The following is a 56,186-nucleotide window of genomic DNA, read 5'->3' on the forward strand; positions in this document are numbered from 1 at the left end:
TCAAGTTCCCAGTCAAGCGTACCAACTCCTCGTCGAAGTCTCCGGTTCTATATCAACCCCCTCGGTTCCCTGTTTGAGGTTCTGTCCCTTGGTTGAGTGGTTTGTTTCGGTTCGGTTCCCGGTGGAGGCCTCCGGTTTCTGGTTGCGTGCCTCTGGTCCACGGTCAACTGTCATGGTTTCCGGTTTAGCGCCACGGCTCCGGTTCAGTGTCACAGTTCCCGCGATAGTCTCTCTTTCCCGGTTTTGGGAGGCACGGTCCGTTTTAGGGATTCCGGTATCGTCGACATCTCCACAAGTGTCCGTCCCTTCGTTTAATCCTATCCTCAGTGGTTCCTGGTTGGTTCTCCCGATCTTGTTACGGTTTGGGTTGCCAATGTCCATGGGAACGGTTTGTACTGTAGGGGTAGTTGCTTATTAAGGGAGAAGGTTGTAGGCCTTCTCCCTTTCATTTTGTCTTTTTCCGGCGGATACATCGCCGTTGCCTGTAATACAATAAAAACCGAGTTGCGCCCCCTCCGAATCGGATCTTCTGTGGGGCTTTTTCCTGGTGAATTTCCCTGCCGGAAACGGGCGCCTTTGATGGTTGAAGAAGGAGTGTATGAAGTGAAGAAGTACGTCTGTGTTCCCTGTGGTTATATCTATGATCCCGAGGTGGGCGATCCGGATTCAGACATCCCCCCCGGCACCCCCTTTGAATCGCTGCCTGACGACTGGTTCTGTCCCGTTTGCGGTGTCGGCAAGGACCAGTTCGAGGTGCAGGAGTAGGGCGCCCGATCGCCTTGTTCAGAGAGACCGCTTGGCCAGAGGCGGTCTCTTTCTTTTGTCTCCAATAAAAGGGGATGCTATTTTTTTACTCCTTGACCCGCTATAATGAAAAGTAGACGACTTGGAGGTGGGGCGAAGATGTATGACATCGCGGTTGTGGGCGGCGGCCCCTGCGGGTTGGCTTGCGCCATTGAGGCAAAAAACCACGGCCTTGACTGCATTGTTCTGGAGAGGGGCAACGTAGTCAGCTCTGTTGCCGGCTATCCGGTCTATATGGTGCTGTTCAGCACAACCGACATGCTGGAGATCGGCGGACTTCCCTTCATCTCCGGCGATTGCCGCCCAACCCGGTTGGAAACAGTGCGTTACTACTGGCGCGCGGTGCAGCATTTCGAGGTTCCGGTGCGGTCCTATCGCGAAGTGACGGACATCCTCCCCGCCTCGGCCGGGTTCATGCTCCATACACGGGAACGGCTGACAGGCGAGGAGCCGGTCGTCTTCGCCAAGCGCGTCGTCATGGCTACCGGCTGTTATGATCGACCCAACCTGATCGGCGTGCCTGGAGAGGAACTGCCCCATGTGAGCCACTACTACAGAGAGCCCTTTCCCTATATGGGACGGCGGGTCGTCGTCGTCGGCGGCGGCAATTCGGCGGCAGAAGCCGCCCTGGAACTCTCCCGCTTCGGCGCCCACACGACGGTCGTCCACCTCCATCCAGAGATGGACAGGACAGTCAAACCCTGGATCGGCGCTGAACTGATGACGCGCATCCTAAAAGGGGAGATCACCGCCCTGTTCAACAGCCGTGTCCAATCCATCAGTTCACAGGCGCTCACCTTGGTCGCCGAGGACCGCGAGGACACGGTTTCGGTGGAAGCCGACTTCGTCTTTTTAATGACAGGCTACCGGCCCAATACGGACCTGCTCGTTCAGGCCGGCGCTGCCCTTGACGAATCGGGATTTCCCAAACACAACCCGCTGACGATGGAAACCTCCGTTCCCGGCCTTTACGTCGCTGGGGCCATCAGCGAGGGCTGGCGGGTAACCCAGGCCAACATCGAAAAAGGACGTTTTCATGGGAAGCGGATCATCCAGTCCATTGATGGGGATCAGTGATCGACCTTTTCCCAACGAAAATTGACAGAAAAGAGCGGCATCAAGCTGAGGAGGCCCCTACATGAACCTGCCCCGGTTTTTTCCTGATCCGGCTACCGTTATGCCGCACTTCCAACCGATCCTCTCCATGGACACGCAGACGATTTATGCCTACGAGGTGCTGGGGCGCTATTCAGGCCCCCATGGCGTGCGCAGTCTGGGACCCTTTTTCCATGATCCCTCTGTTTCCATGGACGAACATATCTTCATCGACCGTATCATCCGTCAAAAGGCGATCGCCAGCCTGGTCAACGCCCCAGAGAACACGCGCCTCTTTCTGAACCTGAAGCCAAACTGGATCTACAACTACCGGGCTCGTCCCGACCAACTGCCGACATTGCGCTTTCTTCGCGAACACAATGTCGACCCCTCTCGGATCACGGTCGAGATCACCGAAGACGCTTTTTTGGACGATATCGAAGAACTGGCTCGCGTCACCCGAACCTACCGGGAAGCCGGCTGCCAGATCGCCATCGATGACGTGGGCAGCGGGTTCGTCAACTTTGATCGCATCGCTTACATCAAGCCCAACATCCTCAAACTGGACCTGGAATTGGTCAAGAAGTGCGGGCGCGAGTCCTTTTTCCGGGAGATCCTCTTCTCCTTTGCCGTCATGGCGGAAAAGATCGGCGCCTTTTTGCTCTTTGAAGGCATCGAGACCAAAGAAGAGGTGCAGATCGCCCTTTCGCTCGGCGCCCGATACCTGCAGGGATACTTCTTTTCACCGCCCCAGGCGACGATGCAAAACCCCAATGCCTTTCGTTCCGGTCTCAACCATGAGATTCAGCAGTTCGTCGATCACGCTCTCTGGCAACAACATGCAGACCAGCGGGATGCCGAGGAAATGCGGGACAACCTGCTCGCCTGCCTGCCCCGCTTAGGCGAAGGAGAGCGCATCACCCTTGACGCCTGCGATGTCCTCATCGATCCCTTTTTAAAGCAGCTCCCCCGAACGGTGATCCGTGTGTTTCTCTGTGATGAACGGGGATACCAGTGGTCGTCCAACTTCACCCGCCAGAACGGACAGTGGGAGAAAAACGGCAGTTTCATCGGCCGCAATTGGGCCTGGCGTCCCTATTTTCTCAACAACATCGTCAAGGCGACCTACCAGGAGGCGGGGAAACTGTCTGCCGTCTACACCGATGCCCACACGGGCGAGAAGATGCGGACCTACATCTACCCCATTCCGGAAAACCTGTTCCTCTGTCTTGACTTGACGATTGAATCATAACCACCGAAAGGTACCGATTATGGACACGCGCAAAAAAGCGGCCCCCTTCAGGGGAACCGCTTTTTTTACATGCCTTATTCGGAGCGCCTGTAACGAATCGTTAGGGAACGAACCGCAGGGGGCTGTCGGGAACCGCATCGGCAGGGAGCCGCTTCGGTTCGCCCGGCAGTCCTTCAAGGACAGGCGAAGGCGGCGTCGATTCACCGTTCCCGCTCACTGTCGATGCGGGCTTTGGCTGGTTCGCCGCCGGCGTCGCCGTTGAGCCTTGCGGGCCTAACGGTTCCGGCACCGCTTTGATCGTCGACGACGTGGCTTTTTGGTCCGGCAGAGGGTACTGGCGGATGATCAACACCTCGACACGCCGGTTCTGGGCGCGTCCTTCCGGCGTGTTGTTCGATGCTTTGGGATGGTATTCGCCGTAACCGACGGCGGTAAACTTGACCGGGTTGTTCTGCTTGTCATTGAGGATATGCTTCATCACGTTCAAGGCCCGCTTGGCGCTCAGGTCCCAGTTGGAGGGAAATTCCGCCGTGCTGATGGGCAGGTTGTCGGTGTGACCGGCGATGCGCACCTCATTGGGCATGTTGTGCAAGGTGCTGGCGATCAGGTCCAGCGCCGGCAGGGCGTCCCGCTTCAAGTCGGCCTTCCCGGAATCGAAGAGGGCCGCGTCGCGGAAGCTGATCTGCAGCCCCTCGCGGACCAGGTTGGTTTCCACCTGATTTTTTAAGCCTTTTTCTTCGATGTATTGATCGATGCGGTTTTTGGCCTCTTGCAGTTCCTGCGCCTCTTTTAGCGCTTCCATCAGGGCCGCGTCGGTGGAACTGTCGCTGGTGCCCTCGGACGGCACGGCCGACGAGTTGGCCATCAGCCCCGAACCGCCTTTAAACACGCTCTCCATCGCTTTTTTCAGGGCTTCAAACTTTTTCGTGTCCACCTGGCTGACGGCGAACATGACGATGAACAACGCCAGGAGCAGGGTCAGGATGTCCGCATAGGGGATCAACCATGACTCATCGACATGTTCCTCATGATGCTGTTTTTTCTTTGACATTAGACATTTCCTTCTTTCTCAAGGGCCGCACGCTCCGCTTGAGTCAGGTGGATCATCATCTTCTCCTTAATCTGAATGGGGCTGCTGCCGACCTGAATCGACAGGATGCCCTCCAGCATCATCGTTTTCAGTTTGACCTCTTCCGACGATTTCCGCTTCAACTTGGTGGCGAAGGGGTGCCAGAGCACATACCCGGTGAAGATACCGAAGAGGGTGGCGACAAAGGCGGCAGCGATCATGGTGCCGAGTTTGTTGACGTCGTTCAGGTTGCCCAAGGCGCCGATAAGGCCGATAACGGCGCCCAAAACGCCGAGCGTCGGGGCATAGGAACCGGCCGAGGTGAAGATCAAGGCCCCCACACGGTGGCGTTCTTCCATCGCGTCGATCTCTGCCTCCAGGAGTTCCCGGACGAAATCCTCGCCCTGGCCGTCAACGATCAGGCGAATGCCGTTGCGCAGAAAGGGTTCTTCCAACTTGTCGATAGACGCTTCCAGCGAGAGCAAGCCCTCGCGGCGCGCCTGCTGGGCCATGTCAGTCATCTGCTGAATGATCACCTTCGGCTCCGTCAGCTTCTGTTCTTTAATGATGATCCTAAACAAGGTCGGCAGTTTCTTGATCTCTTTCATGGGAAAGGAGTTGAGCAGCGCAGCGAAGGTGCCGATGAAGATGATGATGATAGCGGCGGGGTTGACGAGAACGGCTAAGTTCGCCCCTTTGGCGATCATCCCGCCCACAACCGTAAAAACGCCCAGCACTAACCCCAGAATGACGGCGATATCCATGTTTCGCACCTCAATAAACCAGTATTTTGCCTATCAAATAATCCCATCTGCTTTTCAAAAGTATCTATCCCATTGAGCCTTTGGATGTTATTCGACATCACCTGAAGGCATCCCTTCTGACTAAGGATGTAAAAAATATAGAAAAAAAGCACCCTCTTGGATGCTTTCAACATTCACCGGCACGTTCTATTTTCCCAGACTCGCTCGTTCTCTCTTTGGACTGCTCGCCATCACCGACCACATGTCGGCGTATCGTCAGATGTGACGCCGTCGTTCCTGCGGATTAGCGCTTGTTGCTGCGCCGCCAGATGCCCATGGCCTCGGCCTGTGCGATGAGTTCTTCCCGGAACTGGGGATGGGCGATGCCGATCAACCCCTCCGCCCGTTGCCAGGCCGTCTGGCCTTTGCAGTTGAACATGCCGTACTCGGTCACGACGTACATGGTCGTCGACCGAGTGTCGGTGATGATCCCGCCAGGGGTGATCGTCGGCAAAATGCGCGATTTGATGTTGCCCGCCTTGTCGCGGTAGGTGGACGAAAGGCAGATGAAACTGCGACCGCCCTTGGACCGGTAGCCGGCGAGGACAAAATCGAGTTGGCCGCCGGTGCCGCTGATCTGGCGGGGACCCGATGACTCGGCGCAAACCTGGCCGAACAGGTCGACCTCGACGGCGTTGTTGATCGTCACCAGGTTGTCGATCGTTCCGGCCACCTCGGTGGAATTGGTATAGTCGACAGGATAGCTGGCGACAAAGGGATTTTCGTCGATGAAGTCATAGAGCTTTTGCGTGCCGAGGGCGAAGGTGAAGGCGATGCGTCCCCGGTCGAGGGCTTTGCGCGAGCCGTTCATGCGCCCCGCCTGGAACATGTCGACGAAGCTGTCGGCGATCATCTCCGTATGGCCGCCCAGGTCTTTTAAGTCCGATTGGGCGATCATCTGGCCGAGGGCGTTGGGCATGCCGCCGATGCCCAGTTGGACGCAGTCGCCGTCAGTCATCTTCGCCAGAACCTGGGCCGCAATGGCCCGATCCACATCACTGATCGACGCCGGCGGCAGTTCCGCCAGGGGCAGGTTGTCGCCCTCGATGATGTGGTCCACCTGATCGATGTGAATGCCGTGCCCATGACCGCCGTGGACGCGAGGGAATCGCTCGTTGACTTCGATGATCACCTTTTTGGCGCGGGCGATGACGCCGTAGTGGTGGCTGTTGCTGATGCCGAAGTTGAAAAAGCCGTGCCGGTCCATGGGCGCCGCCTGGGTGACAAAGACGTCGGTCGGCTGATTCTCGAGGACGTACCGAGGCAGTTCGGCAAACCGCATGGGGATGTAATAGGCCGCTCCCTGGGCGGCGTAACGGCGGTCGAGGCCGGTAAAATGCCAGGAGTTCCAGGTAAAGCGTCCACCCGTCGTATCGGCTTCAAAGGCCAGAGAAGGGTATACAGTGACGCCCGTCCGGATATGGGCGTTCGACAATTCATCGCCCCGCTCGGCCAGGGCGGCGTCAAAGGCGCGCGGCGCGGCCAGGCAAAAGCCATACTCGATCCAGTCGCCGGACTTGACCATGCGGGCCGCTTCGGTGGCAGTGATTCGTTTCGACCGGTACTGTTCTGAAAAACTCATCGGCATAAACCCCTCCTGCTTTTTGCATTCCCAAGTGTTCTCCCCGCCCACCCGGTTAAGAGCATTAAAATCTGACAATTTTGATTATACTGATTTATATTTTTCTGGTAAATAGCCAATTTTCCCTTTTTCGTCTAAAAGGGGATTGGAGAGTGAACAAGAAAATACCGCCACCCCCCTGGCGTCTTCGCCGGGAGAGCAGCGGTATTTGCGGGACCGAAAGGACCTTTTCATGATCTGTCAATGACGCCCCGCCTGTCAGTCCAGATTTTTGCGAAACTTCTTCGCTGCCAAGACAAAGAGTCCGATGGCGAAGACGGAGAGGATCATCGTCTGCTGCCAGAGGAAGTCCAGACCGACGCCTTTTAAGAAAATCCCCCTCACGATGACGAGAAAGTAGGTCAGCGGGAGCAGGCCGCCAAGTCCCTGCAAGAGCGCCGGCATCGTTTCGCGCGGAAAAACGAAGCCGGAGAGCAGGATGGACGGCAGGATGAGCAGGACCGTCATCTGCATGGCCTGGAGCTGCGTTCGCGCCACCGTTGAAATGAGGAGCCCGATGGCCAGGATGGTGATCAAAAAGAGGGTCGAGAGGAGAAAGAGCAGGGGCACGCTGCCTTTGGGCGGCACTTGGAACCAGTACATGCCGATGAGCAGCACCATCGTCAGGGAGACAAAGCCGATGAAGACAAAGGGCAACAGTTTGCCCAGCATCAGTTCGGCCGGCCGGACCGGCGTGACGACCAGTTGCTCCATCGTCCCCCGCTCCTTCTCGCGGACCATGGAAAAGGACGTCAGCATGGCGATGACGTTTTGCAGGATGAGGCCGATCAGGCCGGGGATGTTGAAGACGGTCGACTTCATGTCCGGATTGTACCAGACGCGCGTCTCCACCTGCACAGGCAGGCTGGGCGGCGCCCCTCCCTGCTCGGTCAGCCGCTGGGATTGCAAGGCCCAACCGGCGTTAAACCCGACCGTCTGGACAGCGCTCATGGCGGCCCGGGCCGACGTGGGATCTGAACCGTCGACGAGCACCTGGATGGTGGCGTTGCCGTTGCCTTGCACCTGTTTGCCGTAATCGGGCGGGATGATCACGGCGACGCGAGCCTTGGCGCTATCCAAAAAGCGGCCCACCTCGTCATATCCCCGAACGAAGTAATCCGGGTCGAGGTAGGTGGAGTTGCGCAAAGCGCTGATCATATCGCGACTGTCCTGGCTCATCGACTGGTCCCAGACAACGGTGGGCAGGTGGTCCACATCGGTGTTGACAGCATAGCCAAAGAGCATCAGCATCATCACCGGCATGCCGATGGCCAGGCCGACGCTGGGCCGATCGCGGATGATCTGCTGGAACTCCTTGCGCAGGATGGCCAAAAAGCGGGTCCAACTGAACTGTCCCATCATCGCCGCCCCCCTTTGATGCCGGCGTTGCGCGGGTCGTCGGCCGCTTCGCGTTCCACGTAGTCGATGAAGAGGTCATCAAGATTCGCTTTATTTTCGCGGGCTTTCATCTCCGCCGGCGTGCCAAAGGCGATCAATCGACCGTAAAAGACGAAACCCAGGTAGTCGCAGGTGTCGGCTTCATCCATGTAGTGGGTGCTGACGAGGACGGTCATCCCTTCAGCGCGAAGCTGGTGGATGATCTGCCAGAAGACGCGCCGGGACACGGGGTCGACGCCGGCTGTCGGTTCGTCGAGGACGATCAACCTGGGCGCGTGGAGGAGCGCGCAAGCCAAGGCCACACGCTGTTTCCAGCCGCCCGACAAGGCGTGGACCAGTTGGGGCAGGCGGCCGTCCAGGCCGATCCGGTCGATGACGCTGCCCTTGCGCTCCGCCGCCAAGGCGCCCCGCAGGTTGTAGACGCCGGCGTAAAAGTCGAGGTTCTCCTGAACGGTCAGGTCGTCGTAGAGGCTGAATTTCTGGGACATGTAGCCGATGCGCTGTTTGATCTCCTCCGAGTGGGTGCGCACGTCATAGCCGAGGACGGTGGCCTGACCCTCCGTCGGCATCAGCACGCCGCAAAGCATCCGGATCGTCGTCGTTTTACCAGCGCCGTTCGGGCCGACAAAGCCCATGATCGAGCCGGCCGGAAGCTGGAAGGTCACCCCCTCGACGGCTGTATAGCTGCCAAAGCGTTTGCTCAATCCCTGGCAATCGATGGCCAGTTCCATGGCCGTTCACCTCCGTCAGACCGTCAGTTTGCCTTTTGAAAGACCACATCGGCGGGCATGCCCGGCTTCAGCCGTTCCAGCCCTTCCGCCAGCTTCGTCTTGACGCTGAAGACGAGGCTCGTCCGCTCTTCTTTCGTCTGCACGTTTTTGGGGGTGAACTCGGCCTTGTCGCTGATCTGGGTCACGGCAGCGGCGAAGAATTGACCGGGATAGGCGTCAACGTTGACGCTGGCGGCGGTCCCGACGGAGAGGCCGCCCAATTGCGCCTCAGGCACATAGACCTTCACCCAGAGGTCGTTTTCGTCGAGTATGGTGACGATGCGAGTGGCCGTATTGACCACCTGCCCTGATTCGACGTGCTTATAGAGGACGCGGCCCCGGACCGGGCTTTTGAGCACCACCTTGTCGGCGTTGACTTGGGCCAGCCGCATCTTTTCCCGCAAGCCATCCACAACAGCCTTCTGCGCCAGGATCGTCGGCTCCGTGTTGCCGGCCAGGGCCAGATCGAGGCCGGCCTGGGCGCCGCTGCGCTGCGCCTCCGCTGATGCCACCTGGGACTGAGCGGCTTCCAGTTGGGCTTGGTCCGCCTCGGTTTGGTTGTGGGACGTCTTCACCCGTGTCTTTTGGTTGTCCAACTCCCGTGCGCTGAGCGCCCCGGCGTCGTAAAGGGCCTGGTTTTCCTTCAGGATCTGCTCCTCGTGGCGCAGGTTTTCTTCGTCGCGGGAGAGGTTGGCCTTGTACTGGTCGATCAGGGTGCGGTTCTGGTTGACTGCCGCCTGAAACTGTTCCACCGTAGCGCGCTGGCGGCGAACCTCCTCGGCGCGGCTTCCGTTGACCAGATCGAGGAGTTTCGCTTCGGCCTGCCGGAGGTCGCTTTCGGCAGCCCGCAGGGTGATGACCGCCGTCTGGTCGTCCAGCAGGGCGATCACCTGTCCCACCTCCACGGTCTGCCCCTCGGCGACACGGAGTTCTGTGACGCGTCCGGCGATCTCCGGTTGGACAGGCACCATCGTTCCCTCAATGGTCCCCGAATAGACCTCCTTGGCCTTCCCGAAGAAGCGACCGAAAACACCGGCATCCCCCTGGGCCGTTGTGGCAACGCTAAATATCAACCCAACCGCTGCCATGGCGATGAAACCGCCAGCGATGATCTTTGCCCTTCCGTTCATGGTTCAATCCCCCTTCTCCTTCGCCCCTATCCCGTTCCAGTCCGATTCAATCGGTCTGCTTCTGTTGCCCCCGAATGCCGCCCTCCATCGCCCTCCGGCGACTCAGGGCGGTGTCCCGTCTCCACTGCCGGATGGTTGCAAGGAGCCATGCAAAAAGAGGTCGATCATGTCGGCCAACTCCTTCTGCCGATCTTCACCGGCCACCCGTTCCGGCAGCAGGAATGGGCTGAGGGTGTAGGCCATCAGCATCCCAAACCAGCAACGCGCCAGCGTCCAGGGACGAAAATCCCGCCGGATCTCCCCCTTCTGCTGCCGTTGCTCGATAAAGCGCAGGAAGACGTCTTGACTCTTGTAGGCCACTTCCCGGATAAAGATCTCCCGCAACTCCGGATGGTACTGCGATTCCGTGATGATCAGGCGAATCAGCTTTTCGTTGCTCCAGATGAACTGCTGCCGTTCTTCACTGATCAGCACCAGCACCTCCCGCAAAGGGAGGTTTTCATTGTTCAGCAGCAACTGCCGGATCGAGTTGACGCTGTTGGGCGCCATGGTATTGCGGATCAGCGGAACAAGCAAGGCCAGCAAAATCTCTTTTTTTGTCTTGAAATGCCGGAAGATGGTCCCTTCGGAGATGCCCGCCTCCCGGGCGATCTCGCTTGTCGTCGCCGCGCTGAATCCCTTTTCGGTGAAGACGCGGAGGGCCGCTTCCGCGATGTTCCACTGCTTGTCAGTCAGCCGCGGCAGAATAAGGTTGTCATCCATGCCCTCACCTCCTGCAACGAGTGTTCACTTGTTCTATCTGAGTAACCGATAAAAATAAGTGAGTATTCACTTATATTTTTCCATGAGCGACTTTTCGCGTCAAGAGGATCTGCTATGTTTTCCGTTCCTTTCGCCGGCTTTCGTTCCAAGAGGCTGGACAAGTCCCTTGGCAGCGGCTATCTTTATGCTATCTGAACCAAGAGGTGATGCTCGTGGACTCGCTCCGTTTGCGCGATGTACAGGCCCGCGTGGACGCCTATATCTCCCAGTTTGAAGAGGGCTACTTTGATCCGCCCACCCTCGTGAACCGTCTCTGCGAGGAACTGGGGGAACTGGCCCGGGAGGTCTCCCACCGTTTTGGCCCCAAAAAGAAAAAGCCCGGTGAAGCTGAAGGCGAAATGGAACTGGAAATCGGCGACCTGCTCTTTGTCCTCGTCTGCCTCTCCAATTCCCAGGGCTATGACATGGACGACATCTTTCGCCGGACCATGGAAAAGTACGAAACGCGCGACAAAGACCGCTGGACACGCAAACGCCCGGCCCCTTGACGAGAAAAGGGGCTACCCGCTGGGGAGCACCTGGGAAACCCCTTTCTTGACCCCTTTGGAAAAAACTCCCCTGTTGACGAAACTCATTTTTTTGTGATAAACTATCTCCTGCTTGGGTAACAAACATCTGCCGGTGTAGCTCAGTTGGTAGAGCAATTGATTCGTAATCAATAGGTCGCCGGTTCGAGTCCGGCCATCGGCTCCAGTGAAAATAAAACCTCCCGAAAACGGGAGGTTTTTCTTTTTATCTGCAATCAGCAGAAACCTTACGGACCAAAACTTATGGACCAAAATCATATTTGAAAAACTCCATCAGATTGTACCGTGCCGCCTCTGCCCGGGCAACCGCAATTTGTTCCGCCAATGCCAATAGCCGCTGCTTGTCATAGGGGGCCCGAATCGGCAGCTTTACGTGCCTGTAAAACTGGTTTATCAGCGCTCTTAACCTGCGGAAATGGTACTGACGGGCGCTCTCAGTGATTTTATTGTTTCGGCACATGGATAAACGCATCGCGATGGCATCCGCTATTTTGTTTGCTCTTTCTCGGTACAGGCACATTTTTATCACTCGCAAAAGTTATTTTTTAACAATAGCATTTAATTATATTGAAAATCGCAACGCATGAATCCTATTCTAATGGGACTATCCCCTTGTGGTTTTGATTGTATTGGGCGATAATGGTATTGGAATCTGGTGTCAGGGTGGAATTATGGACAAACGAACGCTAAGGGAGTTGCGTCGTTTGCTCGGCCTCACACAGAAAGAGCTTGCCGATAGGGCTGGGTGTGTCCAATCTGAGATATCAAAGATCGAAAAAGGGAGAATACCCAAGTTCGACTTGGCCCAGCGAATCGCAAGAGCATTAGAGGTCGAAGCGGAATACATAAAATGGAATTGATTTTTCGAATTCACTCCCTAATGTTCGTTATGATTTTATTCCATATGGAATATTTTTTCGACGCAAAGCAAATATCCTGCTTTGCGTCTTTGATTTATATTAAAATTAGGTAAAAATCACCTTATTGTGTATTCATTCGTTTTCACACCCAAGCAGCTAATGGAGGTCGAGCTTTATGCATCGTTGGCTGACTCACATCGGCGTCACGGCTTTGGTCACCCTGTTGATGGTCCCCACGGCCTGGGCCGCGACGATTCAATGGCCGGACGGCTCCCGCTTCGAGGGGGAGTTACGGGGAGGGAAAATGGAGGGACCCGGCGCGCTGCGCTGGTCCAACGGAACGTTCTACAAGGGTGACTTCTCCAACTCGCTCCCCCATGGAAAGGGTCGCCTGCTATGGCCGAACGGGGTCTATTATGAAGGCGATTTTAAACAAGGCAATTTTGATGGCGTAGGCCTGCTCATGGAGAGCCCGGACCACTACTTCGTCGGCGAGTTTCAGGCCAATCAGCCCCAGGGCATGGGGATACGGCGTAAGGAGGACATCATCGACGGCGGTCTCTGGGAGAAAGGGATGGCCGATCCCGTCTACAACCGGTCCCAGCCGAACCGGATCGCCGGAATTCAGACATGGCATGAGGCCGTCCTCATTGGCGATCATGCGCTGATTCCCGTTGAACCCTTTCTCACCCGAAATGGCTGGATCGCCAAGACAACAGATGCCCACTTCCCGGTCAGCTTTGAAAAAAACAGCTGCCGGCTTTTCCTGCAGGCTGCCAACCCCGTCGCTCGCCTGGACAATAAACCGAAATGGCTCAGTTCGACCCCGATCCTGCATCAAACAACCCTCTACGCCGATATTGGCGATCTCCTCTCCCTCTCGGGGCAACCTGCCTTAGACCGGGCCTACTTCACGCCCCCGGCAAGCACGCAATTGAATCTGACTCCCCTCCACACCCCTTCTCGCCAGCTGTTGCGTTATGGGCCTGCCCGGTTGGAAAAGGCAGCCTTCGCCCCATCTGACGGCAGTCGATTTGGGGCGCCCCTGGTCGCCCGAGACGGTTCCATCTATGTGGGCACAGAGGCCGGCACCGTCTACGCCCTCGGCGCCGATGGATCGGAAAAATGGCGCTATGACGCCGGTGGCGCCGTGGTCACCGCGCCGACGGTGACACAAGACCGGATCCTGGTTGCCGCTTCGAAACAGATCGTCGCGCTGGACGGCGCCGGCGCCCTTCAGTGGACCCTTTCCGCCCCGGTGCGTGAAGGCGGCCTGACAGCGGCGCCTGACGGGACCGTCTGGGCAGTCAGCGATGAGGGCGTCCTGCTGCGGATCGCCGCCGCAACAGGCGACATCCTGACGACCGTCAGAACACCTTGCTCCCCCGCCTTCCCTCCCCTTGTCGCATCAGACGGGACCATCTACGCAGCCGGCGACAAACGGTTGAACGCCTTTTCCCCATCTGGGGAGTGCAAATGGTCTGTTAAGACCGGCGGCGCAATCTATGGATCGCCGGCCCTTCACCCTGACGGAACCGTATACATGGCGACGCTCGACGGGAGTGAACCCGTTCCAAGAGCGCGAAAAATGACCCTGTTCGCCTTGGATTCGGCCACGGGAGAAGAAAAATGGAAAACACGGATATTGGGCGGCGATCATCCTTCAGGGATCGCCGTCGGCTGGAATGGGATCTACGTGGCCACCGATTCGGAATTGCTTGCCCTGTCTTCTACCGGACAGATCCTCTGGCAGACTTCTCTGCTTCCCTCTACCGGTTCGCGGTTCATTGCCGGCGCTCCCGTGATCGACCTCAGCGGAACCCTATTTGTGAATGCAAACGTGTTCGGCGACGCTCGGATCATCGCCGTCGACCCTCAGGGGAAGGTCCTGGCGACGCAGGCAGTAAAGGGCGTCATCTCCGGTCCGATGACCTTGGACACCTTTGGCAATCTCATCGCCGGCGCCGAGGAACTCCTCGTCATCCGGTAACCCAATCCCCGACCGGATCAACAGACAGGCACGGAAAAAGGCTGCTCCTCGCGGGCAGCCTTTTTCCTGTTCCCCCATCCCAGGGTTTCTATTGATAAGCATCGACAGCCAGCATCTCTGCCACGGTCACAAAGGCATAGCCTTTTTGCCGCAAACCGTCGATCATGACCGGGAGGGCTTTCGCCGTCGCCGCCCCGTTGCCGCCGCAGTGCATCAGGATGATGTCTCCAGACCGGGCATTCTCGATGACATAGGCCGCGATTTCCTCCGGTCGCTTATGGTCCCAATCGAAGGTATCGAGCGACCAGAGGACGGCCCTGTATCCGCTGTGTTCCAGCACGGGAAGGACGGCCTTATCGATGTCCCCGTAGGGCGGCCGGAAAAGGGCCGGCCTTTTGCCGGTGATTCCACGCAGGGTCTCCTCGGTCCGACTCAGTTCCGAGCGGATCGACCTTTCGCCGGTTTTGGTAAAGTGGGGATGGCTGTAGCTGTGGCTTGCCACCAGATGGCCCTCCCGCTCGACCCGTTTCACCACCTGGGGATAGGTGGACGCCTGTTCCCCAAGCACGAAAAAGGTGGCCAAAACGCCCTTCTGCCGGAGGGTATCAAGAATCTGGGGGGTGTTTCTCCCGTCGGGACCGTCGTCAAAGGTCAGGCAGAGGCGTTTGCCCGAAGGGTCGCCGCCGATGTAGACCTGAGCCGGCTGTTCCCGCGACAAGCGCTCCACACCCTCCCGCCACTCCTGCCAGCGGGTCAGGGCCTTGCCCTGGAGTGAAACGGTGTTGGCCCGGATCGTTTGGAGTCGTTCTGGTTTTCCCGCCGCAGTTTCCCCGGATGGATCAGCGACTGATTTCGCTGGGTCTTTTGGGGGAGTGGCTGGTCGATTCATGGCTGCATCCGCCGTGGGATCAGATTGGTGATTGGCCTGGGGAGGCGATGCCCCAAAAACCGACGCCGTGATTCCCGGATTTACTGTCAGCGCGTATCCCAGCGCAATAACGGCGCCGACGAAGAGACCGGCCCACACCTTGCCAACAGTCATGACCACACGCCTCCGCTTTCCTACGCTTTAGCCTTCTTGGGCCCCTCTCCGCTTCCTTCGCCATCGCCGCATAGAATCCTTCGTGTTTCCAATAACCGGACGGGCATACTACTCAGGGAGGTGTGGAACATACCCACCCCGCTCGCCAGGGTGCAAAAAAGTGACGGCGCCGAGTAACGACTGAGCGCTTTTTCGGAGACAGACCGGGCAACAGGAACGCCGATGGCATACAAGTGGGATCACAAAAAGCCGGCTTACCACAAGACCGGCTTTTCCAGCGTCTTTATTCTGCCTATTCCCGCCCGGTCGTCCCTTGGGTCAGGGTCCGCACGCGGCTCTTCACCTCTTGCAGATTGGCCGAAGGAACGTAGTTGATATCAGGCGTGGCCACATTGTTCAGGTTTTCTGCGATGATGTGCGGATCATCCATGATCGTCCCGGAATCCTCCCCGAGATTAGGGAGCACCACATCTTTCTCCATGGGATCACCTCCGGGTCTAGTATGACCGGACCTCAAAAAATCATCACACCGCCGCGCCTGAAATAAAAACGCCGCTCACTTTTTCAAGAGCGGCGCTTTTATGTACCCTCACGTCCTACATCCTACAGATCGTCGCTGTCATCCCATTCGGCCTGAGGATTGCTGATTGTCTTCAGGAACAGCAGCCAGAGGCAGAGCAACAGGTTGATCAACCAGAGTGATTCCATTTCAGTCCCTCTTTTCTCCACTCGCGATGAAACCCAGACGCCGAAAAAAAGGACTTCTCACTCCGCCGTCGGGAACACAGTTCTCCGGTTGGGTTTGGTCTACAATTTGTACAATAGCAGAAGTGTATAACCTTTGCAAGCGTTCTGTATAGTATTCGTATAATTAAAAATTACGCAAAAAAAGACTCGAATCTGCACTGCTTTTCACAGTGAGATCCGAGTCGAACAATGGACTGAAGGATGGCTCCTCCTTAGGTGACAGGCACCCCATCCTCCGGCGTCGCCGGCGCCTCGGGCTCTCCCTCGGCAATTTTCTTTAATTCTCCCAAAGAGACGACCAACCCCGCCTTTTTGGCCTCTTCATAGGCAAATTCGACGGTCGCTTCCAGCTCTTCCGGCGAGACCAGGATGCCCTTTTCCGCCAGGGCGCTGCTGGTGAACAAAAGCGCTTTGGCAAACTGTTCTTTGCCCGAGAGGTCGCCGAAACGGGCGCGGGCAAATACGACGGCCGATTGGGCCAACTTTGTTACGGTCTGCCGTTGCTGCTCTGTCGTCGCTGATTTCATGAACTCCACGAGCGCAGGACCGTAGGAACGGATGGCAAAGGTGACCATGACAATTACCCCGAAGACAATGACAAAGAGCCCGAGTAGAAACAGATTGGGATCCACAACGCCTCAACTCCTTTTCTCATCCTTGCCATGTAGACCCATAAAAGAGGGTTCATTATCATTAATAGAGAAAATGCTGAAAATGGTGACGCCATGTTGAAAAAAACAAGGCCTGCGGCATTCGCCACAGGCCCGTGCAAAAGATCATCCGTTGCCTAACTCCGACTGCGCTTTGCATCTCGTCCCCCTTTCCAGAGCCGGCGCAGCCATCGCCACAAGGCCAGCGCGAGGAAATAGATCAGAGAAAATAAGAGAAAGCCGGCAACGCCGGCGACCACATCCATGAGTTCCATACGGCCGCGCCCCATGATCTTCTGCTCCACTTCGATCGCGACGGTCGTCGCCAGCACGACAGCGAAGGACGTCACAAAGGAAACAGCAGAAAGGCCCCACCGGGATAGGAAGCGAACGGCCGTCTGGATGAGAAAAAAAAGCGCCAGTCCGAGCAGCCCAATGACCCAAAAGTGCAGTTCCTTGTCGGTCAGTCCGGAGCGGGCCGACTCGGCGAGAATCCAGTCATGGCTGTTATTGACAAGATCGGCCAGACGCCAGAGCAGGCCTTCCAACAGTTCTCCAACCTCCCCTGTTTGGCTGTATCTTCGATGTTATCTCTATTCGTTCCATTATTGGGGGTTCGTCACCCCTTGCGCCATTCCCTTGTCCTAGGCCAATCTTCTCTTTCCTTGGATTTATCCTGGAATGCCGATGTACTATAATGATCGTTGATCTCAGGAAACCTGTGTAAAGGAGCCAACCGTTTGGATACACTTTTCGTCCTCAAATTCATCTACAGTTTTATGCTTCCCCCCGGCCTGTTCATCCCTCTTTTCCTGTTTGGAGCCTTCTATTGCCAGAGAAGGCGACTGCAGGGACCTGCCCTTTTTTCGGCTGTGATGACGCTCTTGCTCTACCTGGTCTCGGCGCCGGTTGCCGGCGACGCCATCATCCGCTCCCTGGAAAGCCGGTATACGCCGCCTGATGCTCCGTCGGGAGACGTCATCGTCATGCTCGGCGGGGGATCGACCCTGGATACGCCCGATATCGATGGGTTGGGCCAGATGACCGGAAGCAGCGCCACCCGCCTCTTGACGGCGGCCCGCCTGCACCGGCTCACCGGCGCGCCCATCATCGTCTCGGCCGGTCAGGTCTACGAAAACAGCGGCGTCGAGTCCCGCATCGCCCTTCGCCAACTCGTCGGCCTCGGCGTTCCGGAATCGAAGATCATCGCCGAGGAGATCAGCCGCAATACAGAGGAAAACGCCCGTTACACAAAAGAAATCCTCGACGCGCGAGGATTTCGAAACCCGATTTTGGTGACATCGGCCTTTCACATGGAGCGCTCTGTCGGCCATTTCTCAAAAGCCGGCGTGTCGACGCTCCCTTACCCGACTGATTACCGGGCCAACCGGGTCGCTACCTACACCCTCGCCGATTGGACACCCACTGCAGCCGCTTTGTCGAACACAAGCCTGGCGATCAAAGAGTACCTGGGGCTGCTCCCGTTGCTGGTCAAGTAAAGGCGCCGCGACAGGACCTTCTTCGATGAAGGCCTGGTTACCAGCGGTTGTAATGGATGCGTGACGGGTCGAAGCGGTTGGCTGGCGCTGGTTTCTCGGCGGGATAGCCGACAGGGATCAGCGCCAGGGGGATGACATGGTCGGGAATCGCCAAGAGCGTTCGAAAATGGGCCACCCGTTCGGCCTCCGGATAGACCCCTACCCAGACAGCGCCAAGGTCGAGCGATTCGGCGGCGATCAGCAGGTTCTCCACCGCAGCCGAGCAATCCTGCACCCAAAAACCCTTGTACTTTTCCAGCGTCTCGTCGCCACAGACCAGGATCGCCACGGGGGCCTGTTTGACCATGCCGGCATAGGGATGAAAGGCGGGTATCTGGTCAAGTGTGGCCCGATCGCCGATGACGATGAAATGCCAGGGCTGTTCATTGCCTGCTGAGGGGGCGTTCATGGCCGCCGCCAGCAGTTCCTTGACGGTCTCTTCCGAGACCGGCTGATCGGTGTATTTGCGCACACTTCTCCGGGAAAAAATGGCCTCCATGGGCATCTCTCCTCATTCTGAATGACTTATTTTTCGTGAAACCGCGGCAAACGATACAGAGGGTCCCTGGCGAGATGCCAGGGACCCTCTCCATTGCTTCAAAACACCGGTGTTCCCAACAGGGTCGCCCTTATAGCGGGAACACAGGCACTGGAGACCAGCCGCACAGGGCCACCTGCACAATTTTTTCGACGCAGATGTTTTTTCTCCTCCCCTCTATGCAATTGTTTAAACAAGAATTTTCAATCGTTGTTTAAAAATAAAAAACCCAGTCAAAGACCGGGTTTTATCTGCAAGCGCCTATTCGCAATTAACCGTTAAAGACGGTCGCCGTGGGAGAGGGCCGCTGCGCTTCCGCCGCTTGTTGCCGGCTCGCTGCCAGTTCCATCGCCCGAGCGGCGGCCGTTTCGGCCTCTTTCAAGGCCACGGCCATCTGGCCCAGCAGTTCGGCCAGTTCGATCTCCTGCCGGTTTTCCTTCAGGTATACGGCGACATCCTGAGCATCGTGAAAGAGCCGGTGGGTGCGGCCTTTCAACTGCCGGATGAGCAATTGCATCTCGTTGGAAAAGGTCCCTGGCGTACACATGGGCACAACCTCCTTCACCGTTTTCAATATAGGATCAGCAGATCCTTGGCAACGGGTCTCCTGCCAGCATATCCAGGATACGGTGACCGCCCAAGGGGGTGCGCAGGAAGACTCGCCCCTTGCCCTGTGCTGACACCGGTCCAGGCTCCGCGGTTAGTTCCGAAGCTTGTCCGGCTCCCGGCGAGAAGGCTCCCCCTCGACCCGCCTCGACTCGTCCGATGGCGGCGGCGTCGCTCCCCAGAGGATGTTCGCGCAAGGCCGACAGGATCGCCTCGGCCGCATCGGAAGCGGCGACGATCAACACCTTCCCCTCATTGGCCAGGTACAGGGGATCGAGACCGAGCAGTTCGGCGGCGCCCTGCACCTCTTCACGGATAGGGAGAGCGGACTCGTCGAGGATGATGTCGCAACCTGTCGATTGGGATACCTCGTTCAAGGTGGTGGCGACACCGCCCCGGGTCGGATCGCGCATGAACCGGATGGAATCGGGAAAGCGATCCAACAGCATTTCCGTCACGCCGTTTAAGGGTGCGCAGTCGCTCTCGACAGGCGTTTCAAATTCGATGCCCGCCCGTTTGGAGAGGATCGACAACCCGTGATCACCAATGGTCCCGTTGATGAGCACAACATCACCGGGCATGATGCGGTGGTAGCCCAGGTCGCACCCGTCGGCAACGACACCGACGCCGGCTGTGTTGATGTAAATCCCGTCGCCGCACCCCCGCTCGACCACCTTCGTATCGCCGGCGACGATGGCAACGCCCGCCTCTTGGGCCGTCCGGGCCAGCGAGGCGACGACACGTTCCAGATCGGCGAGAGGAAAACCCTCTTCCAGGATGAAGCCGGCCGTCAGATAGCGGGGGCGCGCCCCTGTGACCGCCAGGTCGTTGACCGTTCCGGCGACAGCCAGTTTGCCGATATCGCCGCCAGGAAAAAAGATCGGCTTGACGACAAAGGTGTCGGTGGTCATGGCCAGCCGTCCCTCGGGCAGGTGGAGCAAGGCGGCGTCGGTCAACTCCCGCAAGGCGGGGTGTCTCAAGTAGCGCAGGAAGATCTCTTTGACCAGGCGGTGGGTCAAGGCGCCGCCGTCGCCATGGGCCAGCAGAATGCGTTCTTCCGTCATGGCCGCCCTCCTTCGCGTAAATGTGATGCGCCGCCGCTCACCGCAAAGCGCTCATAGCGGTAGAAGGTGGCGCACGTCCCTTCATGAGAGACCATGCAGGGGCCGATGGGGCGGGCGGGTTCACAGCCGCTGGCGAAGAGGGGGCAGTCAAAGGGCGTCTTCTTGCCTTTGAGGATCTCCCCGCACAGACAGCCCTTCGGAGGCGCGGCCGGCGTCATTTCGAGGGGAAAGCGGACTTCAGCGTCCCAGGAAGCCAGGGCCGGCTTCAGTTTCATGGCGCTCGCCGGCACCGTTCCCAACCCGCGCCAATGGCCTTCTTGCAGGTCAAAACAGCGCGCCATGGCGTCAAGAGCCGCACGGTTGCCCTCTTCCTTAACCGCTCGTCCATAGGCGTTGACGACACTCGGGCGGCCTTCCTGGAGCAGTTGGGCCAGATGATCGACGGCGCTGAGCAGTTCCAGGGGCTCAAAACCGGCCACCACCCCGGGCAGGCCCAATTGGCGGGAGAGAAAATCCCAATAGCCGCGGCCGGTGATCATGCTCACATGGCCGGGCAACAGGATGCCGTCGACCTGCAGTTCCGGATCGGGCAAAAGAGCGGCCATGGCCGGCGGGGTGAGCTTGTGCAGCGAATAGATGAAAAAGTTGTCCCGGCCCTCGCGAACGGCCTGTTCGATCGTCACCGCCGCTGTCGGCGCCGTCGTTTCAAAGCCGACACCGACAAAGATGACGGCCTGTTGCGGGTTCTCCCGCGCAATCGCCAAGGCGTCCAGGGAGGAGTAGACAATCCGCACATCGGCGCCGCGGGCCTTTTCCTCCTGCAAGGTCGTCCGGCTGCCAGGAACCTTCATCATGTCGCCAAAGGTGGCGATGATCGCCCCAGGCTGGCCGGCGAGGGCGATGATCCGGTCAATGTCGCTGTAGTCGCTGACACAGACGGGGCAACCGGGTCCGCTCATCAGGTTCACATGGGGCTTTAACAGTTCCCGCACACCTGTTCGCGAGATGGCCGCCGTATGGGTGCCGCAGAACTCCATCACATTGGCCCGCCGCCCCAACCGTTGGGTCAGCCGGTCCAGGCTATCCCGCACCCGCTGCGCCATCTGCTGTCCCATTTCGGGATCGCGGAACCGCTTGAGGATCTCCTTGTGCAACAGAATTCGCCTCCCCGCGTTGTGCTTAGGCCCTGCTAAGGACTTGCTTATGAATGACTTGCCACCTGAATAGGCTCCGCTTACGATCCACTTCGAGTCGCCGCCAGGATCTCCTCCCAGGCCTTCAGGCTGTCGAGGGCGGCCTCTTCGTCTAGAATCTGAACGGCGAAACCGGCATGGACGATGACATAATCGCCCACCTTCGCTTCCGGGACCAGGGTGAGCCCGACGGTTCTTTTATTGCCAAAGGACTCCACCTCTGCCAAAAAACCGCCCTCTTGGATGGCGATGATCCGCGACGGAGCAGCCAGACACATGGGTCATACCCCCCTCCACAAACTGATGACGCCCTGACCGAGGGCGAGGCCGCCGTCATTGGCCGGCGCGCGGCTAGGAAACAGGACGCGAAATCCCCGCCGCGCCAACAGGCGGCGAGCCAGTGTAAACAGGTAGGGATTCTGAAACACACCGCCGCCCAAGGCGACGCAATCGATGCCGCTTGCATCCCGCACAGTCAAAAGGGCCGCTTCGGCCATGCGGACCAGGGTGTTGTGAAAGCGGCTGGCGATGACCTCGATGGCGACGCCCGACTCCCGATCCGCCAAGATCGCCGACAGGAGCGGCGCATAATCGATCGCGCCAGGGGCTTCGCCGGAAAGGCCGCCCGTTGCCTCAGGAAGCGTAAACGGGTACGCCCCGTCGGCCAGCGCCGCCTCCACCAGGCCGTCAACGGGCGTTCCGGCAGCGCCTCCGAGAACGCTGTGATCGAGAACCGGTTCTCGCTCCTCACAGCCGGTCAACCCCAGGCGCAGGCGCACCCGCTCGCCCAGTTCGATCGCCGCCTGACCGTCATAACTGTTTTCCAGGCAGAGGCCGAGCAGGGCGGCGACGGCGTCGAAGAGCCGGCCGGCGCTGGAGACGAGCGGCGTATTCAGCCTTTTTTCCGCCATGCGGCGGGCGTTTTCGATCGGAACCAACCGTTCCGGAAAGAGTGTTTTTGCCTTTGCCCAACCGGCGTCGCCGAAGGCCTCGCCCAAAAAAGCGGACGCCGTCAGCCAAGGCCGGCGAATCGCCGCTTCCCCGCCGGGAAGGGGAACGGGCCGCAGCCAGAAATGGCGTCGGTAGTCCCGCAGATCGCCGCTGAGGATCTCAAACCCCCGGATGCCGCCATCTTCCCCTGCCCCGGTTCCGTCGAGGATGACGCCGATGGCCGGTCCTGTCTCGCCGTTATCGGCCAGGACAGCGGCCAGGTGGGCGTGGTGATGCTGGACTTCGTCAACCGGCAGGCCGGTTGTCGGAGGCGCTGCCGCATCGCGTGCCGGGAGGTCAGCCTCGGGAGAAGCCGCTCCAGCAATCGCCGGACATCGCGCTCGGGCGATCTCCTCGGCCAGCGCCGTAATGCGGTACTGGGGATGACCATCTCGGGCCACCCGCTGTGGCGCCAGATCGAGAAGACGCTGCAAATTTTCACAACTCTCCAGGTAGTTGTCGCGGCCCTCACGGGTATCTACATGGCCGATGTGCTGGCTCAGGTAGGCGGCGCCGCGCCCGAAGAGGGCGAAGGTGTTTTTCGTCTCCGCTCCGGCGGCCAGGACTGTCCGGTCAGGGACACCCTTCGGCCAGGGGATCGGGATCCCTTCGGGCACATAACCGCGGGAACGGCGGTAAAACTGAAGAACGCCGTCGATATACCGGACGACGGAGTCGTCGGCGCGGCTGACGATCTCGCGGTCGTGGAAGACAAAGGCGTCGGCGATGCCGTTTAATTGAGCGAGAGCCGCCCCATTGTCCCGGACGAGGGGCAGTCCCCCGGCGTTTCCCGAGGTCATGACGAGCAGGTCGAGGGAATCGTCAAAGAGCAGGTGATGAAGCGGCGTATAGGGCAACATGGCCCCCAGGGTGCTTGTTCCCGGCGCCAGGTTCTCCGGCAGTCCGGCATCCCCTCGCCGCTCCAGAATGACGATCGGCGCCTCCGGTCCTGAGAGCGCCGCCTCCTCCTGATCGCTGATGCGGCACAAGCGGTGAAGGGTGGCCAGATCCCGTCCCATCACCGCCAAAGCCTTGGCCGGTCGCCTTTTGCGCCGGCGCAGTTCGGCGATGGCGGCGCTGTTGCGACCGTCGCAGACAAGGTGGAAACCGCCCAGCCCCTTGAGGGCAATGATCTTCCCTCGTTCCATCCATTCCCGGAAGGCGCCGGCCCAGTGACCGGGCCTCTCCCGCCCGTCTTCGTCGGCAAACCAGACACGGGGGCCGCAGGCGGGGCAGGCCGTGGGCTGGGCGTGAAAGCGGCGATCAAGGGGATCGTCGTATTCACGGCGGCAGTCCGGGCACATGGGAAAAGAGGCCATGGTCGTCTGCGCCCGATCATAGGGGACTTGACGGATGATGGTGAAACGGGGGCCGCAGTGGGTGCAGTTGGTAAAGGGGTACCGGTAGTGGCGGTCAGCCTGATCGGCAAGTTCGCGGCGGCAGTCGGGGCAGAGCGCCACATCGGGAGGGATGCGCGCGATCGCCCGATCGTTTGCCTTTGCGCTCGCCCCATCGTCATTGATCCCCACGGCGGATTCGCTTGTGATGATGGAGAAGTCGCGAAAGCCCTCGACCGGCGCTTCCCGGACCTGCACCGCGATGATGCGGCTCAGGGGCGGCGCTTCGTTTCTAAGCGCCTGCAAAAAGGCGTCGATCGCTTCCGCAGCGCCTTCCATCCGGATCTCCACACCGGCCGCTCCGTTGCGCACCCAGCCGGCCAGGCTGAACCGCAAGGCCTGCCGGTAGACAAAGGGTCGGAAACCGACGCCCTGAACGGTGCCGGTCACCAGGATCGTTCGCGCCACCCGGTTGTCGGCGTACCGCGGGAACCCATCCTTTTCTGCCCGGCCCTTGTCGCCCGTCATCGCCGGCGACGCTCCTCCGCCTGGTTCGACAGCCAGTCGATCCACCGGTCCATCCCTTCTCCTGTGCGGGCAGACAGGTCAAACCGGGGCAGACCGGGGTGGATCTGTCCCAGATCGGCGGCCAGTTCGTCAAGGCGAAAGTCGGTGAAGGGCAGCAGGTCGATCTTGTTGAGGAGCAAGGCCCCTGCCTCGCGAAACATGAGCGGGTACTTGGGCACCTTGTCATTGCCTTCTGTCGTGGACAGAACGACGACCTTCATGGCCTCACCGAGGTCAAACTCGGCTGGACAGACCAGATTGCCCACGTTCTCTACAATCAACAGGTCGAGGTTGTCCAGGTCGAAGGCAGGCAGCACATCACGAACCATGGCGGCGTCGAGGTGACACGCGCCGTGGGTGTTGATCTGAACGACAGGGATACCGAGGCGGGCGATCCGTTCGGCATCCTTGGTGGTCGCCACATCTCCCTCGATCACGGCGACGCGCAGTCGCTCCTTGACAGCAGCCAGCGTCTTTTCCAGCAGCGTTGTTTTGCCAGCGCCGGGCGAACTCATCAGGTTGAGCAGGAGCAGTCCCTTTTCCTCCATCAACCGGCGGATTTCGCCAGCGACGGCCGCGTTGGCGCCGAGCAGGTTTTGACCCAGTTTGATCTGCATATCAATCACCCTCAAAGTAGTCGATTTGCAACTCCCGGCCCTGGATGATCTCGATGGCAAAGCCGCCGCAATCGGGACAGAGAAAGCCAAAGTTCCCTTCGACGGCAAACTCGACGCCGCAACTGCCGCAGCGCCCCCGTGTCTCCCGTTCCTCGATCTCGAGTTCCGCCTCCGGGGCAAAGAGGGGTTGTTCCCGCAGGACAGTGAAGGCGAATTGGAGCGCATCGGGCAGGGCGTGGGTCAAGGCGCCGACAGTGAGCTTGACCTTCTTGATCCGGGCGATGTTGTGCCGGTCCGCTTCGCGAGCCAGCACATCGACGAGACTTTCCATGAGCGCCATTTCGTGCATGCAGGCGTCCCTCCCGCCATTTCCAAGCGTTATCGCCTGTTATGGGATGTGATCAATCTGTGTTTTATGGCTTCGGCGTCGCCGGAAGGCCCCAGTGCACCAGTTGTTCCAGCGCCGCCTCGATCACACCGGGCAGAACGGCGGCTACGGTCGGTGACAGTTCTGTTCCCCACTCCAGGCTTTCCGGTTGGACGCCGATGAGGACCATCTCGGCGGGCAGCGTCCCGCGCAGGTTAGCCAGGGCCAGCACCTCCTGAAAGCCCATCTGGTGCTGGGACATCTTTACCCCCAGGTAACTGGGCAGTTGTTCCTTTTCCAAGCGGACAAGGGTACCGGGCGCTTTGCCGGCGTTCACGGCGTCAATGCAGAGAAAGTGGCTCGCCTCTTCCAGGTGATCCAACAGCAAGAGACCAAGCGTCCCGCCGTCGATCAACTCCACTTCGGGCGCGAAATCATAGCCGGCTTCCATCCGGCGAATGGCGTGAACACCGAGGCCCTCATCGGTAAAGAGGAGATTGCCGAGGCCCATGATAATGATCTTTCTTTCTTTATCTTGCTTTTTTTCCATCGATGCCCCTTTCTGCCAGAAGAACGGCGGGGCAACCGAAACGCCGCAATGGCGCAGGTCACCCCAAACAACATAATCACAGCGTTATTGTTCCCTATTGTAGCATTCGGAACTTGGTTTGCCTATGTGCAATCATTGCTAACGCGGTCTTCCTTACAGACCCCCGTAACGCAACGGAAAGCCAAAAAGGAGTAGACCAGCCGCTTAGGCGTTGCCGTTGTCGTGGCAGTCAAACTTATAACCGCTGACCATGGACGAGAGGGTGCCGTTGCGGGCGAACATGTCGTGGCGGATCGACAGGTAGAGGTGGACGATGACAAAGGCCACGATCCCCCATGCCATCATTCGGTGCATCATGTGAACGGTGAAGCTCTGCCCCAGCAGGGTGAAGACCCAGCCGAAAGCGCTGCCGACCAGACCGTTGGGGTGGAGTTCGCCGTACATGGCCAGACCGGTGATCGACATGAAGACCGAACCGACCATAATAAAGCCGAAGTAGGCCAGGTTGGCCACCGGGTTATGGCCCAGGTGTTCATCGTGGTGATGTTTCAGAAAGAGGTAGCTGAGGAGTACATCGAAAAACTCGAGCCAGAACTCCTTCTGCCAGGGCCAGTGGTGGCTGCGGGCGTATTCGTTGCCCACGAAGGCCCAATACAGGCGAAAGTGGTAGGCGGCGATGAAGACATAGCCGGCGGCGATGTGCCACATAAAGGATTTGCCCATCCAAAAGACGGTCGTCGCCTCGCCGTTGACGGCCATCGGCTTGAGGACGGGGTTGCCGATGTAAAGACCTGTCGCCATCAGGATGACGATGCAGAGGGCGTTCACCCAGTGGTAGAACCGAACCGGCAGTTCCCACACATAGACTGTCTGCAAGCAGCGCAGGCCCGATTTCATAGCTTCCATGGCCCTACCTCCTTACCGCAAGACATCGATCGTGGTGATCTCCTGGTTCTCCGTGTCGGTCAGGTGAGCGGCGCAGGCCAAACAGGGGTCGAAGGAGTGAATGGTCCGCAACAGTTCGACCGGTTCCTCCGGCTTGGCCAGGGGCGTGCCGATAAGGGCGGCTTCGATGGCGCCGCGCTGGTTTTTGTGGTCTTTCGGCGAGCCGTTCCAAGTCGTCGGGACGACACACTGGTAGTTGGCGATTTTGCCGTTTTGAATATGGCTCCAGTGGCCCAGGGCGCCGCGGGGCGCTTCGGCGATGCCGACACCCTTGCAATCCTTCTCCCAGGTCGACGGTTCCCAGCGCTCTTTGTTGAAGGTGGTCTGATCGCCGTTCTTGACATTGGCGACCAATTCGTTGAAAAACTGCTTCAGCCAGGTGGCGCAGAGCTTCGTCTCGATGCCGCGGGCCGCCGTCCGGCCGAGGGTGGAGAAGAGGGCTTCGGGACCGACGCCGAGACCGCCGAGGACCTTGTCGACTTCGCTCTTGACGAGGTCATGGGCCTTGCAATCCTTTTTGGCATAGGCGACGAGCATGCGGGCCAGGGGACCCACTTCGACGGACTTTTCCCGCCAGCGCGGCGATTTGAGCCACGAGTAGGCCTGATTAAAGGCGCCCGATTCGTCGAGGGTCTTGTAGGGCGGCTTGGGACCGGTGTAGTTGATGTTGGTCTCGCCTTCCCATGGGTGCAGGCCGCTCTTGGAGTTTTTGTACCAGGAGTGGTCCGTGTATTCCAGGATCTGCTCGGGATCGCGGGGATCCACGTCAAGGACCTCGCCGAGGTTTTTGTTGAGGATGACGCCGCGCGGGAAGAGGAAGCCCGAGGGGTCATTGATGTGGGTGGTGGGCAGGTCGCCGTAGCAGAGGAAGTTGCCCACGCCGCCGCCGTAGGCCGCCGAGTCCTTGTAGAAGGAGGCGATGGCCAGCAGGTCCGGAACATACACCTGCTCGACAAACTCCATGGCCTCGTCGATGAGCTTGCCGATCATGTTGAAGCGCTCGATGTTGACGGCGTTGTCGCTGTTGATGTCGATGGGCGCGGTCATGCCGCCCACAACATAGTTGGGGTGAGGGTTCTTGCCGCCGAAGATGGTGTGGATCTTGACGATCTCCTTCTGCCAGGAGAGGGCCTCCAGGTAGTGGGCGACCGCCATCAGGTTGGCTTCCGGCGGCAGTTTGTAGGCTGGATGGCCCCAGTAGGCGTTGGCGAAGATGCCCAGCTGGCCGCTGTCAACAAAAGTCTTCAGCTTGGTCTGCACATCTTTGAAATAGCCGGCCGTCGACTTGGGCCAGCGGGAGATGCTCTGAGCCAGTTGGGCCGTGGCAGCCGGGTCGGCTTTCAGTGCGTTCGGGATGTCCACCCAGTCGGGGGCGTGCAGGTGATAGAAGTGAACCACATGGTCGTGGACATAAAGGGCGGTAAACATGATGTTGCGGATCAGTTCGGCGTTTTTGGGGATGCGGATCTTGAGGGCGTCCTCGACGGAACGCACCGAGGCAAGGGCGTGGATGGTGGTGCAGACGCCGCAGATGCGCTGGACGAGCGCCCAGGCGTCCCGGGGATCGCGGTCACGCAGGATGATCTCAAGGCCGCGGATCATGGTGCCGGCGCTGACGGCGTCGACGATCTTGCCGCCCTCTACCTTGGCTTCCACACGCAGGTGGCCTTCAATCCGTGTGACAGGGTCGACGACGATGCGTTCTGCCATTTATGTTCAACCTCCCAGAGAATCTTTGTCGCTGCCGCCTTTGGCCGCCTTGTCTTGAGCCTTTTTGGTAAAGGCGGAGAAGCCGGCGTGCACGGCGGCGCCCACAGCGGCGGCCCCGACAGCGGCAACACCAAACTTATCGACATTCATACCGATGTGCATGCCCGGCACTTCGGCCAGGTGGGTGTAGAAGGACTCGCCGCCCGTGTTGTCCCAGAACCCTTTCTCCGAGCAGCCAATACAGGGGTGGCCGGACTTGATGTCATAGCTGACACCGCCGTTCCACTGCATGTTGGCGCAGGAGTTGTAGGTGTTCGGCCCTTTGCAGCCGACCTTGTAGAGGCACCAGCCCTGCTTGGCCCCTTCGTCGTCAAAGGATTCCACAAACATCCCCGCATCGAAATAGGCGCGGCGGTTACACTTGTCATGAATGCGATGGCCGTAGAAGGCTTTGGGCCGGCCTTCGCGGTCCAGTTCCGGCAGGCGATCGAAGGTGAGCAGGTGGGTGATCACGCCAGCCATCACCTCGGCGATGGGGGGGCAGCCCGGCACGTTGATGATGGGTTTGTCCTTGATGATCTCCTGCACCGGAACGGAGCCGGAAGGGTTGGGGTTGGCGGCGGCGATGCAGCCGTTGACGGCGCAGGAACCCCAAGCGATGATCGCCTTGGCGTTCTTGGCTTCTTCTTTGAGGATCTCAACGGAGGATCGGCCCCCCAGGACGCAGTAGATGCCGCCATCTTTCGTCGAGACGGCCCCCTCGACGGCCAGGATGTAGTTGCCCTTGTTCTCTTCCATGCTTTTGCGGGCAGCCTCTTCGGCTCGCTCGCCCGCAGCGACCATCAGGGTCTCGTCATAGTCGAGGGAGATCATGTTCAGCAGGATATCAGCGGCAATGGGGTGGTGAGAGCGGATGAACGATTCGGTGCAGCAGGTGCATTCGACCAAATGACGCCAGATAACGGGGATACGTTTCTTCGTCTCTAAGGCCTCGGCAATTTTGGGAACCGATCCGGCGCTCAATCCGAGAGAAGCCGCCATGACCGTGCAAAACTTGAGGAAGTCCCGCCGGCTGACGCCGCGGCGCTCCAGGTACTGGTAATAAGTTTCCTCTTTTGCCATTAACTTTCACCCCTGATTTTCCAATTTTTCAGAAAAAACCGAAAGCGAACAGAAAAAACTGCTTCTCTGTTCGCTTGACTAAAAAAGCGCGACTGCTAGAACTCTACATCGCTTTGTCATATCATAACCGAAGCTTTTACAAGGTGACAAGTAGAATACCCCTATTAAGAAAATGAATATATTCACTCCGCAATTCATGAAATGCTTCAGTTTCCCAACAATACAGGCCCAACCGGCATAATTCAGCGTGGTCAGGAATATATACCTTTTAAATGGAAAAAGGAGGAAAATCATGTGGGGCGTCTTCACTTACTACCGCTCTTATTGCTTGCTTTCCTTTTCCTGTCCCTGTCGCCGACTGCCGGAAGCGCTGTTTCAGACAGAGGGCCCCTTCCGGCGGAGTCGCTGCCACGTTCGCCTGCCCAAAACGCTCCCTCTCCATCCATTGAAGTGGATACCGCCGACTGGGACGACCACCGGCTGATCACCTTCGCCCTGGAAGCGGACAAGCAAATGGCAACGGCCCTCTTCGTCCAAAATCCGGACTGGCTTCGTCACCAGGGGCTGACCCCCGTTTCCATCGCCGCCAAAAACGATTTGTCGCGTCTGTTGGCACCCTACTGGACGTCAGAGTCCATCGACACGGTCTGGGAGGAAGGATCTCGCGCCATGCCTGAACTCCCCTGGGGCTTTTACTCCGAAGGTCCCTCTCTGCTTTTTCTGGCGAAGGATGTCACCGTTTCTCACCCATCGGCGGACACAGCCGTTGTGTCGGGCACCACCGAGGCCTATCAGAGCGAAAACGGCGCCGGCGCCCCCTCGGATAATGGAAGAGATTCGATCAACGTCAGTGTCTATCTGCGACAAACGCCCACAGGTTGGCGCGCCGAATGCCATCGACCAGCAGAAGACGGCGTGTGACTTCACCCATTACGAGAAACAGGGTGGTCCTTCGACCACCCTGACGCACTTCCTCACTCGCTATCTGGTATAATGACGAGAATCAACGGCTGGCTCCGTCCGTTCACAGACTGATTCACCTCCAGCGTCGCCTACACTCCACATTATATCATTATTGTTTTTATTTTCAAACATTCTTACCTCCACTCTCCTGCCTCGTTCTCAACAGCACTCCCTATTCGCGAAAAAAAACGCCACTGGGTTTTACCCCTGCAGCGCTTTTCTCGTTCATCTGAGATGGTGGTTTACTCCTATCAGTCAAGGGCCCGGAGCCAATTGTCCCAGGACTCAATGGACCCGGCCACATAGGCGCCTTTTAAGTGTTCCTGCGCTTCCATGTCGTAATCGAGGCCGCGTCCGCCGATGCAAACGCGCATCGGGAAGGCGCCCCGTTTGGACATGTCTTTGAGTTGATCGTGAATCAGGAGCACTTCGGGCACCAGCAACCGCGATCCGACGGAGAGGGAGACAATGCGCGGGCGCAGTTCACCGACCACCTCGTAGAGGTCATCGGTGGGCAGATCCTGACCCAGGTAGATGACGCGGAACCCACGACGGCGCAGGTAGATCGAGAAGATCAGCAGGCCCAGGTCATGGTGCTCGCCGGAGACGCAAGCGGCCAGGACAAGGGGCAGGTCGCGGTTGGCCGGCAGGGCGCAGAGCATGGCGGCCAAGCGGGCACGGAAGAAGTTGGAGGCAAAGTGCTCGTGGGCGACGGAAAGCTCGCGGCGCGCCCAGCGTTCACCCAGTTCCTGCAGGATGGGCAGGATCAGTTCCACAGCGACGCGCTCCATGCTGAAGAGACTCAAGGCCTCCTCCATGGCGGCGCTCGCCTTTTGCTCGTCATAATCGTCAAGGGCCAGGACGATGCGACGATGGAGTTCACCGAGGGCATCTTTGCCGGTGTCCACCAGCGGGCTGATGGGACGCAGGACATCGTGCTGGTGCAGCATCTTGACGGCCTGTCCGATGGTCACGCCGTTTTTGACCTGCTGGGCCAACCACTGGATGGTCTGCACGTCCTCTTGGGAGTACACCCGGTATCCCGCCTTGTTGCGATCCGGCTGGATGACCTGATACCGGTGTTCCCACACGCGAAGGGTCCCGGCGGCTACGCCGGTCATCTTCTCCACTGCTTTGATGTTGTAAAAGCCGTGATCCTTTGTACTCATGGCGGGCACTCCTTTACACGACCTCGTCTCTTTAGTACACTCGTGAAGGTTATTACAAGTAATTTGTATTAAAATACTTCTCTATCTAGCATGATCATACTATGATTTTCTCTTTGTATCAAGCAATAATAGGGTATGGAAAAAGTTTGTCGCCAGCGGCACTTTTTTCAAGTCCGACCATTGACCCGCATACCCCTAAAAGCGTCTGCGAAAAATGTATCTGTCGCCTTTCGGCGGATAGATATGTCTCTTATAATAAAAATGGTAATAATATAAGCTATCGCAGGCGAATTTCTGACGATGGATCGGGGTTAAAGCCATAACGGATGAGGTGATGCTGTGTTCGAGGATGCTCAAAAGGTCAGTTCTGTTTTTGCCGACAGAACTCGTTTCTCTATCTATCAATATATTGTCAACCACCCAAACGCGACCTGCACGGTCAAGGAGATCGCCCAGGAATTCTCCATTCACCCGAACGTCGCCCGTTTGCATCTGTCGAAGTTGGAAGAGATCGGGCTGCTCGAATCGGGTTGGGATCACCAGTCCATGCCAGGACGGCCGGGGCGGGTTTATTCCCTGCGCAAAAAGGCGATTACACTCCACTTTCCGCCCCGCGAGTACCAGTTGCTCTGCGACCTCACGCTGGATGCCCTCGACGAAGTCGGGGCCGCCGGTATGGCGGCGTTGAACAAGGTGGGGCGCGCCCACGGGGTGCGGCTGGCGCAAGGGCTCCAGTCAAACAGTTCCGCCGGCAGCAGTTCCGCTTCCACCGGCAACGCCGCTGGCGCGACCCATGGCAACGCGAGCCCGGAGGGCGCCTTCGACGCGATGCTCACCATCGAATCGCTGGCGATCTCTGCCGTCACGCGCAACGAAACCGGCGCGATCATCCGCCTGCGCAATTGTCCCTTCCGGGAATCGGCGGAGCGTCGCCATCACCTGACCTGTCCCCTGCACCGCGCCATCCTGAGCGGTGTCTGGGAGACGCTCTTCGAGCCGGCCGTCTTGGCGTCCCTATCGTGCCAAGCCTTGGGGGACGCCTGCTGCGAGATCGGCGTGCATCCCGGCAGTCAAAGCGAAGCTGTGGGCGAGGAAGTGGGCGCATAAGAGATCCCCAGCAGGATGAAAGCGTTTCCACAATCGGCGATAGGCGCCCCTGTCGCCGCGAAGAATCTCACAATTCCGGCATTCTGGACAACCTAGGAAATCCAAAGTGATAGTGAATTCGAAAGACGATCATAACAAGAAACAACGAGAAAAATGGACCAGTTCCTATCCCGGAACTGGTCCATTTCTGTCGAAAGCGTTACGTCAATCCATTCCGGAGTCTATTCAGTTGGCGCCGTAACAATCGCGGGGTTTACACCCCAACGGTTACATACCCGTGACTTTGATCAGGCTCTTCACGGAATCGACGGACTTCGCCAGGAGCAGTTTCTCCTCATCGGTCAGTTCGATCTCGAAGACCTTTTCCACACCGTTGGCGCCGAGCATGACGGGCACGCTGGTGTAGATGCCTTCATAGCCATATTCGCCGTTCAGGTAGGCGGCGACAGGCAGGACGCGCTTCTGGTCTTTCAGGATGGCTCCGACCATCTGGATAACCGAGGCGGAGGGAGCATAGTAGGCCGAGCCGGTCTTCAGGTAGCCCACGATCTCAGCGCCGCCTTTGCGGGCGCGGTCAACCATGGCCTGAATCTTTTCTTCGGGCAGCAGTTGCCGGATGGGGATGCCGCCGATAAAGGTGTAGCTGGGCAGGGGCACCATGTCGTCGCCATGGCCGCCGAGGAGGATGGTCGATACGTCCTTGACAGAGCAGCCCATCTCCATGGCGATGAAGGTCTTGAAGCGGGCGGCGTCCAGGATGCCGGACATGCCGAAGACGCGGTTGGTCGGGAAGCCGGAGGCTTTTTGCGCCACGTAGGTCATGGCGTCGAGGGGGTTGGAGACGATGATGATGATCGAATTGGGCGATTGCTCGGCCGCTTTCTTGGCGCAATCGGCGACGATTTTGGTGTTGGTGGCGATCAGGTCGTCACGGCTCATGCCCGGTTTGCGGGCGATACCGGCGGTGATGACGATGACGTCGGAGTTGGCCGTGTCGGCGTAGTTGTTGGTGCCGAGGATGTTGCAGTCAAACCCTTCGACGGGGGAGGCTTCCATCAGGTCAAGACCTTTGCCTTGGGGGATCCCTTCCATGATGTCAAGGAGCACGATGTCCCCCAGTTCTTTGGAAGCTGCCCAGTGGGCGGCGGTGGCGCCGACGTTGCCTGCACCGATGATGGTAATCTTCTTGCGTGCCATACCTAAATGATTCCCCTTCCTGGCTGATCCAGCCATGTATGTTTTTCTCGCCCGTCGCGCTTACATCCGTTCGATGACCGCCTGGGCGAATTCTGACGCCTTCACTTCCCTGGCGCCGGCGATCTGACGGGCCAGGTCATAGGTGACAACTTTGTCCTCGATGGCCTTTTGGAGGCCCTTGACGATCCGGTCGGCCGCTTCTTGCCAACCGAGGTGTTCGAGCATCATTACACCGGATAGGATGACCGATCCGGGGTTGACTTTATCCAGTCCGGCATACTTGGGCGCCGTGCCGTGGGTGGCTTCGAAGACGGCGTAGGCGTCGGAGAGGTTGCCGCCGGGCGCCATCCCCAGACCGCCGACCTGTGCGGCCAAGGCGTCGGAGAGGTAGTCGCCGTTGAGGTTGGTCGTGGCGATGACATCGTATTCGTCAGGGCGGAGCAGGATCTGCTGGAACATGTTATCGGCGATGCGGTCCTTGATGACGATCTTGCCTTCGGGGACGTTGCCGCCGTAATTGTCCCAGAGCGCCGCCTCAGTGATGGTTAGTTCGGCGAACTCGGCTGCCGCCAGTTCGTAGCCCCAGTCCTTGAAGGCGCCTTCGGTGAATTTCATGATGTTGCCCTTGTGGACGAGGGTGACACTCTTGCGCTTGTTGTCGATGGCGTATTGGATGGCTTTGCGGATCAGGCGCTTGCAGCCGAACTCGGACATGGGTTTTAAGCCGAGGGCGGTGCCCTCTCTGAGGATCTTGACGCCCAATTCGTTGCGGAAGAACTCGGCGGCCTTCTGGGCTTCCGCCGAACCGGCCTTCCATTCAAGACCGGCATAGACGTCTTCCGTGTTTTCCCGGAAGATGACCATGTCAACCTTTTCCGGCGCCTTGACAGGGCTCGGCACGCCGTTGAAGTAGCGCACCGGGCGGACGCAGGCGTAGAGGTCCATGACCTGACGCAGGGTGACGTTCAGCGAACGAAAGCCGCCGCCGACAGGCGTCGTCAGGGGACCCTTGATGCCGACGCGGAACTCTTTGAAGGCTTCAACGGTTTCGTCGGGCAGCCAGGTGTCAACGTTGTTTTTGGCCTTTTCGCCGGCATAGACCTCCATCCAGGCGATGCGCTTTTGGCCGCCGTAGGCTTTTTCCACAGCGGCGTCAAAGACGGCCTGCGAGGCGCGCCAGATATCGGGACCGGTGCCGTCGCCTTCGATGAAAGGGATGATGGGCTGATCCGGCACTTGCAGTTTCCCTTCGGCGAAGCCGATGGTCTCCCCTGTCGCCGGAACCTTTGCGTATTTGTACTCTGCCATATTGAATCCGACCCTCCCTAATGGTGTTTGTCCAACAGACAAACATTCTTTCTGCGCGCTACGCATTCCTTTTTTGTGCTAGAAAAGTTCCTGCGTCATCGCCTCGCCGGCCTGCCGGAGCGGCCGCAAGGGGAAGACTTGATGATAGTACTCAAAGGAACGCAGTTGATCCAAATCCGGATCGTCGATGGGGGAAGGCTCGCTGAGATAACCGATGCGCCGGATCGATCCGATCTGCGTTTGGTGGCAAAAGACGGCGTCGCGCTTCTGCTGCAGGTAGTCCCGCACCGGCACGGCCGTATGGATCTGCTCGCTGGGACGGGCAAACCCCCGCCCCATCCGGGCGACGATGCCGGGATGAAGACAGAGAAAATAGAACTGGGCTTTGCTGCCGCTGAGCAGATAAGCCATCGTCGCATAGTGGCCCATGGTGGTGTGGTCTTTGTGCCCAGACAGGCCATCGGGGCCAAAGGTCACAATGCTGTCGGGCTGATATCGCCAAATCAGGGCCACGATTTTATCGACGATCTCCGCCGGCGGAGCGATGTTCGTATCCTGATCGCGGTAATCGAGAAAATGCAGTTCGTCCACCTGCAGGACGGCGCAAGCCCGGCGGGTCTCCTCCTCGCGCACGCTGCCCAGGTCGGCCGGCTCGCAGAGCGGCGGATCGCCGCATTTGCCCGCTTCGCCGCGGGTCGCGCAGACGAGCACCGTCCGGGCCCCCAGGGCTTTGTAACGCGCCAAGGTTCCGCCCATCCCGAAGGATTCGTCATCGGGGTGCGCCAGAATCGCCATCAGCGTCTTGCCTGCAAACTGTTCTTCCTTATTCAAAACTGTTCCTCACTCCCGTGCTGCAGCGCTATCGCACCCAGCGTTCCTGACGATTGGCGGCGCATGGCATCGCGCGTGGTCCTTCTCCATCGTACCCTATACTATTCCACATATGGCAAAAAGTCAAAGTATACATACGTCGGTGTCTGGTTGTCAGACCAATATTGTTCCAAAAATTACTTGCGCTATTCGACAAAATTCGATAATCTCCTGCTAATTCACTCATCATAATCTTGATTTAACAAAAAAGTGAACAGCCATCGCTCTTCACTGTGTTTGACCGCCCTGTTCTGACTGCCCCGTTCTTTTAGTCTCCCATCTCGTACACGAGCACGCGCTCCCCTTTTTTCTGCACGCTCTCCAGGATGCCGCGCATGGACTGGTCATTGGCGTCATCGCTCTGGGAGGCGAGGGCGATGTCGTTGCCTACCTTGGCGACTAAGATGAGGGTGTGGTAGGGGGCGCCGTTGGCGTAGGCCAACTGAATGAAATCGCCGAGCCGCAGCCGATTGAACCACCGGCTCCAGTCGTTCAGCATGGCGGCGGCGCTGTGGGTGGAAAAGCGGGCCACCCGTCCGGACCAGTGGTTGCGAAAGGCGACGGTCACCTTCCAACTCAGCGTGATCCTTTGATCACCGTCGCGGTCGGTGGCGCCGGGTTTGCACCACCAGTAGCGTGTCCAGGTGAAGCGCTCCGGCGGCCCGAGCACCCAGGGCATCCCGCCGGCATAGAGGCACTGGGAGATGAAGTTGGCGCAGTTGCCGCCGCGGCCGGGACGGCTGTTGAAATCGGGATAGCGGGGGTTGTGGTTTTTGTAATAGCGATTCGCATAGGCGACGGCCGCCTCGCGGTTGTAGCCGGCCACAAGGGCGTTCACTTCCGAATCGGTGGCGGGGGCGCAGCCAAGGTGCTGGGTCAGGGCCGTCTTCAACGGGGCAACGGTGGGCGAATCGCCAACCATCAGCAACGCCCGGTGCAGGTACTCGTCAAAGAGTTCCTGTATGTGGGGCGGCTGTTCCCACTGGCTGGCCTGTTCCAGGACAAAGGCGACCGACTCGAGGTGGTCGCGCCGAAAAATGCGCCCTTCGCGCTCCATGGCCAAGGCGACGACCCGTTCCACCTCCTGGAGACGCCGCGTTCGGTAAAGCTGTTCCCAAGACGCGACAGCGTCGAGGCGCTGCTCTGTTCTGGGCCGGCGGTTGCCTGTCACCCTTTCTTCCAAAGCGCTCCCTCCCCTTCTCATCGTTCGAGCGGCGAAGCTTCGCATCGCACTCCAATGTATGCGGGAAAAGAGTGATCATGCGCAGTTGAAGGCACAGCGCAGCCAGTCCGTCCCTTCGCAGGTCGAAACAAGGCGCGCCTACGAAACCGGAAATCCCCTGCATGGAAAAGGCCGGCGGTGCTCTCACCGCCGGCCTTTTCTTCTTTCGCTGCTTGTAGTTTGTCTGCTTATTTTGTCTCAAATCCCGCCGCAAAGGCCCGCTGGTTGAGTTCCAGGAAACGGGCGGGCACGCGGGCTTCAAGCGCCGCCTCCCAGGTCTCGCGGGGGATGTCCATGACCGAGGCGAGGACACCCATAAGGACCACGTTGGCCGCCTTCGGGTTGCCGAGTTTCGTCGCCAAATCCAGGGCGGGGACGACGGTCAAGCGTCCGACGCGCTGGCCGATGGATTCGATGATCTCTTCCGGATAGGCGGCTGCGCCGATCAGGACCGGCAGGGGCTCGATTTTCTGATCGTTGACGATCATGGCGCCGCCGGGGCGCAGCATGTGGGTCCAGCGGAAGGCTTCCAGTTTTTCAAAGGCTACGATGACATCGGCCTCACCGGGCTCGATGATCGGCGAATGGACCTTTTCCCCGAGGCGGACCTGGGTGACGACGGAACCGCCGCGCTGGGCCATGCCGTGAATCTCGGACATCTTGACATCCCAGCCCTGGGCCAGGGCTACATGGCTGAGGATCTTGGAAGCGAGGATGGTGCCCTGGCCGCCCACGCCGACGAGAAGGATGTTCATTCCCGTTTTCATCTTATTCACCCGCCTTTCGCAGGGCGTTAAAGAGGCACAGTTGGGCGCAAAGGCCGCAGCCGGTGCAAAGGGCGCTGTTGACGACAACCTTGCGGGTGCCCTTGTCGAGGGAAAGAGCGGGGCAACCGAGGCGCAGGCAGGCTTTGCAGCCTTTGCAGCCGACACACTCGAGCGGTGTTTCCGTATTTTTGACGATCAGGGCGCAGGGACGGCGGGTGATGATGACAGACGGCTCGGGGGCTGCCACCTCTTCCTTAATGACGGCCTTGAGGCGATCCAGGTCGAGGGGATCGACCTCGACGACGCGTCTGACGCCGAGGGCCTTGGCCAGGGCGACAAAGTCGACAACGGGAGCGTCCTTGCCCATCAGCGTCTTGCCTGTCGACGGGTTGTGCTGGTGACCTGTCATGGCGGTGATCGAGTTGTCCAGGATGATCACAGTCGAGGTGCCGCCATTGTAGACGATGTCCATCAGACCGGTGACACCGGAGTGGAGGAAGGTCGAGTCGCCGATGACGGAGACGAGGCGGCGGGCCAGGTCGGGGTTGGCTTTTTCCATCCCCAGCGCGCCGGAAATGGAAGCGCCCATGCAGATGCAGGTGTCGATGGCCTCCAAAGGCGCCATGGTGCCGAGGGTATAGCAGCCGATGTCGCCAGAGACGACCAGGCGGAGCTGGCGCAGGGTATAGAAGACACCCCGGTGGGGGCAGCCGGGACACATGACCGGCGGGCGGACAGGGGCGTCAAAGGGTTCCGCCGTCGCGATGACCGCGTTGCTCTGTTCATCCGGTTGGGCGGATTGGATCGGTTGAGCCGTTTGGCAGGCCTCAGCGGCGACGTTGGCACAGGCGGCGCAGCTGTCCGCGCTGGCGCAGTCCGATGTGGCGGCCGCGTCGCTGGCGACGTCGTTCGCACTGTCGTAAGCGGCCTCACTTGTCATACCGAGGGCCGCCATGAGCCGCGTCTTCACGAGGGAGACCGATAGCTCGCCATAGGCCGGCAAGAACGCCTTGCCGATGACATCGATGCCCAAGGCCCGGATGCGATCTTCCAGATAGGGGTCGAGTTCTTCGACCACAAAGAGCACATCGACGGCAGCGGCGAATTCGGCGATCTTTTGTTTCGGCAGCGGATGGGTCATGCCGAGGCGAAGGAGCGAGGCGTCGGGAAAGGCTTCCCGGACATACTGGTAGGCCACGCCGGAGGTGATGATGCCAAAGGAGGGATCGGCCATCTCGATCCGGTTGACGTCCACCGTCTCAGTGAACTCGCCCAGTTGCTTGTCCCGCTCTTCGATAAAGAGCCGCCGCGTTCTCGCGTAGGCCGGGATCATGACGTATTTTTTGGCGTCCTTGCTGTAGGGTTGGACGGTCCGTTCGATCGGTTCACCCAACTCGACCAGGCTCTGGGAGTGAGCGATGCGGGTGGTGATGCGCAGCAGCACCGGCGTATCGAAGCGCTCCGACATGTCCAGGGCCAGCTTGACCATATCCTTCGCTTCCTGGGAATCGGAGGGTTCCAACATGGGGATTTTGGCGAACGGCGCGTAGTTGCGGTTGTCCTGCTCGTTCTGGGACGAGTGCATGCCCGGGTCGTCGGCCGACACGAGGACGAGGCCGCCGCGCACGCCTGTGTAGGCCGCCGTGAAGAGGGGATCGGCGGCGACGTTGACGCCCACATGCTTCATCGTCACGATGGTGCGGGCGCCGGCAATGGCGGCGCCCACGCCGACTTCCATGGCCACCTTTTCGTTGGGAGACCACTGGCAGTAGATCTCAGGATACTTGGCGATGTTTTCAAGAATCTCGGTACTGGGCGTTCCGGGGTAGGCCGCCGCCACAGACACGCCGTATTCGTAAGCGCCGCGGGCGATGGCTTCATTGCCGGTCAAAAGCGTCTTCAACAAAAGTCCCCCTTTATCGCTGCGATATCACGCGTTTTTGTCGTTCACTGGTCAGTCCTTCGGTCGCCGGTCAAGGACGCGCTTGGCCTTGCCGGGGCTGCGCTCCAGGGAGCGGGGCTCGACGAGGCGCACCTTGGCGCTGACAGATAGGACGCTCTTCAGCCGTTCCCGGATGGCGGTTGTCAGCGCCTCCAGTTCACGGTAATTGTCGACGAATCGCTCCTCGGCCAACTCCACCTGGACCTCCAGCGTATCGAGGTAGCCCTGGCGGTCGACCACCAGCAGGTAGTGGGGCGCCACACCGCTGATTTCCATCAGCACGCTCTCGATCTGGGAGGGAAAAACGTTGACGCCGCGGACGATCAACATATCATCGGTGCGACCGGTGACTCGGCGCATGCGTGTCAGTGTCCGCCCGCAAGGGCATGGGCGCCGGTCCAGGCAACTGATGTCCTTCGTCCGGTACCGGATGACAGGGAAACCCTCTTTGGTCAGGGTGGTAAAGACGAGTTCCCCCTCACACCCGTCGGCGACAGGTTCACCCGTCTCGGGGTCGATGACCTCGGCCAGGAAGCAGTCTTCTAAAATATGCAAGCCATCGGCATGGAGGCACTCGCCGGCGACGCCAGGCCCGCCCAATTCGGTGAGGCCGTAGTTGTCAAAGGCCCGGATGCCCCAGGCGTTTTGAATCTCCCGGCGCATCCCCTCAGACCAGGGCTCTGATCCGAAGAGTCCGACGCGCAGCGGCAATTGGGTCGGGTCAATGCCCATGGCTCGCGCCTCTTCCGCCATGTGCAGGGCATAGCTGGGGGTGCAGACCAGCACAGACGTCTCAAAGTCCTGCATGAGCATGATCTGTCGCTGTGTGTTGCCGCCTGAGGCGGGCACAATGGCGCAGCCCACCTTTTCCAGGCCGTAGTGGAGGCCGAATCCCCCCGTGAAAAGCCCGTAGGTAAAGGCGATCTGGGCCGTATCGTCACTCGTCACACCGGCCATGGCGGCGATGCGCGCCACCTGTTCCGTCCAGCGTTCCAGGTCGCCCCAGGTGTAGCCGCCGACAACCGGCTTGCCTGTCGTGCCTGACGAGGCGTGCAGGCGAACCAGTTCCTTTTTGGGAACGGCAAAGAGCCCAAAGGGATACTGATCGCGCAGGTCTGTTTTCGTGGTAAAGGGAAACTTGCCGATATCCTCCAAGGTCTGCAGATCGTCGGGGCGAACGCCCGCCGCGTCGAAGCGCTGGCGGTAAAAGGGCACCTTGTCATAGACGCGATGCAGCGTTTCTCGCAGCCGCCCCAACTGCAACTGCCGGAGCGACTCCCGGTCGATGCACTCCATCTCACGGTTCCAGATCATGCGATCACCTCCTGGGGAAAAGGCGTCGCAAAGCAACCCGCATAGGGAAGCAAAGGGACAGCCAAAAAGCCCGCTCTCCTCACTGACATTCCGTCAGCGGGTTCGGCCTTTCGACTGTCCGAAAAAAAGTCAAAGAAAGCCCCTGCTGTCCGCCCTGTTTTGCCTTCCGGCAAAAGAGCGACAGAACCTGCGTGCATGCGCCATTGCCGCATTGCCTTCCATCCTCCCGTTCTGCTGCAATCATCCGGCGGCCTGCCTGCCTGTCATACCGTCAAACTACTGTGGCCGCCTTTTTGCTGTCGTTTCGTTCCGCGCCGTCGAAGACGACGGCAAACTTGAATGGTTTATATTCGTGATCAATTCAGGAATTCCTTTCTTTTTGAAAAATCTGAGACGTCCGGCGAATGGGTCGCCCCTGTGCAGAACACATCGCTCCAGGGCAAACAAAAAAGCGCCCCCTGACGGCAAGTCAAGGGACGCTTTCGGGGCTATGTTCGATTAGCCGGGAATGATAGCGTCTTGGGGGCACTTGTCGGCGCAAACGCCGCAGTCCACGCAGTCGCTGGTGATGGAGTACTTTTTACCTTCGACGATGGCGCCAACGCAGCAGCCATCCATGCAAGCGCCGCAAGCGGTGCAAGCATCGGTGATTTTGAAAGCCATTGTTCTTTTCACCTGCCTTCCTCAATCCCTATGGTCATCTAGAAACACACCACACCCAGCGAGAAATTCTGTCTTAACCCTCGCTGATAGCGCCGGCTGGGCAAGTGTCAGCACAAGTACCGCAATCAATGCAGGAATCAGCGATCGAATAGACATCGCCTTCCATGATTGCTTCTACGGGGCACGCATCTTTGCAAGCGCCACAGGCGACGCAAGCATCAGAGATTTTGTAGGCCACCTAAGTTCACCCCCCATAGTGTGTCGGGTTCAAATCCAACACTTTTACCATATCACGGATATTATCCGGCTTCAATCACTATTTTTACGAATTGGCGAAGGTTTGTCCGCTATTGCTCGTTCAACCGCCGCCGCGCTTGCGCTATGGCTTCCTTTACGGCTTCCGGCGCCGGGCCGCCGGGCACCTTGCGATCGGCCACACAGCGCTCCACGGAGATGGCCTCGTAGATGTCCTCGCCAAAGGCGTCGGAGCAGGCGCGAAAGTCCTCAAAGGTGAGATCGTCGAGGGCCACGCCCTTTTGCACGCAGAGGAGGACCATCTTGCCGACAATCTCATGGGCTTCCCGGAAGGAGACGCCTTTTTTGGCCAGGTAGTCGGCCACATCGGTGGCGTTGGTGAAGCCGCCCCGGGCGCCGTTCTTCATCGTCTCCCGGCGGACGCGCATGGTGGCGATCATGGGTGTGAAGACGGTCAGGCAGCCCTTGACGGTGTCGACGGCGTCAAAGAGGCTTTCCTTGTCCTCCTGCATGTCCTTGTTATAGGCCAGCGGGAGGGATTTCATGACCGTGAGCAAGGCCATCAGGTCGCCATAGACGCGGCCCGTCTTGCCGCGGATCAGTTCGGCCACGTCGGGGTTTTTCTTCTGGGGCATCATGGAACTGCCCGTGGAGTAGGCGTCATCGAGCTCGATGAAGGCGAACTCCTGGCTGCTCCAGAGGATGATCTCTTCGCAAAAGCGCGAGAGGTGCATCATCGTCAACGAAGCGGCGGCGCAGAACTCGATGGCGAAATCACGATCTGAGACGCCGTCAAGGCTGTTTTCGGTGATCCCGTCAAAGCCGAGTTCGGTCGCGACGGCCAGGCGATCCAAGGGGAAGGTCGTGCCGGCCAACGCGCCAGAACCCAAGGGGGAACGGTTAAGGCGGCGGGCGCAGTCGGCCAACCGGTCAAGGTCGCGGTCAAACATCTGCACATAAGCCAGCAGGTGGTGGGCCAGGGTGATCGGCTGGGCCTTCTGCAGGTGTGTGTAGCCCGGCATGATCGTGTCCACATTTGCCTCAGCCGTGTCGAGCAGGGTGGTGATCAGCTTGGCGAGGAGCGCTCGCGTTTCGGCGATCTCGTCGCGGAGGTAGAGGCGAATGTCCAGGGCCACCTGGTCATTGCGGCTGCGGGCGGTGTGCAGCTTTTTGCCGATATCACCGACGCGTTCGGTCAGGATTTTCTCGATATTCATGTGGATGTCTTCGGCGGCCACGTCGAACTCGATGCGGCCCGCTTCGATGTCCTTCAAAATGCCTTCCAATCCGGCGATGATGGCCCGGGCGTCGCTCTCGGCGATGATACCCTGCTGCCCGAGCATGCGGGCATGGGCCATGGACCCGCGAATGTCCTGCCGGTACAGGCGCTGGTCAAAAGAGATGGACGAATGGAAATCCTCGACGACCTTGTCTGTCCCTTTTTGGAAACGGCCGCCCCACAGTTTTTTGGACACTTGTGCTGCCTCCTCATCCATTGCCAGCCGGGGCATCGCCCGGCATCTTATTCCAAAAAATTTTCGCAAGAAAAGGGCTCTCCAGGGCTTTTGTGAAGGAACTTTTTTGCCCCAGACGTTGTCTAATAAGTATACTTCAGAAACGAAGCGAGGTGAAGCCGATGAAAACCTACACGAATGAATCGAGAATGACGTCACATGAATGGGATTTGATCTCCATGATGCTCGTCGTACTCGTGGCATCAGGTTTAGCGGCCTTCGCCCATGCATAACAGGTGACTTGCTGGTTTGTACGGGCTCTCTCTTTCGGGATTCTCTGTGGATTCATTCGGCATCATGCATATTCGTATTTTTGAAACCCGGGTGTTCGAATACATCCGGGTTTTTTGATGGGTTCGGTTGATCTTCCTGGGTCGCGGGGGGTAAAATTCAAGATGGAGGTGGTTCCCGTGATCACGGTGACCGAAAAAGGGCGTCAAAAACTGATCGAGCTTCTGGAAGAAAACAAAGCGAAATACGTTCGTATTTTTGCCCTCAGCCGGGAACACTCGGCCTACGACCTGGGCCTTGAATTTGAAACCAAACGCGGCGATGTCATCATCGAAGCAGCAGGGATCCAGTTCGTGGCCGACGACATGAGCAAGGATTATCTCCGAGGGCTGCGCATCGACTACGATGACAGCGATGACGAGCCGGGATTTCTCGCCACGTCCAGTTGCAACTCCAGCTGCAGTTCCTGCACCAGCCAGTGCGATCTGTGATTTATCTGCATGACGATAGGCCCTTGACCGCTCTTGTCAAGGGCCTTTTTCTTATCTTTTTTACACCTCTTCCAACGAAAAGGTCTCTGTAAACCACTCCACTGAGTCGATCAGTTGCTTCACTTGCTGAGGATGCTTTTCCACCAATTCACTCAGTTGGTTGTACAGGGGTTGGCCGATCTCGGCGAGCAACCTTTCTCCTTGCGGCGAAAGAGCGATCACCCATTCACGCTGGTCCACAGGACTTTGGGTGCGGCTGATCAATTCCCGCTTTTCCAGGTCCTTCAGGGCTGTCGAGAGCGCCCCCTGGGTCAGGTGAAACTGTTTGCGCATCTCTTTTTGAAGGGCTAAACCGCGAAAATGGATGTGATTCATGATCTGCAACTGGGTAAAGGTCAAGTCGGTTCGCTGGCTGATCCGCGAAACGGTGCTCATGGCGCACTCATAAAAGGATTGCAGTGTTCGAAAGAGCTTGCGCCCCTCATGCCACTCCCCGTTTGACGCTCCATCCGTATGGTCGCCTCTTGCAGAGATGTCGTTCTGCTGTATACCCTGTTGGTTTTCTTTTGCGATGTCCCTATTCACTGTTTCCGCGTCCATTTCTTTTCCCACCCTGCTTCTCGTAATAATCCTTCCCTTGTCGTTCCATCTCGCCTATCCGGTTGGCATGGCCTTGTCGATGATCCGAGATCATTTATTTCAACAGCAAATCCTGTCGGGTTTCTTGAAGTTCGCCTCGCTGGGCGATCATGATTACTCAGCGATCACGACCACTCGGCGACGATTATCACCCGGCGATTTTATCACTCAGCAATCAACCTGTTGAATTCGGGCAGATTTTTGACATGGCTGAAGTCCTCATCGGTCTTTTCCTTGGCTGTCACCTTGCAGTAGGGCATGATGTCAATCGCTTTCGCCAGGTTGTCCAGGCAGGCCTGGGTATTGCCTTGGGCGTCATAGATGGCGGCCTTGCCGAAGTAGGCCCAGGCGTTATCGGGGTCGTAGGCCAGCGAGCGGTCAAACCAGATGAGGGCGTCATCAAAACGGCCATGGAACTTCAAGGCGAGGCCCCGGTTGTAGTAGGCGAAACCGTAATCGGCCCGCAGCGCGATGGCGCGATCGAGCAAGCGCAACGCTTCATCAAGGTTTCCCCGAAAGGCCACAGCGATCCCCTTGCCCGTATAGGCCTGGTAGCAGTTCGGATCAAGTTCCAAGGCCTGATCGTACAGCGCGATGGCTTTATTCAGCCGGTTGGGACCCTGCTCAACATCAAAGGTGTAGTAACCTTTCTCGTACAATTCGACGGCTTTCTTCCTGTTTTCCTCCGAGACTGTCGCGCCAGATGGGACGGTGTCCCTCTCCGAGGCGGCGGATGGCGTCGTCGCCTGGTTTGCCGTCAATGGTACGGCAACGGGCGTGTCCGTTGCCGGCGTGGCTGCGGACTCCCCTCCCGCCGGCGATGCTGTCGTAGACGGGGTCGTCGTTGACGAAGATTCAGCAGGCGCAGGCGTCTCCGCTTTACTTGGCGTCGACGGTGTAGGGGCGCTGCAACCGTTCGTCAAGAACACAGCCACAACACCGATGGCGATGATGTGACGCCAAGCTGACCTCGAAAACGCTTTATTTTTTTGCGGTGATGGGGTTTTCGGAGGCGCCGGAGGATCGGGAGATGCTGGCGGTACTGAGGGTGCTGAGGCTGTGGGCATTGGGTGTACTGGATGTGCTAATGGTGCTGATGGTGCTGAAGTTATCCTCGGCATCACAGGTTTGCCTTTCAATTTGGTCACTCCAGATGAACAGAATGATGATTTATTTATTCGCCAGCGCACCATTATTTCCTACCCTTTTTCCAACAGCACCTCGTTAAATCTATCTTACCACCATTTTACTTCCATTAGGGTCGTCGTCGAAAGGATTTTAAAAATTGCGAGGTGTCCAACGCGCCATAGCCCAAGCTGAGGCCGCTTGGGCAACGGGTGAGTCCGTTATATCTATTTTATCCGGTTCCCGATCGCTACCGATTGGAATCGATATCGTCACAGGTCTGTTTTTATGGTATCCTGAGCATTATCGTCATGGCTAGTAACAGGTTCGCGATGCCCGATCCATTGGGCCGCGACACAAAATCTGCAGTACACGGGAGAGTTGACAATGCAGGAATTGAAAGACCGCATCATGGCAGAGGGAGAAGTGATCGGCACCCACATCCTCAAGGTGGATACCTTTCTAAATCACCAGATCGACCCGGCCTTCATCCTTCGGATGGGGAAAGAACTGGCTGAGCGCTTTGCCGGCGAAGGCATCACCCGGGTGCTTACGGTAGAAGCCTCTGGTATCGCCGTCGCTTCAGCAGTGGCGCTATCGCTCAACGTGCCAGTCGTCTTCGCCAAAAAGAAAAAAGCCAGCACCCAAAGCGCTGTATACGCTTCGCAGATCTATTCCTTCACCCGGCAAGAGACGGTAACCATCACAGTGTCCAAAAAGTTCTTGCCGGCTGATGATGTTGTCCTGATCATCGATGATTTTCTCGCCCACGGAGAAGCGCTAAAGGGCCTAGTGGACATCGTCGATCAGTCCGGCGCACGCCTGGCTGGGGCTGGTATCGTCATTGAAAAACTTTTTCAGCAAGGCGGCGCCGCATTACGAGCCAAAGGCATGCGCATAGAAACCCTGGCAGCCATTGAACAAATGGAACCGGGAAAAATCGATTTTGCCTGAGTGACACATTCTTTTATGTAGGCTACATTATTTGAATGATTGCCACGGCAAGTCAGACAAACGTTATCGCATTATCGCGGTTTTTCTTATGGCGTTTCTCTATAGCGCTTCAGCGGAGCTTTTCAGGCTTCGCTTATTTATTTCCGCCTTCGCGGCATTGCGATCTCGTTTGGCGCCGATGCGCTCCAGCATCTCAGCATAGTGGTTTTTGCCCACGGGGATTTCTATCTTGCCTTGATCGATGTAGGCCATATAGCTATTCACACCATTGGGACGGACCGCTTCGACGCGATCAAGGTTGATGATAAAAGATTTATGACAGCGGAAAAATTGCGACGGCAACAGGGATAGCACTTCCTCAAGCGTCTGCCGCAATTCGTGCCGCTCCATATCGGTATTGAAGACAAGCCGTTTGACATCCTTCAGTTTTTCAATGAAGGTAATGGTGTTCACATCGATGACGACCGTCTTACCGCCGTTCTTAATCGTAAGGCGCGACTTATCGTCGTCAGCTTTGGTTTTAAGGGCCGTCACAATCTTGCCGACGCGCTTCAACGACGAGATGACCCGATCTTCCGTAAACGGTTTGAGCACGTAATCAAAGGCTTTGACCTCGAAAGCCTCCACGGAGAAATTCGTGTGCCCCGTTACGAAGATCAACGCGATATCCGGGTTTTGTTTGGACAACTCTTGGGCTACTTCAAAACCATCCTTGCCAGGCATTTCGATGTCAAGAAGGACAATCTGGGGAGCGCTCGTTTGAACGATCCCCAGAAGTTCATCTCCATTGCCACAGGTTGCAATGACTTCAAATCCTTCCTGGGCAGACACGATTGCCGCAAGGTGATCACAGACGATTTGCTCGTCTTCCGCGATGGCAACGCGGATCGGCATAGGATCACCTACTTACCTCAGTATTGTAGAGTCTGCTTTAATCTTTATTTAACAATTCTTTTGGTGGTTCAGGTTGATACCCAATAGCTATACATGCAGGCTTAATACTTGCCGTGGCAATAATTGTTAAGACGACAACAGAAAAAGACAATGCGTTCCTCTTTAACCAATTTAACATTTACTTTTCACCTCCCCTCAAAGAATTAAGGATGTTGTCTATCTTTTTGATCAGCGAAAAGCCAAAAGGGGTTATTGATACAGCCTGCCAAATGAGACCATAGGCGGATGCTTGTACTATATTTGGACTAAATGTAGATATGTTAATAAACAAAAACCAAATTACCGAAAACAATAACGACCCTATTCGTAGAATTCGAAATCGGGTTTTACCACCTTCTTCTTTAAAAACAACACTGCTCGGCGCATATAAGAACATTATGACTGTAATAATCGATACAACGAGCACCGATATTGGAATACTCTGATATATCCACTGTGATTGAATTGATAATATTGAGAAGCCAATTACAGAAACCATCCCTGTCAAAGTACAGTACCAAAAATTAATGCTATGTGTTCCACCAGAAAAAAGCCTAAGTAGATTAAATGTGATAAGAAATGATACCGCTTCTCCTATTACATTGAAAAAATAAGCTAAGACAACAATGCTACCAATATTAATCGTTAAACCTATTATGTATTCGAGTCCATAGGATAATATCTGCTCTCTCGTTGTATAACCACTTTCTATTGCCAGCCAACTTCCCATTTTAGCAGCTATTTTTTTCATTTTAACTTTCTCCTAACTCACAACGGTAGTGTAATCTCGATTATAAAGTCGCCATTCTCTTCATAAGCATTGATTTCTCCATTTTGCTCCTCGATAATCTTTTTACAAACCGTAAGCCCAATTCCAGAATGAGATTTTTTAGTTGTGAAACCAGATTTAAATATATCTTCCACCTTTGTATTACTCATTTGTGTATTTGGATTGCTAACCAATATGCGGATTTTACCTTTTGTTTTATTTGTTTCTAAGTATACTTCTTTTTTTTCCGAGCAAAACTCTTCAACCGCATCAAATGCATTATCAATTATATTCCCCAGTATTTTAACCATTTGATAAGATTTGATTTTTAAACCAGATAAATCATGAAGTATATTTAATACTAATCTGATTCCCTTTTGTTCTGCTTGTGCAAGTTTTACTCTTACAACCGCGGCTATAACGGGATCGGCTATTCTAAGAACAGTATTTAAATCTACTGCCTCTTTTACTAATCCTTTCATATAGCCTGAAGCTTTCTCCATATTATTCGTTATTATCAATAAGTTTAATGTATGTAAATGATTTGAAAAGTCATGCCGTTGAGCTCTGAACGCAAGAAAAAGATCGTTTACCTGTTGTAAATATGTATCATTAACTTCTTGCAGTGTCCCTATTAGGACATGCCTTATTAAATATCTTATTAGAAATATTTCAGATATTAAAAAACCGGAACTAAAGAGCCAGACAATCGAGCTAATATCAACATTATTACCAGGTTCAAATGCATCGTAAAATACCGAAAAACTTATGTAGCCCAATAGCAGTAATTGAATAAACACTATTACTAAAATACGACCGTATTTTTTTATCAAGGCGGACAATCCATCTTCATTCCATAGAACAAATTTCTTATTAAATGATATTATTGCCAATAGAGCGAGAAACAACGTGCTAAAGAAACCTATTTCCAATGTATGGTCGACAAAATTTAGTTTTGTGCCTAGAAGCGCAGAGTATAAACTAGATACAACTGCAATGAAACTAGTTTGAATTACAATTATCGAAGATAATATTATCATATTGAGACTTATTGCAGTGGGTAATTTAAGATTAAGCAGATAAAAAGAAAGAGTGACAAAACCCGCATAATTAATAAATATTCTTATGGATACTGGTATCTCAATTGCATACAATCCCCATGTTACAACAGCTTCAATTATAGAGAGAAGAGTAACCCGTTTTATTGCCTTTTTATTGTTTAATATACTCAATAATTGAGATGCTAAAAAGTTCGCAGCTAAACTCTCGGGGATAGAAACAAGAAAAAACGCTAGTATTTTATGTTGATCAATCATTCCATACACCCCATATGGTTTCCTATTATCCAACCGCGAATGGACTATTTTATGGCTCGAAACCTTGCTATTTCGATCATGTACAAACTCCTTGAGGAGACTAGATACTCTACTTTCACTCGAATATATGGATTATCGTGGAAAATAATTAAAATCTTCTTTGGCTTTAAATTGTACTACAGTTCTAATGTTGAAATTTGTCGGTTATTGCCGCCTAACGATTATTTTTAAGCAAATAACTTCTGTGAAGACTCCAATCTGCATTCTTAAATATTACATCGATAACTTGTTTCTTCTTGCACGTCATTTATTTTATAGGTTAAACTGGATTAACAGCCCGGTGCCTTCAATTATTAAATCCGCTGGAGGTCTGCCCATGACACGCGTTACCATCGAACTCGTTCCTCGCTCCGAAGATGCGCTCATCTCGGAACTCGAGATGGTTCAACAAGAGTTCCCTCAGATCATGGGAATCAATATCCCCGATTTGCTGCGTTTTCCCCTGCGCAGTTGGGACGCCTGCACCTGTGCGAAGCGCTACTTTTCCACGGCTATCCCCCACATTCGAGCCATCGATCTGAATCCCGATGCGCCTCTCCAAATGGCAGAACAGTTGCAGCGCGATGGGATTTCAGAAGTTCTGATTGTCACGGGTGATCCGCCCCATGACATGTCCCGGAAGGTATATCCCACGACCAGCATTGATGTGATCCGCCGGTTTAAGCGAGAACTGCCAGCCATGAAGGTCTATGCGGCGATCGATCCCTATCGGTACAGCTTGCGGCAGGAATACGACTATATCAAACGGAAGATTGATGCCGGCGCTGACGGATTCTTCACACAGCCATTTTTTGATCTTCGCTTTATAGAGATCTACGGAGAAATGCTCGAAGGACAACAGGTTTTTTGGGGCATATCTCCGGTGACAACAGAAAAGTCAGCCTGCTACTGGGAAACAAAGAACCATGTCGTCTTTCCGGCAGGATTTCAGCCCACCTTTGAATGGAATATCAACTTTGCCCGAGAAGTCTTGGCATACATGGCGCAAACCAAAACTAACGTCTATTTCATGCCAATCCGGACAAACATACGAACCTACTTGCAGGGGATCTTCGGCGTTTGATCATCTTCCATCTTCCATCTCCCATCCCCCACTGCCGCCCCGATCCCGGGGCGCGTCACGTTTTTTTAATATTCTAATTCTTAATCTTCCAATTATATAGCTGCGTATCTGCGCATATAACCGCGAAATGGGCTCATGGAACGGATGTCTTTTCCACAGTGAGAACAGCGTAAAGAACGCGCAGGGGAACGTGGACGCGAAAGGGGGTGAGCGCTGTGGACATTCCCTTTGAAAACCTGTCGGGCATTGTAAAAACCATCAGCCGTATCCTACCCTGGGATGTCTCCATCGCCATATCAGAAGACACTCGGTTTGTCTACTATCTGCCCAGTTCGACGGTCGATCTAAAAATCAAACCGGGCGATCCGATCAAAGCAGGCAGCGCGACCATGCAGGCCCTCAATGCCGGCGGGCCTATCTCTATGTACATGGAGGAAGACCTCTATGGCGTTCCCTATTTTGCCATCAGCACCCCCTTGCACGAACTGGGATTGGAGAAATCCTGCCTGACGGCGGTGATCCCGCCCTTTTTGGCCAACGAGATCGTCAAACTGCCCCGCCATAAATTCCTCATCGGCAAGACCGACGAGAAGTGGATCCCCATCCCCCTCGAAGAGATCACCTACATCGACTCAGAAAACGGGCGCACCCGCATCTTCACCGATGACGACCAGTTCACGAACAAACACACCCTCTTTGAACTGGAATGGTTGTTGCCGCGAAACCAGTACATCCGTTGCCACCGGGCTTACATCGTCAACGTGGACAAAATCACTGAGATCTTGCCCGACTTCCACTCCACCTTTCTCCTCTCTCTCAAGACGAAGCGCAAGACGCAAATCCCTGTCAGCCAACGGTACGCCAGCCATTTTCGCCGCCTCATGGGCTTTTGAAGGGCTGGTCTTTCACATCGGACGACGTTTATTCTCGTTTACCCCTTCAAATTCTCGCTTGCGCAAAAATGGCTGAAAAGCGCAAACTTTTCGTGATATTCTCCTGCTTGGTTCTTCATTTTTATAGAATACATATAGGAGGATTTTGAATGCTTTCCCAACGCTTGCGCTATGCCGCACTGCAAGATCGCGTCGTAACTGCAGAAGAAGCGGCGTCCTGGATTGAGGACGGGATGACTCTCGGCATGAGCGGATTTACCGCCGCTGGCGACGTTAAAGTGATCCCCTTGGCTTTGGTCGAGCGTGCGAAAAAACTCGGAAAGCCGTTCAAAGTCAACGTCTATACGGGGGCGTCCATAAACTCCAAGATCGACGGCGTCCTGGCCGAATCGGGAATTGTGAACATCCGCCTCCCCTACCAATCTGAAAAGCGCATGCGCGCCGCCCTCAACAACGGTGACGTCTGCTATATCGACCAACACCTCTCCCATACGGCGGAACTGCTCCGCTCTGGGGCCATTCCGCCCGTCGACGTGGCGCTGATTGAAGCGATCGCCATCACCGAAGAGGGGTACATCGTCCCCACCACCTCTGTGGGCAACTCGCACATCTTCGTTGCTCAGGCCAAAGAGGTCATCATTGAATTGAATATGGCCCAGCCCCTGGCGCTGGAAGGCCTCCACGACGTGTATGACCCCGGCCATCAAGGTCACCGTCAGCCGATTCCTCTGACCGAAGCGGGCCAGCGCGTCGGCACGACGGCCATCGCTGTCGACCCCGCCAAGATCCGCGGCATCGTCATCACCAACCAACCCGATGTCAGCTCGGCCATCGTCCCCCCGGACGAAGAAACGGAACAGATGGCCCAGCACCTGCTCAACTTCCTCAAGGACGAAGTGGCCGCCGGTCGGCTCGGCCCGAACCTGGCGCCGCTGCAATCGGGTGTCGGCTCTGTCGCCAACGCCGTTTTTCATGGCTTCCTCAACTCGGAATTCCGTGACCTGGAGGTCTATTCGGAAGTCCTGCAAGACTCGGTCTTTCAACTGCTCGACGCCGGCAAGATCAAGATGGCCTCCGGCTGCTCCTTCACCCTCTCACCGAAAACCAACGAGTTTGTCATGGAAAACCTGGACAAATACCGCGATAAACTGGTCCTGCGTCCGCAGGAAATCTCCAATAACCCCGGCCTGATCCGCCGCCTCGGCCTGATCGCCATCAACACGGCCCTGGAGGTAGACATCTACGGCCATGTCAACTCGACCCATGTGATGGGCACCCAGATGATGAACGGCATCGGCGGCTCCGGCGACTTCGCCCGCAACGCTCGCCTCACCTTCTTCTGCACCAAGTCCTACGCTAAAAACGGCAAGATCTCCAGCATCGTGCCCATGTGCTCCCATGTGGACCACACGGAACACGACGTGGACATCATCGTCACCGAACAGGGCCTGGCTGACCTGCGCGGCCTCTCTCCCCGGGAGCGGGCCAAACGGATCATCGATAACTGCTCGCACCCCTCCTACCGCCCCCTGTTGCAGGCCTACTACGAGGAAGCCGTCGCTCGTGGCGGCCACACGCCTCACATCATTGAAAAGGCCCTCTCCTTCCACGCACGGTATGTGCAGACGGGGTCGATGTTGGAGTAGGCGGAATCCAATGCAAGCATGAATTGAACGTAAATCGAACAAAACGAGGGAGTTGGATCCATGATCCGACTCCCTCGTTTTTTCATTCCAATGCCCTGTTTATTCCGGCATGCCGCTTCCGGTGCTTCGTGCCCAAAGCATCCCTGATGCCTTTTGGCAAGTGTCCGACGTAAATTACGAATGCATTGGGATGTTTTCAAACAGCCTGGCTACACAGGCGTATCCGCCTGATTGATAAAGTATAACCCCACCAGACAAAGGGCGATGCCGAGCACTTTTTTCGCCGTCAGGGCCTCGCTGAAGAACAACACCCCGATCGGGATGATCAACAAGGCAACAGCGGTATTGGAGATAACGGGGGCGACGCTGATGTTGCCGCCGGCGCGGTAGGCGATCAAAAAGCCCATCTCCAGTCCAACGATGGAGAGTCCCAGGGCGATGCTCGTCCAGTTTACCTTGCGCAGCGATTCCATGAGTCCCCCCTCCTGGCTGAAAAAGGGGAACAGGAGTATACAAGCGGTCATCGCGGTCAGATAGGTCGTTGCCAAGGCCACAACAGGATTACTGTTCTGCGGCGTAATTTTCAAGAATAGATGGTAGGCAATGTTGGCGATGATGGTGAGTCCAATGGCGAGATAAAACAACAACAGTGACCGTTCCCTTCTTTCGACATTCCCAGCCATCATTGTAACAGATTTATCGCCTATGACGCATCCACCCCGCCCATTGCAGGAGGTGCCCCTTATACTCGTTTACAAGGTCCGTCCGTGTTCTCTGCATTCACACTTCTCCGGCTTCCGCGCCCTATCCCCCTCTGTTACGCTCCTTTGCGAAGGCTTGTGGCCAACCCATAGCCGAGGATCAACGATATTAGCACGATAAACTGCGGCTTTCCATGAACCAAATGATCATGGATCCATCCGTAAAACGATGTACCGAAGGAAAGGGCGCCATAAAACCAGACAACCCATAGGGAAATCACCAGTAGAGGTGCGGCGAATCCGAGCAGGCGCATGCCATCCATTCTCCAACGGCCCTGTCTTTGCGCTTGCCGGTACAGGTGATCCAGGCCTAAAGCGACACCGCTCAACAGATACATGGCACAGGTGAGCAGCGCCCCTTCCAGTCGTCCCCCTGCGCCTGACGCCACCTGTTCTCGCCAGTGGGATTCCACGTTCGCGCTGGTCATGAGCGACAGGATCACCACCAGGAAGTGAAGGACATTCCTTACAAAAGGAAAATCACCCCTTTTATCCACATTATCCACAGTTCTCACATCATTCACATTGCTCACATTACCCACGTTCCACACATTATCCCCATTATTCACAGAAGCCGGCTTATCCACGTCACCCACATTGTCCACACCTATCCCCTCCTCACGGACTCAAACAAGAAAACACAACGTCATCTTGGCATAAGATTACATCTAAATTTTAGCGATATATCTATATTTTTTCAATAGCACTTGCACTATCCTGCCTTATCTGCCCCTCCCTTTGCCCTTTCCCTTTGCTCGATGCTCGATTTCCGATATTCGATATTCGATATTCGATATTCGATGGTCGTTGTTCATTGATCGTTGTTCATTGGTCATTGGTCGACGCTCTCTGTTCGATACCCGATTTCGATTCCACACAAAAAAGCCAGGGGTATCGCCCCCCAGCCGCATAGAATCCCCTGCCCGTTAACGTACCAAGATTTTTTTCGCGCTCCTCAACTGCCCCGGTTCAAACCGTATTGTTCGATCAGCTTCTTCGCATCGTCATCGTACTGGTCGCAGTAAGCCGCAAATTCTTCGCCAGAGAGATACTCCGCCGGCTGACCGATCCGTTCCATATCTTTCAGATACTCCGGATCCTTGCAAATGTTTCGGAAACCGTCACGAAGCTTTTTGACGATCGCCGGATCGGTTCCGGCCGGCACAGAGAAGCCCCGTCGTATATCGGAAACAAAGGGGTAGCCCAACTCCTTGAAGGTAGGCGCCTCTTTGACCATGTCGTGCCGTTTTTCGGCGGCGATGGCCAGGGGGCGCAGCTTGTCGAGACTGC

General features: G+C 56.9%; 59 protein-coding genes and 1 tRNA gene (1 of these 60 cut by a window edge). 17 read left to right on the top strand and 43 right to left on the bottom strand.

Annotated features, from left to right (window positions below; all coding sequences use genetic code 11):
• The first annotated feature begins 603 nt into the window (after positions 1-603).
• The 3 genes from rd to GTO89_RS02785 all read left to right on the top strand — a co-directional run bounded on the left by rd (position 604) and on the right by GTO89_RS02785 (position 3,151).
• Entirely contained in the window at positions 604-765 is a 162-nt protein-coding gene (gene rd, locus GTO89_RS02775; protein WP_161260549.1) for a rubredoxin, read from the top strand.
• Positions 766-903: 138 nt separating this feature from the next.
• Complete coding sequence (locus tag GTO89_RS02780; protein WP_161260550.1) at positions 904-1,881, top strand: YpdA family putative bacillithiol disulfide reductase; 978 nt, start codon at positions 904-906, stop codon at positions 1,879-1,881.
• Positions 1,882-1,942: 61 nt separating this feature from the next.
• Positions 1,943-3,151 carry an EAL domain-containing protein gene (locus GTO89_RS02785; RefSeq protein WP_161260551.1) on the top strand — a complete coding sequence of 403 codons (1,209 nt, stop codon included), beginning with the start codon at positions 1,943-1,945 and terminating at the stop codon, positions 3,149-3,151.
• A 100-nt stretch (positions 3,152-3,251) separates the two neighbouring features.
• Here the strand turns inward: GTO89_RS02785 and GTO89_RS02790 are convergent, their stop codons facing one another.
• The 7 genes from GTO89_RS02790 to GTO89_RS02820 form a co-directional block, all read right to left on the bottom strand.
• Entirely contained in the window at positions 3,252-4,202 is a 951-nt protein-coding gene (locus GTO89_RS02790; RefSeq protein WP_161260552.1) for a flagellar motor protein MotB, read from the bottom strand.
• Complete coding sequence (gene motA / locus GTO89_RS02795; RefSeq protein ID WP_161260553.1) at positions 4,202-4,984, bottom strand: flagellar motor stator protein MotA; 783 nt, start codon at positions 4,982-4,984, stop codon at positions 4,202-4,204. The genes GTO89_RS02790 and motA overlap by 1 nt, the downstream gene beginning before the upstream one ends.
• 283 nt (positions 4,985-5,267) lie before the next feature.
• The gene (locus GTO89_RS02800) at positions 5,268-6,605 is read right to left on the bottom strand and encodes an acetyl-CoA hydrolase/transferase C-terminal domain-containing protein (RefSeq protein WP_161260554.1); all 1,338 of its coding nucleotides are present in this window, start codon (positions 6,603-6,605) and stop codon (positions 5,268-5,270) included.
• A gap of 258 nt (positions 6,606-6,863) precedes the next feature.
• A complete protein-coding gene (locus GTO89_RS02805) occupies positions 6,864-8,003 on the bottom strand; it encodes an ABC transporter permease (protein WP_161260741.1) in 1,140 nt (379 codons plus the stop codon).
• Positions 8,003-8,773 (bottom strand): ABC transporter ATP-binding protein, encoded by a 771-nt coding sequence (locus tag GTO89_RS02810; protein WP_161260555.1) that lies wholly within the window; start codon positions 8,771-8,773, stop codon positions 8,003-8,005. The genes GTO89_RS02805 and GTO89_RS02810 overlap by 1 nt, the downstream gene beginning before the upstream one ends.
• A 23-nt stretch (positions 8,774-8,796) precedes the next feature.
• On the bottom strand, positions 8,797-9,942 hold the full coding sequence (locus tag GTO89_RS02815) for an HlyD family secretion protein (RefSeq protein ID WP_161260556.1): 1,146 nt from the start codon (positions 9,940-9,942) through the stop codon (positions 8,797-8,799).
• A gap of 102 nt (positions 9,943-10,044) precedes the next feature.
• A complete protein-coding gene (locus GTO89_RS02820) occupies positions 10,045-10,704 on the bottom strand; it encodes a TetR/AcrR family transcriptional regulator (protein ID WP_161260557.1) in 660 nt (219 codons plus the stop codon).
• A 206-nt stretch (positions 10,705-10,910) separates the two neighbouring features.
• Here GTO89_RS02820 and GTO89_RS02825 point away from each other — a divergent pair, with 206 nt between their 5' ends.
• From GTO89_RS02825 to GTO89_RS02840, 4 genes are all read left to right on the top strand, one after another.
• Positions 10,911-11,252 carry a nucleotide pyrophosphohydrolase gene (locus GTO89_RS02825; RefSeq protein WP_170294342.1) on the top strand — a complete coding sequence of 114 codons (342 nt, stop codon included), beginning with the start codon at positions 10,911-10,913 and terminating at the stop codon, positions 11,250-11,252.
• 129 nt (positions 11,253-11,381) lie between these two features.
• Positions 11,382-11,457 (top strand) — tRNA-Thr (locus GTO89_RS02830).
• Positions 11,458-11,962: 505 nt separating this feature from the next.
• Positions 11,963-12,151, top strand: a complete 189-nt coding sequence (locus tag GTO89_RS17920; RefSeq protein WP_407929482.1) for a helix-turn-helix domain-containing protein — start codon at positions 11,963-11,965, stop codon at positions 12,149-12,151.
• A 175-nt stretch (positions 12,152-12,326) separates the two neighbouring features.
• Positions 12,327-14,141: an outer membrane protein assembly factor BamB family protein gene (locus GTO89_RS02840; protein ID WP_161260559.1), complete on the top strand. Its 1,815-nt coding sequence runs from the start codon at positions 12,327-12,329 to the stop codon at positions 14,139-14,141.
• An 88-nt stretch (positions 14,142-14,229) separates the two neighbouring features.
• Here the strand turns inward: GTO89_RS02840 and GTO89_RS02845 are convergent, their stop codons facing one another.
• The 4 genes from GTO89_RS02845 to GTO89_RS02860 form a co-directional block, all read right to left on the bottom strand.
• Complete coding sequence (locus GTO89_RS02845; protein ID WP_161260560.1) at positions 14,230-15,183, bottom strand: polysaccharide deacetylase family protein; 954 nt, start codon at positions 15,181-15,183, stop codon at positions 14,230-14,232.
• A gap of 292 nt (positions 15,184-15,475) precedes the next feature.
• Complete coding sequence (locus GTO89_RS02850) at positions 15,476-15,664, bottom strand: hypothetical protein (protein ID WP_161260561.1); 189 nt, start codon at positions 15,662-15,664, stop codon at positions 15,476-15,478.
• Positions 15,665-16,142: 478 nt separating this feature from the next.
• Positions 16,143-16,562: a phage holin, LLH family gene (locus tag GTO89_RS02855; RefSeq protein WP_161260562.1), complete on the bottom strand. Its 420-nt coding sequence runs from the start codon at positions 16,560-16,562 to the stop codon at positions 16,143-16,145.
• A gap of 155 nt (positions 16,563-16,717) precedes the next feature.
• A complete protein-coding gene (locus tag GTO89_RS02860; RefSeq protein WP_161260563.1) occupies positions 16,718-17,128 on the bottom strand; it encodes a hypothetical protein in 411 nt (136 codons plus the stop codon).
• Between the two features lie 192 nt (positions 17,129-17,320).
• On the opposite strand from GTO89_RS02860, the gene GTO89_RS02865 reads away from it, so the two are divergent.
• The gene (locus tag GTO89_RS02865; protein WP_204758158.1) at positions 17,321-18,079 is read left to right on the top strand and encodes a YdcF family protein; all 759 of its coding nucleotides are present in this window, start codon (positions 17,321-17,323) and stop codon (positions 18,077-18,079) included.
• Positions 18,080-18,116: 37 nt separating this feature from the next.
• On the opposite strand, the gene GTO89_RS02870 is transcribed toward GTO89_RS02865, so the two are convergent.
• From GTO89_RS02870 to GTO89_RS02925, 12 genes are all read right to left on the bottom strand, one after another.
• Complete coding sequence (locus GTO89_RS02870) at positions 18,117-18,617, bottom strand: nitroreductase family protein (RefSeq protein WP_161260564.1); 501 nt, start codon at positions 18,615-18,617, stop codon at positions 18,117-18,119.
• Between the two features lie 310 nt (positions 18,618-18,927).
• Positions 18,928-19,203 carry a hypothetical protein gene (locus GTO89_RS02875; protein ID WP_161260565.1) on the bottom strand — a complete coding sequence of 92 codons (276 nt, stop codon included), beginning with the start codon at positions 19,201-19,203 and terminating at the stop codon, positions 18,928-18,930.
• Between the two features lie 34 nt (positions 19,204-19,237).
• Positions 19,238-20,326, bottom strand: a complete 1,089-nt coding sequence (hypE, locus tag GTO89_RS02880; protein WP_161260566.1) for a hydrogenase expression/formation protein HypE — start codon at positions 20,324-20,326, stop codon at positions 19,238-19,240.
• Positions 20,323-21,480: a hydrogenase formation protein HypD gene (hypD, locus tag GTO89_RS02885; protein WP_161260567.1), complete on the bottom strand. Its 1,158-nt coding sequence runs from the start codon at positions 21,478-21,480 to the stop codon at positions 20,323-20,325. Before hypD ends, hypE begins: the two co-directional genes overlap by 4 nt.
• 80 nt (positions 21,481-21,560) lie before the next feature.
• Complete coding sequence (locus GTO89_RS02890; RefSeq protein WP_161260568.1) at positions 21,561-21,797, bottom strand: HypC/HybG/HupF family hydrogenase formation chaperone; 237 nt, start codon at positions 21,795-21,797, stop codon at positions 21,561-21,563.
• Positions 21,798-21,800: 3 nt separating this feature from the next.
• Complete coding sequence (gene hypF, locus GTO89_RS02895; RefSeq protein ID WP_161260569.1) at positions 21,801-24,419, bottom strand: carbamoyltransferase HypF; 2,619 nt, start codon at positions 24,417-24,419, stop codon at positions 21,801-21,803.
• Positions 24,371-25,030, bottom strand: coding sequence for a hydrogenase nickel incorporation protein HypB (gene hypB, locus GTO89_RS02900; RefSeq protein ID WP_161260570.1), 660 nt, complete (start codon positions 25,028-25,030; stop codon positions 24,371-24,373). The genes hypF and hypB overlap by 49 nt, the downstream gene beginning before the upstream one ends.
• A gap of 1 nt (position 25,031) precedes the next feature.
• Entirely contained in the window at positions 25,032-25,379 is a 348-nt protein-coding gene (locus GTO89_RS02905) for a hydrogenase maturation nickel metallochaperone HypA/HybF (RefSeq protein ID WP_161260571.1), read from the bottom strand.
• 64 nt (positions 25,380-25,443) lie between these two features.
• The gene (locus GTO89_RS02910; RefSeq protein WP_161260572.1) at positions 25,444-25,947 is read right to left on the bottom strand and encodes a HyaD/HybD family hydrogenase maturation endopeptidase; all 504 of its coding nucleotides are present in this window, start codon (positions 25,945-25,947) and stop codon (positions 25,444-25,446) included.
• A 204-nt stretch (positions 25,948-26,151) separates the two neighbouring features.
• The gene (gene cybH / locus GTO89_RS02915) at positions 26,152-26,853 is read right to left on the bottom strand and encodes a Ni/Fe-hydrogenase, b-type cytochrome subunit (protein ID WP_161260573.1); all 702 of its coding nucleotides are present in this window, start codon (positions 26,851-26,853) and stop codon (positions 26,152-26,154) included.
• Between the two features lie 12 nt (positions 26,854-26,865).
• Positions 26,866-28,602: a nickel-dependent hydrogenase large subunit gene (locus GTO89_RS02920; protein ID WP_161260574.1), complete on the bottom strand. Its 1,737-nt coding sequence runs from the start codon at positions 28,600-28,602 to the stop codon at positions 26,866-26,868.
• 6 nt (positions 28,603-28,608) lie between these two features.
• Positions 28,609-29,724, bottom strand: a complete 1,116-nt coding sequence (locus GTO89_RS02925; RefSeq protein WP_161260575.1) for a hydrogenase small subunit — start codon at positions 29,722-29,724, stop codon at positions 28,609-28,611.
• Positions 29,725-30,018: 294 nt separating this feature from the next.
• Here GTO89_RS02925 and GTO89_RS02930 point away from each other — a divergent pair, with 294 nt between their 5' ends.
• The gene (locus tag GTO89_RS02930) at positions 30,019-30,645 is read left to right on the top strand and encodes a hypothetical protein (RefSeq protein ID WP_161260576.1); all 627 of its coding nucleotides are present in this window, start codon (positions 30,019-30,021) and stop codon (positions 30,643-30,645) included.
• Positions 30,646-30,938: 293 nt separating this feature from the next.
• On the opposite strand, the gene GTO89_RS02935 is transcribed toward GTO89_RS02930, so the two are convergent.
• Entirely contained in the window at positions 30,939-31,856 is a 918-nt protein-coding gene (locus tag GTO89_RS02935; RefSeq protein WP_161260577.1) for a MerR family transcriptional regulator, read from the bottom strand.
• Positions 31,857-32,195: 339 nt separating this feature from the next.
• Here GTO89_RS02935 and GTO89_RS02940 point away from each other — a divergent pair, with 339 nt between their 5' ends.
• A complete protein-coding gene (locus GTO89_RS02940) occupies positions 32,196-32,963 on the top strand; it encodes a helix-turn-helix transcriptional regulator (RefSeq protein ID WP_161260578.1) in 768 nt (255 codons plus the stop codon).
• Between the two features lie 267 nt (positions 32,964-33,230).
• Here GTO89_RS02940 and mdh read toward each other — a convergent pair whose 3' ends face one another.
• From mdh to argH, 10 genes are all read right to left on the bottom strand, one after another.
• Complete coding sequence (gene mdh, locus GTO89_RS02945) at positions 33,231-34,160, bottom strand: malate dehydrogenase (RefSeq protein ID WP_161260579.1); 930 nt, start codon at positions 34,158-34,160, stop codon at positions 33,231-33,233.
• A 60-nt stretch (positions 34,161-34,220) separates the two neighbouring features.
• A complete protein-coding gene (gene icd, locus GTO89_RS02950; RefSeq protein ID WP_161260580.1) occupies positions 34,221-35,468 on the bottom strand; it encodes an isocitrate dehydrogenase (NADP(+)) in 1,248 nt (415 codons plus the stop codon).
• Between the two features lie 78 nt (positions 35,469-35,546).
• On the bottom strand, positions 35,547-36,299 hold the full coding sequence (locus GTO89_RS02955) for a PIG-L deacetylase family protein (protein WP_161260581.1): 753 nt from the start codon (positions 36,297-36,299) through the stop codon (positions 35,547-35,549).
• 307 nt (positions 36,300-36,606) lie between these two features.
• A complete protein-coding gene (locus GTO89_RS02960; protein ID WP_161260582.1) occupies positions 36,607-37,521 on the bottom strand; it encodes an amidase domain-containing protein in 915 nt (304 codons plus the stop codon).
• Positions 37,522-37,748: 227 nt separating this feature from the next.
• Entirely contained in the window at positions 37,749-38,327 is a 579-nt protein-coding gene (locus GTO89_RS02965; protein WP_161260583.1) for an indolepyruvate oxidoreductase subunit beta, read from the bottom strand.
• Between the two features lies 1 nt (position 38,328).
• Entirely contained in the window at positions 38,329-40,230 is a 1,902-nt protein-coding gene (locus tag GTO89_RS02970; RefSeq protein ID WP_161260584.1) for a thiamine pyrophosphate-dependent enzyme, read from the bottom strand.
• Positions 40,231-40,281: 51 nt separating this feature from the next.
• On the bottom strand, positions 40,282-41,583 hold the full coding sequence (locus GTO89_RS02975) for a phenylacetate--CoA ligase family protein (protein WP_161260585.1): 1,302 nt from the start codon (positions 41,581-41,583) through the stop codon (positions 40,282-40,284).
• Positions 41,584-42,081: 498 nt separating this feature from the next.
• Complete coding sequence (locus GTO89_RS02980; protein ID WP_161260586.1) at positions 42,082-42,246, bottom strand: DUF362 domain-containing protein; 165 nt, start codon at positions 42,244-42,246, stop codon at positions 42,082-42,084.
• A gap of 73 nt (positions 42,247-42,319) precedes the next feature.
• A complete protein-coding gene (locus tag GTO89_RS02985; RefSeq protein WP_161260587.1) occupies positions 42,320-42,484 on the bottom strand; it encodes a DUF362 domain-containing protein in 165 nt (54 codons plus the stop codon).
• 109 nt (positions 42,485-42,593) lie between these two features.
• Complete coding sequence (argH, locus tag GTO89_RS02990; protein WP_328793847.1) at positions 42,594-43,976, bottom strand: argininosuccinate lyase; 1,383 nt, start codon at positions 43,974-43,976, stop codon at positions 42,594-42,596.
• Between the two features lie 434 nt (positions 43,977-44,410).
• Between argH and GTO89_RS02995 the strand changes: the two genes are divergently transcribed.
• Positions 44,411-44,737: a HesB/IscA family protein gene (locus tag GTO89_RS02995; RefSeq protein ID WP_161260588.1), complete on the top strand. Its 327-nt coding sequence runs from the start codon at positions 44,411-44,413 to the stop codon at positions 44,735-44,737.
• Positions 44,738-44,797: 60 nt separating this feature from the next.
• On the opposite strand, the gene GTO89_RS03000 is transcribed toward GTO89_RS02995, so the two are convergent.
• Together GTO89_RS03000 and GTO89_RS03005 are read right to left on the bottom strand one after the other, a co-directional pair.
• Entirely contained in the window at positions 44,798-45,337 is a 540-nt protein-coding gene (locus GTO89_RS03000; RefSeq protein WP_161260589.1) for a MarR family winged helix-turn-helix transcriptional regulator, read from the bottom strand.
• A 203-nt stretch (positions 45,338-45,540) separates the two neighbouring features.
• Positions 45,541-46,035, bottom strand: a complete 495-nt coding sequence (locus GTO89_RS03005) for a tetratricopeptide repeat protein (protein ID WP_161260590.1) — start codon at positions 46,033-46,035, stop codon at positions 45,541-45,543.
• A 52-nt stretch (positions 46,036-46,087) separates the two neighbouring features.
• On the opposite strand from GTO89_RS03005, the gene GTO89_RS03010 reads away from it, so the two are divergent.
• The 3 genes from GTO89_RS03010 (at position 46,088) to GTO89_RS03020 (ending at position 47,455) form a co-directional block, all read left to right on the top strand.
• Positions 46,088-46,333: a hypothetical protein gene (locus tag GTO89_RS03010; RefSeq protein WP_161260591.1), complete on the top strand. Its 246-nt coding sequence runs from the start codon at positions 46,088-46,090 to the stop codon at positions 46,331-46,333.
• A gap of 73 nt (positions 46,334-46,406) precedes the next feature.
• Complete coding sequence (locus GTO89_RS03015; protein WP_161260592.1) at positions 46,407-46,604, top strand: hypothetical protein; 198 nt, start codon at positions 46,407-46,409, stop codon at positions 46,602-46,604.
• A gap of 284 nt (positions 46,605-46,888) precedes the next feature.
• On the top strand, positions 46,889-47,455 hold the full coding sequence (locus tag GTO89_RS03020; protein ID WP_161260593.1) for a xanthine phosphoribosyltransferase: 567 nt from the start codon (positions 46,889-46,891) through the stop codon (positions 47,453-47,455).
• 99 nt (positions 47,456-47,554) lie between these two features.
• On the opposite strand, the gene GTO89_RS03025 is transcribed toward GTO89_RS03020, so the two are convergent.
• The 4 genes from GTO89_RS03025 to GTO89_RS03040 are packed head-to-tail and all read right to left on the bottom strand — an operon-like array spanning position 47,555 to position 50,473.
• On the bottom strand, positions 47,555-48,349 hold the full coding sequence (locus tag GTO89_RS03025; RefSeq protein ID WP_161260594.1) for a LytR/AlgR family response regulator transcription factor: 795 nt from the start codon (positions 48,347-48,349) through the stop codon (positions 47,555-47,557).
• Between the two features lie 37 nt (positions 48,350-48,386).
• Complete coding sequence (locus GTO89_RS03030; protein WP_161260595.1) at positions 48,387-48,527, bottom strand: cyclic lactone autoinducer peptide; 141 nt, start codon at positions 48,525-48,527, stop codon at positions 48,387-48,389.
• On the bottom strand, positions 48,528-49,139 hold the full coding sequence (locus GTO89_RS03035; protein WP_161260596.1) for an accessory gene regulator ArgB-like protein: 612 nt from the start codon (positions 49,137-49,139) through the stop codon (positions 48,528-48,530).
• 17 nt (positions 49,140-49,156) lie between these two features.
• The gene (locus GTO89_RS03040) at positions 49,157-50,473 is read right to left on the bottom strand and encodes a sensor histidine kinase (protein ID WP_161260597.1); all 1,317 of its coding nucleotides are present in this window, start codon (positions 50,471-50,473) and stop codon (positions 49,157-49,159) included.
• Between the two features lie 376 nt (positions 50,474-50,849).
• On the opposite strand from GTO89_RS03040, the gene GTO89_RS03045 reads away from it, so the two are divergent.
• The 3 genes from GTO89_RS03045 (at position 50,850) to GTO89_RS03055 (ending at position 54,135) form a co-directional block, all read left to right on the top strand.
• Entirely contained in the window at positions 50,850-51,596 is a 747-nt protein-coding gene (locus tag GTO89_RS03045) for a methylenetetrahydrofolate reductase (protein WP_161260598.1), read from the top strand.
• Positions 51,597-51,811: 215 nt separating this feature from the next.
• The gene (locus GTO89_RS03050) at positions 51,812-52,489 is read left to right on the top strand and encodes a LytTR family DNA-binding domain-containing protein (RefSeq protein WP_161260599.1); all 678 of its coding nucleotides are present in this window, start codon (positions 51,812-51,814) and stop codon (positions 52,487-52,489) included.
• 149 nt (positions 52,490-52,638) lie between these two features.
• Entirely contained in the window at positions 52,639-54,135 is a 1,497-nt protein-coding gene (locus tag GTO89_RS03055) for an acetyl-CoA hydrolase/transferase family protein (protein ID WP_161260600.1), read from the top strand.
• Between the two features lie 209 nt (positions 54,136-54,344).
• Here the strand turns inward: GTO89_RS03055 and GTO89_RS03060 are convergent, their stop codons facing one another.
• The 3 genes from GTO89_RS03060 to GTO89_RS03070 all read right to left on the bottom strand — a co-directional run.
• Positions 54,345-54,782, bottom strand: coding sequence for an EamA family transporter (locus tag GTO89_RS03060; RefSeq protein WP_161260601.1), 438 nt, complete (start codon positions 54,780-54,782; stop codon positions 54,345-54,347).
• 170 nt (positions 54,783-54,952) lie between these two features.
• A complete protein-coding gene (locus GTO89_RS03065; RefSeq protein ID WP_161260602.1) occupies positions 54,953-55,501 on the bottom strand; it encodes a hypothetical protein in 549 nt (182 codons plus the stop codon).
• A gap of 350 nt (positions 55,502-55,851) precedes the next feature.
• On the bottom strand, positions 55,852-56,186 hold the 3' end of the coding sequence (locus tag GTO89_RS03070) for a tripartite tricarboxylate transporter substrate binding protein (RefSeq protein WP_235920198.1). Its footprint extends 667 nt past the window's final position; the window shows 335 of its 1,002 coding nt (coding positions 668-1,002); its start codon lies beyond the right edge, outside the window — the gene reads right to left on this strand; it ends in the stop codon at positions 55,852-55,854.

Origin of the sequence: Heliomicrobium gestii (assembly GCF_009877435.1) — a bacterium.
GTDB lineage: Bacteria > Bacillota > Desulfitobacteriia > Heliobacteriales > Heliobacteriaceae > Heliomicrobium > Heliomicrobium gestii.

Bases quoted from the DNA above. Each gene is read 5' to 3' on its own strand.
- GTO89_RS02780 (WP_161260550.1), top strand. From the start codon at position 904: ATGTATGACATCGCGGTTGTGGGCGGCGGCCCCTGCGGGTTGGCTTGC.
- GTO89_RS02785 (WP_161260551.1), top strand. From the start codon at position 1,943: ATGAACCTGCCCCGGTTTTTTCCTGATCCGGCTACCGTTATGCCGCAC.
- GTO89_RS02790 (WP_161260552.1), bottom strand. From the start codon at position 4,202: ATGTCAAAGAAAAAACAGCATCATGAGGAACATGTCGATGAGTCATGG.
- motA (WP_161260553.1), bottom strand. From the start codon at position 4,984: ATGGATATCGCCGTCATTCTGGGGTTAGTGCTGGGCGTTTTTACGGTT.
- GTO89_RS02800 (WP_161260554.1), bottom strand. From the start codon at position 6,605: ATGAGTTTTTCAGAACAGTACCGGTCGAAACGAATCACTGCCACCGAA.
- GTO89_RS02805 (WP_161260741.1), bottom strand. From the start codon at position 8,003: ATGGGACAGTTCAGTTGGACCCGCTTTTTGGCCATCCTGCGCAAGGAG.
- GTO89_RS02810 (WP_161260555.1), bottom strand. From the start codon at position 8,773: ATGGAACTGGCCATCGATTGCCAGGGATTGAGCAAACGCTTTGGCAGC.
- GTO89_RS02815 (WP_161260556.1), bottom strand. From the start codon at position 9,942: ATGAACGGAAGGGCAAAGATCATCGCTGGCGGTTTCATCGCCATGGCA.
- GTO89_RS02820 (WP_161260557.1), bottom strand. From the start codon at position 10,704: ATGGATGACAACCTTATTCTGCCGCGGCTGACTGACAAGCAGTGGAAC.
- GTO89_RS02825 (WP_170294342.1), top strand. From the start codon at position 10,911: ATGCTCGTGGACTCGCTCCGTTTGCGCGATGTACAGGCCCGCGTGGAC.
- GTO89_RS17920 (WP_407929482.1), top strand. From the start codon at position 11,963: ATGGACAAACGAACGCTAAGGGAGTTGCGTCGTTTGCTCGGCCTCACA.
- GTO89_RS02840 (WP_161260559.1), top strand. From the start codon at position 12,327: ATGCATCGTTGGCTGACTCACATCGGCGTCACGGCTTTGGTCACCCTG.
- GTO89_RS02845 (WP_161260560.1), bottom strand. From the start codon at position 15,183: ATGACTGTTGGCAAGGTGTGGGCCGGTCTCTTCGTCGGCGCCGTTATT.
- GTO89_RS02850 (WP_161260561.1), bottom strand. From the start codon at position 15,664: ATGGAGAAAGATGTGGTGCTCCCTAATCTCGGGGAGGATTCCGGGACG.
- GTO89_RS02870 (WP_161260564.1), bottom strand. From the start codon at position 18,617: ATGGAGGCCATTTTTTCCCGGAGAAGTGTGCGCAAATACACCGATCAG.
- GTO89_RS02875 (WP_161260565.1), bottom strand. From the start codon at position 19,203: ATGTGTACGCCAGGGACCTTTTCCAACGAGATGCAATTGCTCATCCGG.
- hypE (WP_161260566.1), bottom strand. From the start codon at position 20,326: ATGACGGAAGAACGCATTCTGCTGGCCCATGGCGACGGCGGCGCCTTG.
- GTO89_RS02890 (WP_161260568.1), bottom strand. From the start codon at position 21,797: ATGTGTCTGGCTGCTCCGTCGCGGATCATCGCCATCCAAGAGGGCGGT.
- hypB (WP_161260570.1), bottom strand. From the start codon at position 25,030: ATGCAGATCAAACTGGGTCAAAACCTGCTCGGCGCCAACGCGGCCGTC.
- GTO89_RS02905 (WP_161260571.1), bottom strand. From the start codon at position 25,379: ATGCACGAAATGGCGCTCATGGAAAGTCTCGTCGATGTGCTGGCTCGC.
- GTO89_RS02910 (WP_161260572.1), bottom strand. From the start codon at position 25,947: ATGGAAAAAAAGCAAGATAAAGAAAGAAAGATCATTATCATGGGCCTC.
- cybH (WP_161260573.1), bottom strand. From the start codon at position 26,853: ATGGAAGCTATGAAATCGGGCCTGCGCTGCTTGCAGACAGTCTATGTG.
- GTO89_RS02920 (WP_161260574.1), bottom strand. From the start codon at position 28,602: ATGGCAGAACGCATCGTCGTCGACCCTGTCACACGGATTGAAGGCCAC.
- GTO89_RS02925 (WP_161260575.1), bottom strand. From the start codon at position 29,724: ATGGCAAAAGAGGAAACTTATTACCAGTACCTGGAGCGCCGCGGCGTC.
- GTO89_RS02935 (WP_161260577.1), bottom strand. From the start codon at position 31,856: ATGAGTACAAAGGATCACGGCTTTTACAACATCAAAGCAGTGGAGAAG.
- mdh (WP_161260579.1), bottom strand. From the start codon at position 34,160: ATGGCACGCAAGAAGATTACCATCATCGGTGCAGGCAACGTCGGCGCC.
- icd (WP_161260580.1), bottom strand. From the start codon at position 35,468: ATGGCAGAGTACAAATACGCAAAGGTTCCGGCGACAGGGGAGACCATC.
- GTO89_RS02965 (WP_161260583.1), bottom strand. From the start codon at position 38,327: ATGAAAACGGGAATGAACATCCTTCTCGTCGGCGTGGGCGGCCAGGGC.
- GTO89_RS02975 (WP_161260585.1), bottom strand. From the start codon at position 41,583: ATGATCTGGAACCGTGAGATGGAGTGCATCGACCGGGAGTCGCTCCGG.
- GTO89_RS02980 (WP_161260586.1), bottom strand. From the start codon at position 42,246: ATGGCTTTCAAAATCACCGATGCTTGCACCGCTTGCGGCGCTTGCATG.
- GTO89_RS02995 (WP_161260588.1), top strand. From the start codon at position 44,411: ATGGAGGTGGTTCCCGTGATCACGGTGACCGAAAAAGGGCGTCAAAAA.
- GTO89_RS03000 (WP_161260589.1), bottom strand. From the start codon at position 45,337: ATGGACGCGGAAACAGTGAATAGGGACATCGCAAAAGAAAACCAACAG.
- GTO89_RS03015 (WP_161260592.1), top strand. From the start codon at position 46,407: ATGCTGGCGGTACTGAGGGTGCTGAGGCTGTGGGCATTGGGTGTACTG.
- GTO89_RS03020 (WP_161260593.1), top strand. From the start codon at position 46,889: ATGCAGGAATTGAAAGACCGCATCATGGCAGAGGGAGAAGTGATCGGC.
- GTO89_RS03025 (WP_161260594.1), bottom strand. From the start codon at position 48,349: ATGCCGATCCGCGTTGCCATCGCGGAAGACGAGCAAATCGTCTGTGAT.
- GTO89_RS03030 (WP_161260595.1), bottom strand. From the start codon at position 48,527: ATGTTAAATTGGTTAAAGAGGAACGCATTGTCTTTTTCTGTTGTCGTC.
- GTO89_RS03035 (WP_161260596.1), bottom strand. From the start codon at position 49,139: ATGAAAAAAATAGCTGCTAAAATGGGAAGTTGGCTGGCAATAGAAAGT.
- GTO89_RS03040 (WP_161260597.1), bottom strand. From the start codon at position 50,473: ATGATTGATCAACATAAAATACTAGCGTTTTTTCTTGTTTCTATCCCC.
- GTO89_RS03045 (WP_161260598.1), top strand. From the start codon at position 50,850: ATGACACGCGTTACCATCGAACTCGTTCCTCGCTCCGAAGATGCGCTC.
- GTO89_RS03055 (WP_161260600.1), top strand. From the start codon at position 52,639: ATGCTTTCCCAACGCTTGCGCTATGCCGCACTGCAAGATCGCGTCGTA.